We start from the raw sequence: 50,533 nt of genomic DNA on the forward strand, positions 1-50,533 counted from the left end.
TCTCCTAAAGCGGGTGTCGCAGGTTCGAATCCTGCCGGGGGCACAGCCTGCACCGCAGGTCAGGGAGTAGACGGGCCCCTCGTTCGTTCGAACGGGGGGCCTGTTCCATGACCGGATGCCACACGGATGCCACACCCCCCGGCGATCATGCTCGGTGGTCACCCGTTCGGGGGAATGAGTCGCATCGCGTGACCCCCTACAGTCCTCCGTGTGACGAGGGCTGGTGCGTCTCCCCACGCGCGCCAGACGGGCGCTCGTCTCATCCTGTGGTTCCGGGCGGGGAGGTCCGGTCCACAGGCCACGGCCCCCGTCGCGATTGTCGACGGGGGCCGTTGCGATTCACGGTAGAGGCACACGGCGTGCCCCGGCGACAATGCGGCCGAAGGCTTGACAACAACATGACGCAGCACCCCTGTCAGACGGACGGGCGTACATCCGGCAGGGGTGCCGCTAGGCCCTCATTCGCAGCCTGAGGGCGGATCATGGGCGCGGGTCATATGCGCGCCGAGGGCTGACTACCTCGAACCATCGTCCTTGAACTTCGAATCACTCGACCGTGGGTCAGGTTCGTACAGGGCTTGCACACTTGGTCGATTCGTGATCCAAAAATGTACGGTCGACGATACAGACTGTTGATCATGATCGGGTGAGCGTTGACGGGTGCCGCCCGCCCCGCCATCGCCACGCGTCCTCGCCGCCCGGCGAGCCCTCGGCGACCGCATCCGGGCCGCACGCCTCCACGCGAACCTCACCCAAGAGACTCTCGCCGAGCGCGCCGGCCTCGACCGGCAGGCCATCAACCGCATCGAGCAGGGCCACGCCTCTCCCTTCTTCGACAGTCTCGTCCGCATCGCCGACGCGCTCGGCATCCCGCTCCGCGATCTCGTGTAGCGGTGGAGGAAGGCGCTCGTTAGATGGGCGGCGGCACTTGACCGCCGTCGTGCCGCCGCCCTCCCGCGCCCCAGGGGGCTGTTGCGCGGGTGCTCGACGCGGCCGCCCCGGATCACGGGCACGGGACGGCCGCACCTGCCCGGCGACGGGGACCCGTGGTGAGGCCGACGCCGGGAGCTGATGGTCGGTTGGTCAACGGCGCTTGCGCCGCCCGACAGGCGCCGTCTGCTGGGCGGGCGGGGGCGCGGGGCACGTGCGGTGGATGTCCACGTTGGGGCCGGCGCCGGAGTTGGTGAACATCGGGAGAGTGTCCGCCTCGTCGCCGGACCGGATCGGTTTCTGGCACCTCCAGCAGAGGCGCCCGCGGTCGATGGTCAATGTGCTCGGCCTTCTTTGATCGTTCGTCGCAGCTCGGCTGAGGCCGGGCACAATGCCCCGTTGTCGGCGCACTGCTCGCACTTGGAGGCGTGGTCGAGGAGCTGCTCGTACGCTTCGCCTGCTGTGCAGGTCGGGCAGCCGCGCGGGAACCAGTGCCGTCCGGTCTCCTGGTCGTCGCGTTCGCCGAGGTCGACGCTGTGGCCCACTGCGAGGGCGCGGCTGCACCACACGCAGCTCCGCCCGCACACCTGAGGCTCGGACAGTGTGCCGACGTCCGGTACGGCCACGAGGCTCGGCTCGACGGCCGCCCGGGGTGGTGCTGTTCGTGGGGTCATCCGAATGCCTCCGCGCGAATTGAGCTGGCGGCGGGGCCGAATGCCGCGGCCAGGTAGGCGGGATCGGTGAGCGCTCCGGAGCCGTCCGGGGTGTCGAGCCAGAACCGGTCGCAGGCGCGGGTTTGGGTCGGCGGGCAGTGCAGCGGCCAGCCGTAGGAGTGGACGGTGAGGGATCGGACGTCGGCGAGTTCGGCGTCGGCGTCCAGCGGGACGAGCCACCATGCGACGTCGAGCCCGGAGTCGAGGAGCAGTGGCCCGCGCGCCTTGACGGGGATTCGCTTTCGCGCCTCCAGGGCCGCGACGAGTTGGGCCTCGGCGGCGAGCCACTGCGTGCAGCGGATAGGGGCGAGCCCGCCTACTGACCACACCTCGTGCACGAGGCGTGCGTGCCCGGTGCGGTCGGCAAGCCACGCATCGCCGGGAGGGTGGTTGGTTGCGCGACGTTTTGCTGCCATGTCCAGGAACGTAGGGGCGCGGCAGACGCGGTTGTTGATCGATTGCGCTTGATTGCATTTAACGGTGCGTCAGTTGCGCGGGTTGTTCATGCGAGGTCGAGCGCTGCCCTCGCGCGGCCGATTAGACGGCGGGCGATCGGGCCACGTTCGGCGGACTCGGTGAGCCAGTCCCACGCCCGTTCGTACAGGCGGATGTCCTCCTCGGCCGTGAGCCACAGTTCCTCGGTGATCGTCTCGACGATCACCTGCCTCCGGTCGTAGATCCAGAAGCTGTGCGCGGCGGTGCGGCGCAGCTCGGCGCCGAACGGGATCACGGCGAGGTCGACTTGGGGCTGGCCGACCACGTTGTACAGGCGGTCGAGCTGGGCGGCCATCGCGTCCTTCGGGCACGAGCGGTGGTAGAGCGCGGCCTCGCACAGCAGGAATCGGAACTCGCGGCCCGGTTCGTACAGTGCCTCTTGGCGGCGCATGCGGTTCTCCACGGCCTTGTCGGTCGTGGGCGGGATCTGACGGAAGGCGGCGTTCGAGTCGAAGATGACGCGCGCGTACTCGCGGGTCTGCAACAGGCCGGGGATGCGGGCGACCTCGAACGCCCGGATCAGGCGGGTCGCTTCCGTCTCGCGGATCGCGAGCTTCTGTCGCTCGGCGTGCCCGCCCGCGAGCTGGCGGCGCCACGTGCGGTGCTTCAGCTCGACGCCGGCGCGCAGCCCCTGGAGTTCGGGCTCGACGTCCGGCCGGCCAACCGCGACGACCCACTCGGCGATGTCCGCGGCCTTCGCGGTCTGTCTGCCGGTCTGGAGGCGGCTCACCTTGGAGGGCTGCCATCCCAGCTTGGCCGCGAGGTCTTTTCCCTCCATGCCCGCCTCGGTGCGCAGCTCGCTGAGCCGTGCGCCGAGGATCTGCCGGGCCTCCTGGAAGTCACTACTCACATACGGGAACGTACCCGCTGCTCAAACTCGGGTGCAGGCAGAGCGTGGTGCCATGCGGCGTCGCGGGCCTGGCAGGCGGCGAGGACTTCGGCGGGGTCCTCGGTGACGTAGACGCCGAGGGTGGTGTCCGCGTCGTCGAACGCGAACCGGGCGAGGATCTGTGAGTCGAACAGCCAGAAGTCGTAGTCAGGGAGCCGGAGTCGCTCGGCCTGCGCGCGCGTGAGGTGGCGGATGTCCTCCCCCGCGGCGATGTTGCTCGGCGCGCTTGCGGCGAGAAACCGCTGCCCTTCCGTGGCCGGTTCGTCGACGAGGCGGACCCGTTCGAACCGCTTCCCCTGTGCGGTCTGGGCCTGGACGTTCTCGCGCCACGCGTTGGCCGGGTCGGCGGCGATGTTCTCGCCCGCTCGCCAGCGGTCCCACTTCGGGCTGTTGCGGTCGGAGGCGTAGCCGCGGCGGGTCTCCAGGCGCCAGGCGGTGTGCCGGAACTCGCGGAACAGGTGGCTGATCTCCTTGAACGGGACGAGGTCGGGCGCGGCCTCGCGCGGCGCGTAGCGGGTGAGGAGTTCGCGGGGGACGCGTACGAACGACTCGGACGGCTTCACGTCGCGCAGCGCGGCGAGGTGCTCGGGGTCGGTCTCGATGTCGCCCTGGACGAGCACCTCCTCGGTCTCCGGGATCTCGTACAGGGTGGGGCAGTCGCCATCGTCGCTGTTGGTGCCGATGAACCGTAGGGTCATGTCGTCCTCCGTCAGCGGGTGTTGGGCAATCAGAATGCGCCATACCGCTTGGTGGGCGGGCGCGGATTGTTGAGGATTGCAGATCACGCTCCCTGGTTGCCGATTGCGCGCAATCGGGCATGACGAAACGGCCCCCACCACCCGAAGGCGATGGGGGCCAAGTCATGCGTACTGGCGCCGTTGCGGATCAAGTGCCAAGGCCAGAGGCTGAGACTCCGACGGCGAAGGCTCCGGCTGCTCCGGCGGGGCTGCGCCCACCCGACGGCACACCAGCGCATCAGGATCGCTGGCCGGCGCCTGCCACGAGTAGCCGGTCGGACACTCCGTCGTGCCGTTCGTCCCGTCCTTGCCGTCCGCACCGTTCTGCCCTGAGGGGCCTGGAGGCCCGGACGGGCCCGGCACGGTCGAGCCCGGCCCCGGCACCGTCGAGTCCGCACCCGGAACGCCCGGTGCACCAGGCGACCCCTGCGCGCCCGGGGACGGCGTCAACGTCGGCGCCGGCTTCCCCGACGCCCCACGCTGCCCCCGCGGGCCCGGCACGAGCACCGGATCGCCCACCTTCTCCGGCAGGTCGACCGCCCGAGACGGATCCGGCGCGGCCGGCGTCCCACCCTCCGCCCTCACCTGCTTCCGCAGGATCCGTACGTCCTCGGCGAGCGTCGTCACCGCATGGCCTCGCCGCGCAGCCTCCTCGCCGAACCGGTCCGCGCGGCTCGACTCCGCGTCGATACGCAGCCACACGAGCACGATTGCGCCGGACAGGACGAGGAGCACCGCGGCGAGCATGAGCGGACGCCAACGGCGGGCGAGGAGCGGCTGTGCGTGGCGTCCCGTCACGTCCGTTGACCTCCCAACTCGGCGAGCTGCTCGCGTAGCCGACGGTTCTCGTCGCGAAGGCCGCCGATCTCGGTCAACAACTCGGCCTTCTCCGTTCGGGCTTCGGCGAGCTCGCGGTACGCGGCGGCGAGGAGGCGCTCGTTCTCGGCGAGCTTCTCGCCGAGCTTGTTGCGTTCCTCCTGGAGGTTGTCGACGAGCGACGAGTAGCCGCCGAACACGGCCCCGGACTGTGAGGCCCGGTTGGCGCCGCGCTGGCCGATGATGGCGGCCGTGGCCGCAGCGAGCCCGACGACGATGCTGCCGACCGCGCCGAGCGTCGCTCCGTCCACGTAGTACCCCCTCCATCACGGCCAGTTGCGGAACAGGGGGATCAGATACTCGTCGGGCCGCGCGGAGTGTCCGCGGTGGCCACGGTCTCCGTGATGCCGGGGCCGGTCGTGCCGCCGCTCGCCACGACCGCGGTAAGCAGGGCGGCGAGCGCGGCGAGGCCGCCCACCGACAGGGCCGCGCCCCAATCGACGTCGAGGATGCCGAGCCCGTCGCCGGTGACCAGCGCGAGCACGGCCTGCGCGAACGTGCGGATCATCCGCTCGAACGTGGCCTTCCAGAAGGCAAGCGTCATCATGTCCAGGCCCCCTTACTTCTCGGTGTCGACGTCGAGGCGGACGGTCACGGACTCGATGGCCTCGCTAATGCGCTTCATGAGCGCGTCGACGTCGACCGGGTCGCCGCGGTCGGCGAGGGCCTGCGCGAGCGTCTTGATCGTCGCGTTCTGCGCGTTCACCGTGGTCTGCGTCGCGCGCACGCGGTTCGCGATGTCCGAGAGGACGCTGACCGCCTCCCACGTCGGGTTCGTCTTGATCGTGGTCGACGTGCTCGGCGCGGGGACAGCGTCCGTGCGCCACACCGCGTTGTAGATGTCCTGCTTGGTCCAACCCGCCAAGGGGTCCTCCTCGATACTCTGGCCGGCCACGAGCCGCTTCGCTCGGGCCACGATTTCCGGAAGCTGGGCGACGATGCGCGGGCCGGGGCACGAGGTGTGCCCGCCCCAGGAGGAGCCGCCCATCGCGTGGTAGCCGAGGCCCTTGCCGCTCGGCGACGAGGCGATCTGAAGGGGCACGGCGTACGTCTTGTGGGCCCATGCGAGGACTTCGGCGTTCGCGTTGAGCTGCGCCTCGGTCAGGGTGTCGCCGCCCTGACCCTCGTTCTCGACCGAGAGCCACGAGCTGTTGCCGCTGGCCTGCGCCCATGCGCGGTCGGCGGTGTCCACCCACTGGTAGAGCGCCCCGGTCTTCCCGGTGCCGAAGTGTGACGATGCCTGCGCCCGGCTGTTCCGGAACCAGCTGTCGGTCCCGGCGAGGGTGCCGGCCATGATGTGGACGACGACACCGCGCACGGACGCCTGACCGCCCTTGGTGTAGTTGGTGGGGATCGGGCGCCATGTGGCGCTGGAAAGCCGAGCCATGAGACTCCAGATAAGAAGAGAGCCCCGGCCAGCGGCGCGGGGCGTACAAGTGGTGCAGGGAAGTTCAGGAGGCCAGGTCAGCCGAGGCCGTACTCGCGTTCGTGGAGCTGTCGGACACCGCGCCCGTTCCCCACGTCGATCCCCGCCAGTCGTTGCCGAACCGGTGGACCAGATTCACGGCCGGCGTCGTCCCGCTCACCCCGGCCAGGCGCAGGCCCCCGGCTCCCTCCGGCGTACTGCCGTACGGGCGGGCCTTGTTGCCCGTGATCGAGATCGAGGACGAGCCGCCCGTGACGTTGATGCCCCAGTACGTTCCGTTGGAGTCGCGGCTGAATCCCTTCAGGAAGTTGCCGCGGATGTGGACGTCGGAACTGCCTTCGTCGACGAGGATGCCGCCCTTGCCCGGGTAGCAGACCTGATTGTCGGCGATCGTGACCTGCGTGCAGTTGACGGCGGTGATGCCGTAGCCGTGGCCCCAGGTGCACTGGTTGGAGCCGACGGTGACCCGGTTGCATGCCTCCATCGAGATGCCGGTGTTGCCGATGTTGGCGACCGCGTTGCCGGTGACCGAGGTTCGCTCGACGTACTGGAGGCGGATGCCGTTCGCGGTCGTTCCGGTGCCGTCGAAGACGTTGCCGGAGATAGCGACGTTGAGGATCGTGCCGGAGGTCTCGCCGCGGGCCTCGATGGCGTCCGCGTACGTGCCCATGTCCCGGAAGGTGTTGCCGACGATCGTCAGGTTGCGCATTGGCTGGGACGCCTTGGTGTCCACGCCGTTGACGTCGCTCGTGTCCTTCGAGTCCGTGAGGATGTTGGACCGCAGCCGGACACCCGAGCCGCAGCCCACGAACGCGTTGCCGACGACAGTCAGATCCTCGTAGACGTAGGCGCTGATCGCGTACTGGAGCAGGCCCTCGAAGCTGTTGTTCGCGATCCTGATCCGGCGGTGCCAGCGTCCGATCGTCGCCGAGTGCGAGCCCACACCGCGCGGCCACGCCGTCGTCCCGGACGTGTCCGAGTTCCCGAAGTGACAGCCGCTCACCAAGATGTCTTGGCACGGAGTGTGGTCGTACGGGCCGAAGCCACCAAATTCCTCCGCGCCCTTGGCGAGGTCGAGCTGCACCGCCTCGGAAAAGCCGCGGCTCTTGTCGGCGGTGTTGTCGACGTAGCCGCGGAACTGGCAGCCAGTGATCGTGCCGTGCGACGTCGAGTTGAGCTCGATGGCGTGGTAGCCGCTGACGTCCCGGACCTCCAGGTCCCGAATCACGATGTCCGTGGCGTGCCCGATGCTGATGCACATGGCGGCGCCGGTGAGCCCCGACGTGGTGCCTCGCATGTTCCACAGGCCGCCCTCGATAGTGATCCGGGAGTGACCGCTGTACCCACCGAGGGCCTGGCCGCTGTCCCCGTTGATGAGCATCGTGCCGGCGACATTGCGTCGGAACTCGGCGCCCTGCATCAAGGTCAACCGGGTGTTGGAGTAGATGCGGAGCGTCTGCCCGATCAGATACACGCCCGGCGGCACGAGCACCTGCGCGCCGCCGAGGTCCCTCGCCGCATTGAGCGCGGCCTGGATGCCGGGCGAGGAGTTGGTGCCGCCGGACGCGTCGGCCCCGTAATTGGTGACCATGAACTGTTGCCTCTGGTTCATGGACTCCAGACGCCCGGCCGTGATGTCCATGCCGGGCTTCCACTCCACAGGGGTAGCCAAGAGTGCCTCCTACAGGGATGCGATCGCCGGTCGGGCGAGAGAGAGGGGGGTGCCCGCCTGGTGCGCCTTGAGGACGCCGTTCACGGAGCGCGTGACAGCGAAGGTCTGCGGTGGTGGGACGTCGTTCGAGAAGTCGGCCCATGCGGCGGTGACGGGAAGGGCGTTGGTGTTGGCGGACGACAGGATCGACCGCATGCCGATCTGGCCGGTTGCGGTGAGGTCGCCGTCCGTGGTCTCCAGTTGCCAGGTGGAGGGCTCCGGATCGCTGGCCTGCCACGCCTTGGCGCGCAGGGTGGTGCCGTCCGTCTGGAAGCGGATCCGGAACGCGCGGTCTGGTGCGTGCGTGAGTCCGGTGGTGCGCTGCACGAGGAACGTCTCGGTGCCGCCGATGCGCTTGCGCAGGGTGAGGATGACGGCCTTGCTGGTGCTGAACTCCAGACGGGCCAGGTACATGTTGCTGGCGTCCTGGTAGCGGGCGACCAGGGCGAGGAAGTGGCCGCCGCCGGTGGCCAGCTTGTCGGTGGACACGGTGGCGGTCAGGTCGGCGTTCGGCGTGGTCGCGGGCACCAGGCAGTAGCGGGAGCTGTTGATGCTGCCCAGGGCGACGACGCCGTGCCCCTGGAACGCCTTGCGTACTGCGGCCGCGTAGGCGGTGAACGCCGCGGTGCGCTGGCCACTGTCCCGCATGGCGCGAGTGAGGTCGCCGTTCGGGAAGAACGCCGCGCGCTGCGCTCGGCTCAACTCCAGCTGCACGCCCACCGAGAGCACCGTCTCGTTGCAGATGTTGTTCAAGTCGTCGCCTGCGATCTCCGACGGCGCGTTGCTGACGGAGAACCCCGCCGCGGTCAGGTTCGCGGTGATGCGGGCGATCAGCGCGGTGTCGAGGCCGCCGATCGCGGTCTCGGCGACGCCATCCGTTCCGGCGAAGCCGTGGAACGACAGGCAGCGTCGCGCGTTGTGGACGATGCCCTCGCAGATCGGCTCGTCGAAATGAGTGCTGGTGACGTGCAGGTCCGTGTTGCCCGAGGACTTGATGCCGGCGAACTCGTAGAAGGTCATCAGGCCGTCGCCGACGGCACGCGCCAGCTCCCCGGACCCCGCCTCGATGCCGCCGCCGTGGATGGCGATCGAGCACCAGGTGGCGCCGGGGACCGTGACGCTGCGCCGCTCGTACGCGGTGCCCTCGACCTCGGCGGCCGCCAGCGCAGCGTACGAGGGGTAGAGGTCAGCCACAGGTCATGCCCCTCCGATCCGATAGTCCGATGCGCTGCCGCCCGAGGTGGCCCACATCTGACCGTTCGACGACGTCCCCCACCCCCCGGTGAGGGTGCGGGCGAACGAGTCCGCGGTCAGCGGGCTACTGCTCGGCACGACGGCGCGCGGGGCCCACACGTAGATGGGCTGAGCCGCGGGCGTCCCACCGAAGCGGGGGCGGGCCTTGCCGCGCGAGGCGTTGGCCGGCGCCGTCAGCGTCGCCTCCACCCACGTCCACTGACCGGCCGGGACCGGGATGCCGACGCTCAATCCGCCGGTGGACAGGTACGTGCCCGCCGCGTTGTACCAGTGGAGCGTCGGCTGCACGTCCGTGAGGGCGACCGGTGAGTACACCCACATGCCCGACCGGTACGTCTGCCCGGGGACGATGCTGCCGACCGCGGACAGCGCCGAGGCGGCGCCGATCACGGCGCTGGTCCCGTTCGGGGTGATCCTCAACGACGCGATGCCGCGCGGATGCGACACGGACCGGTCCCAGGCCAACGTCGAATTCTCCACGGTCCAGCCGTCGATGCCCTTCTCGAAGAAGGAGTCCGCAGGCAGTACGACGGTGCTTCCGACGGTTTCCACTCGGATGACCTCGCCGCCCATGGAGATGTCGAACGGGGTCTCTCTGGGGTCGTCGGTCCACTGCGATCCCGTCGTGAGCACGGTCAGTGCGGTAGCCGTCGCGGAGACTGCGCCAACCAGCTCGGAGCCGTCCGTGTCCGCCTTCCCGTACTGCGGGTGGTCGGCCTTCGCGGTCATCCACGGGCCGCCCGGCTCACACGTCAGCGTCACCACCCACGAGCGCGGCAGAAGCGTCTCCGACATGCCGGTGATGAGGAGATCCACCGGCCCGAACGCCACCTGGGGAGGCAGGTTGAGGATGCGGAGGATGTCGCCCTCGCGCAGCGCCAGCACCTGCTCGATCAGCTCCGGGTGCTTGTGGAGCCGCAGCGTGACCGACGGATAGCGGGCCCCGTCGTACGTGCCCAAATGCAACAGCCACGGGGCGATGAACTGCGGCTGCACGTCGTCGGCGACGTTCAGCGTGACCGACTCGTCGTACAGGCCGATCCCGTCCGGCGGCGCCTGCACCGACAGCGGCCCCTCTTCGAGGACCGCACGGCTCGAACTTCCGGCGGTACGCGTGACCGTGATGTCGTTGCGGGTCGCGTCGTCGTCGTCCGTCGGCTCCAGCGAGTCCGCGGCGATCTGCCCGGCCGCGTAATCGAGTACGAGCGCCGGTTCCTGCGTGTAGAGGCTGGAGCGATCCCGGTAGAGGAGGCCGAGGCGGTCACGTGACTCGACGAGCATGCCGCCATCAGCGTCCGCGGCCTCCTGGAGCAGGGCGAGGAGCGTCTCCGGGCGCTGCGGGCCCACGCGCTGCGTGTCGAGCGGCCCGGCGGTCCGGGCGACCGGGATGGCCTCCTCGTCAGCGAGGCGCCGAATCCGATCCCACGCGGTCTCGCCCGCGTACCCGGTGTCGCTCCCGTCGTAGAGAGTGTTGTCCGCGGTCGGCAACACGGAGATGTGGCCGACGCTCCACCCCTCCGTCAACTTGCCCCAGGTCGCGGTGACCGCTGTGACGTGACCGGCCAAGCCCGTCATGGTGAAGAAGCGGTGTTGCCTGCGGCCGGTGATGTTCTCCCAGCTCACCTGCCACGTACAGGTACCGTCACCCGCCTCGCTGGCCCACACGCGCAATCGGTGCCACTCGTAGAAAGGAGCGACATATTGGAAGGACGCGGTCAGGGTGAACAGAGCGGCGCCGGTGGCGTCGAGGCCCTGGATTCGGGCACCATCGGTGCGCATGCTCACGACCAGACGGCGGACGGTGCCGGTGGCGGAGACGCTCATCACCTCGGCGTAGTCGCCGCTCTGCGGCGGCTCCTTGCCATCGGCGTTGTACACCATCTCGACCTGCCACTGTCCGACGTCCGGGTGCGCGGGCACGATCGCGGACAGGGTGCCGTCCGCGCCGATCTTCGGCAGTGGGCCGGAGGAGGGCAGGGTGTCGACGGCGGCGAACTCAACGCCGGTGAGCGCGGCCGGGGTGACGCCAGTGATCGGCGAGTAGGCGCGGGTGGCCTCGCGGTTCTCCTCCATCGGCCAGTACGCGATGGGCTTCCCGGAGGGGATACGGCGCCTGAGCGTGGAGTCCAACGGCTTCACGCCCTGCCCGTAGCGGCGGAGGATGCCGGCCGCCTGCACGGGCGTCCACACGTCCGCCCCGCTGGCGACCCACTTCTGCGGCCACGACGCGATCTCCCCGACGAACAGATCCTGCCGGTCCGACACGGTGGCCGCGCCCGCGAACGACCAGCTGCGGCCGGCGGAGTCGGAGAACGTGGCGGTGCCGACGGGGCGCTGCGTGAAATCTGGGTTGGCGACGACCGTGCCGTTGATCCCGGAACGGACCTCTGCCGCGTAGACGCGTCCCTCCAGGGCGCGTCGGGGCGGCGACGCCGCCAGGTCGCTCGGGGCAATCACCAGCGGCGCCGTGCTCGCGAAGATCGTGACCGGGGTGGTGTCCGAGTAGTCAGTGCCGATCTTCGTCCACGGCCCGGCCAGGGACTCGGCCCAGTAGTGCCGGAAGGTGTAGCCGCCCGCGGGCGCGGTGGTGTCGAGCGTGACGCGGACGGCCCCGCGCCGAGGCATAGGAGGGAGCCTCCGCGAGGCCCATGGGCCGGAGAGGCCGTCGCGGGTGACGTGCAGGCACAGCGCACCGTTCTCCAACCGCAGGTGGTAGGAGCGATTCCCGAGCAGGCCCCACTTCCCGATCAGCATGGTGGAGCCGGGTCCGTGCCAGTTCGCCTCGCCCTCCCATCGCAGGTCGAGGCTGCCGGGGATGTCGAGCGCCGCGACGTTCGGCGTCGAGGCGTAGTTGGCCGGGTCGCCGTCGAGGTCGAGGAAATGGTCGGCGCCCGGCAGCGACAGGCGCACCGGGGTGTTGCGGCCGATGAGCCCGTAGTACGGGCTCATCGGATTCCTCGGCGAGAAACGGCCGTCGCGGTTGTTGATCGTCAGCGGCACCGATGCCGGTTCCGCCGTCGTCGCCCCGGACCGGATCCCGCGCGTGTGCGTGATCGCGTCGCGGGTGTAGACGGAGCTGGTGATGTCCGTCCACGACCCGGCCTTGATCTCGACGCGGAGCCCCAACGGGTCCTCGGGAAAGGCCACGAGTCACCCCCTTCCGAGGTAGAGCTGTACGTCACCGCGACCGCTGTTCTTGATCTTCTGGCGGATCACGGACACGATCGCGTCGCCCATTTCCCCGCCCAGCTCGACGCGGTGAGTGACCGTCGACGAGCCGCCACCGCCGCCACCGCTGCCGGCCGTGGCTGCGCTCACGCCTGCGGCCATCGCTGCGGACGGCGAAGGGGTGGAGACGAGGTTGGACATCGTCCGGTCGATGACGCCGGAGTTGGCCTCCGCGCCCTTGGCGATGCCGGCCGGGATCCAGTGGCCGATCTTGTCGGCCATGAGCCGCGACGGGCTGTGAATGCCGAGGGCCTTCGCGATCGGTCCGGGGATCATCGACTTCGCGAAGCCGATCAGCTTGTCCTTGAGCCAACCGCCCATGCGCTGCACGCCGTTGTACAGGCCGTAGATCAAATCCCTGCCCTTGTCGGCCAAGAGATCTTTCAGGCTGCCGATGGCGCTGGCAATCCGACCGGGCAGCCCGCGCACCCACGCGATCATGGAGCTGACCTTGTCGCGGGCCATCGTGTAGAAGGCGTAGAAGCTGCGGGAGGCCCAGTCGCGGAGGGTGCCGAGCAGCCCGGAGATCGCCGCACCGACCCGGCCCGGTAGGCCCTGGAGCCAAATCACCATCTCGGCCATCTTCGTGATCGCCCACGTCTTGGCCTGCCCGAACCACTCGGAGATCTTGCCGGGGATCGAGCCGAGCCAGGCAACGCCAGCAAGGATCCAGTTCACTGCGGCAGTTACCCCGGCGACGATCGCGTTCCAGGCCACGAGCGTCCACGCCCGCACCTTGTCCCAGTTCGCGATCACGAGAGCGACCAGGGCGATCACAGCGGCGATGATCCAGCCGATGGGCCCCATGGCGATCAGCCACTGCGCGGCCATCACCGCAGCCCACGCGACCGCGCGGGCGGCCATCATGACGAACTGGGCTGCGGTCGTCGCAGCCACGCGGATGATCTGCACCAGCCACGTCGCCGCCATACGGGCCGCCGACAGCGCCCACACGGCGGCCGTGCGCGCCGCCGATGCTGTGGCCGAAGCCGTCATCGTCAGGAACGAGGCGACCGAGCGGGCCGCCATCATGGCCCACGCGCCCGCCGCACGGGCCGCGGCGAGCGCCTGTGTGCCGGCGCTGCGCACGGCCGCCGCACCGGACGTCGTCCAGCCGATGGCCGTGCGGGTCGCGGCGATCGTGGCGTTGACGCCCATCAGGACGAGCGCGGGCACCAGGACACCCGTGATGATCCCCGCGACGACCTTGAACGTCGTGCTGTGCTGCTGCATGAAGCCGAACACCGTGACCAGCGCGGGCAGGACGTAGGCGCCCAATACGTTCACCAGGCCCTGCATGAGGGTCCGCTTCACTGCCGTGAGCTGCGAGGCGACGTTGTCACGCATGCTCTGCCCGAGCTTGTCCGCCGAGCCACCCGCGCCGTCCATCGCCTTGGACGCCTTGCCGACGTTCAGCGAGAACAGTGCGGCGCCGAGATCCTCACCAGGCCCACCGAACAGGGTGGATACAGCCTGCTTGACCTTCTGGCTGCCCGGCCCGGCCTCGCGCATGGCGTCCAGGACCTTGCCCATGGCTGCCTCGCCGCGCGAACCGCCGGCCGCGATGTCGTCGCCGATCTGCTTGGCGTTGAGCCCCAAGCCCTTCAGTGCGTCGGTCGCGCCCTTGGACCCCTCCGTGGCCCGGATGCTGAGTTCCTTGAACGCGTCCGCGATCTTGTCGGTGTCCTTGGTCCAACCGCCCTCGATGCCCTGCCGGATGAGGCCCATCGCGGTCTTCCCGGACAGGCCCGCCGCCTTGAACACGGGGCTGTACTCCTCGAACGTTTCGAGGAGATCCTCGCCGGAGCGGCCGAGCCCCTTCGATCCCGCGACGAGCAGGTCGAAAGCCTGCTTGCCGTTCTTGGCGAGACCGTTCTTCACCATCGCGCCGGCCGCGTTCGCCGCCATGCCCACGTCGACCTCCATGACGTTGGCCAGGTCGGCGGCGTTTGCGGCGATGGACTGAATCTGTGCGTTCGTGGCGTGCGGCGGGACAAGGCCGGCGGAGGCAATGGCCTTGATGGTGTCCGCGGCGCTCTGGAAGTCTTCGGTCACCGCGCTCGCGTACAGCTTTCCCGCGATCTTGCCGTACTGCTGAGCAACCGCGGGGGTCGTGCCCAGTTGGGCGCCGAGACGGCCCGCCACCTGCGACTGCTCCATGGCCTGCGTCAGGCCGTTCATCAGCGCGGCACCGATCGCCCCGCCGATGAGGAGCCCCTTCACGTGCTCCAGGGCCCCGGACAGTGCACCGGCCGCGCGTTCGCCGCCGTCCGCTGCACCGTCAGCGGCCCCGTCTCCCACGTTCGTGCCGATCTGGCGTCCGGCCGCCACGAACTGCCCGCGCGCGTTCCTCAGGCGGCCGTCTGCACCCTGTACTACCCCGCTGCCGAGCGCCTGCCCGGCCCGCTGTCCGGCGCTGTCGGCGTCCCCGGCCATGCGCTGCCCGGTGGAGCGGAGCGCTCCCTCGGTGCGACGCAGGGCGGGGGCGACGCCTCGGTCGTCGAGGGTGATGAGTCCGGTCAACTCGCCGACGGTGAGCGCCACGGGTCACCTCCTGGGGGTGCGGGAGCCCTTCTTGGGCTCCGGGGGTTGGAAGTGACGCGAGATGCGGGACTCGGCCGAGCACAGGCCCCACAGGCGGACGCGGAACCACCGCCACGAGCGGGCTTGAAGGAGTCCGGGGGTGGAGATGTCGAGGCCGTACACCTCGTGCATGTCGGCCTCGACGAGCGGCCACTGTTCGAGCAGCGCGTCGAGCGTTATCCGCGGCCCGCCTTTGCGGCCTGCTTGCCGCTTCGCTGGGACGCCGCCCTCGTACCACTCGTAGAGCCCCGTGACCGGGTCGTACTCGCCGCAGCCGACGCCGAAGTGGCGCGCTTCTGCTGGCGACGAGCCGCCCGGTTCGGGGCCACTTGAGAAGGGTCGCCACCACTGGACCAGTACTTTTGCGCGGTGTCGCGGTCGGCCGTCACCCAGAACATGGCGGTCAGCGACGCGTGCTTGAACCGCGACCAGTCGGTATCGGCGAGGAGCCGATCGTGGACGTCGCCGAGGAGCATCCGGTACAGGTCCCGCTCCTCGGCATCGGACAGGCTCTCGGCGTCCGGCTCGGTGCCGTCCTGGAGCATGCGCGCAGCCGCCCGCGTGATCTTCTCGACGCGGAGCCCGTCCTCGGCCGTCGGCGACGGAATCCGATAGGTGCGCACCTCCCCGTCGCGGCCGCGCACGGGCAGCTCCAGGTAGTCGTCGAGGAAGTCGTCGAGGGCCTCGAACGTGGCGGCCATCAGGGCGTCACCGCGAGCGGGTTGTCGATCGGCTTGAGCTTGCCGCAGCCGGTGAACTCGATCTCAACCTCGCCGAGGTCGGTGTACTCGCCTCCCTGGGGCTGCCAGTTCGGGATGGCCTTGCCCTCGTACGCCTCCGGCAGGCCCTCACGGTTCATGTAGCGGAGGCGCACCTTGTTCGCGTCGCCGTACGCGAAGTGCGCCAACCTGATGGCCTCGTGTACGGGGTGGTAGACCTTGGACGCCTTGTTGGCCTTGCGGCGGATCGTCGCGGTGACCACCCACGACTGCCCGGTCTTCTCGTTGTCGGCCCAGCCCTCGCCGTCGTAGTCGGACGAGTCCTCGATGTTGGGCTCGCTCTCCGGCTGGAACTCCCGGACGCCAGGGCAAAGCTGCCAGTCCGGGGACGTGTCGGTGCCCATGTTGATTTCGAGCCGCCACTCGCGGGCCAGCTCCGTCTCGTTGGTTTCCACCGGGGTGGGTGTCGTCATGACATCTCCTCGCTATTCGTCCTGGAGGGGCCCGGACCGGACCGTCCGGAGGTAGTAGTTGGCGGTGAGTTCCATCCGCCCGTGGGTGTCCTGGCCGATCCAGGCCTGCGACTGGCGCCACGACACGGCGACCCGCACGCCTCGCGCCTGGTAGCCGCGGCGGTTGTGCAGCACGCGGAACACGTCGTTGCCGAGCTGCACCAGGTCCGTCGGGTCGGTGCCCGCGCGCATGCGGGCCTGGAGACCGGTGACCGTGTCGGTGGAGTCGTCGTCGGCGACCGGGTACGGCGTGAGCCCGATGATCCGGTCCGGGCCGTCGGGCACCTTGCCGAGGACGATGCCGGTGCTGCCCGTCGGCAGAACACTGTCCGGGGCGTACACGCCGAGGCCCTCCGTGGCGAGCAGCTCGGCGATGCCGGTGAGGAGGTCGACGTCGTGCGTCTCGCCGCTCACCGCAGCTCCCGCCGGATCTGCGCAGCCACGATGGCGGCGATCTCGCCGCGCGCGGCGTTGAGCGGCTGCTCCACGTACTTGGCCTGACGCCCGGGCGCGTGCCTGTAGTCCAATTCCTCGTGCTGCCGCACGGCGTACGGGGTGTCGTAGGAGACCGCCGCGGTCAGGCTTCCCTCGTCCACGGAGGCGACTCCGGAGCGCTGGAGTTCGGCTTCATCGAGTGGGACGACGGCTTGGCACTGGCCGAGGACGTACTCGGCTGCCAGGTGAAGGCCACGCGCTGCGCCCTGCCGGACTGCCCGCTCGGTCGGCGCCCCGTTGAACCGGAGCCGGAAGGACTGCGCCATGGCGTTCCCCCTATTCGAGTTGGATTTCCAGGTGGTCGGGGGTGCGCAGGCCTGCGCCGTTGCGGTCCTTGGACTGGATGACCTTGGTGATCTGGCCGCCTGCGGTGGTCACGCGGGACAGCGGGGGTGCGTCAATGCCGCGCTTGGTGTAGGCGGTTGAGGACGAGGTGACGGTGTCGCCGCCGGGTGAGCGGACGGCGCGGGTCTGCTCGTCGAGGAAGCAGCGCACTGCCTCGGGCGGCCCGTACAGGGGGCCTTTCGAGCCCTGTCCCCGGTACGGCTCGACGGTGATCGTGTGGACGAGGAGCCAGCCGGGGATGCGCCCCATCACCAGCCTCCGGAGACGACGCCGATGCGGAACTTCGTCGCGGGCAGGCCCGCCAGCGCGCGCGGCAGCTTCGGCGCGTAGTAGTCCGGCCCGGAGCGGTCGTCGCCCGTACCGAACTGCAAGTTCAGCGAGCCGAGGGCGACGCTCTGGAGCGGCCCGGAGATATCCGTCTCCTCCCCGACCTCACCCCAGAACTCCACCTGAGCGCACACCGCCTCGGCGAACGCGTCGGCAACCTCCGGGTCGGCCGGCATGCCGCCGCTGTCCGTGTCGTACCAGGCCGCAGTCAGGAAGTCCGAGTCGAGGAGCTTCGACGCGTTGAGCAGGAGCCGCGGCGCGTCCAACGGCGGTGCGTCCTGGAGGAAGTTCGCGAGCTGTGTCGACGTCGCGTACACGCGCCCGCTCAGACCCGTGCCTGGGGTGGGCGCCACGGCAACCCGCTGGTTCTCCACCGAGGCGCCCGTGCCGGTGACCGTCCAGCGGAGCAGCCACACCCCGGCCTCGGAGTACGTGACGGGCGCCGACCACATGCCGCCGTCCTCGCGGTTGACGACCGGGGATTCCGTCGTCCCGTCCGGGCGGGTCACCACGAGCGTCGCCGCGGTGGTCTCGTCGGCCGGCGCCACTGCGAGCTGCGCCCTCACCATGTCGCCTACGTCCGGCACGTCAGCCTCCCGGAGTCGAGTGCGCGGCCAGCTCGGGGCCGTGCGTGGATGCGATGAGCTGCGGGCCGTCCCCGCGCGGTGCGAGGTGCGGGCCGCTGCTGCCCGGTGTGAGCCGGGGCCCGGCCGTGGACGGTGCCGTGTCCGGCTGCTGCCAGACACGGGCGAGGGGCGGCGCTGTGGCCTGCTCGACGGCGGGGACGAGCCTCGCCAGCGGGCCGACGCCGACCCGCGTGATCTCGTGCGCGGGGCCGAGGGTGCGCCGCAGCGCGGTGTCGAACCCGAGTGCTGTCTCGGCTGTCGCGGCGGTGCCGAGCCGCAGCGTCTTATGTGCTGTCAGGGGCCGGGCGGTCGCCCTGCAGGTGCCTGCGGGGAGGGTTCGGGCCTTGCCCCGGTGGAGCGCGGGCGCGCTGCTCGTTTCCTCGACGGCGGCCGGCCGTGCCCGCTTGGCCCCGGTGAGGGGGCGTGCGGGCGCTGTCTCGTCGCCTGTGCCCAGGGGCCAGGTTCCTTGTGCGGCGAGCGTCTGTGCGGTGTGGTCGTCGTCGGCCGGGGACAGGGCGCGGGCCCGCGCCCGGCCGAGGGGACGCGCAATCGTCGTCTCCTCGGCCGGGGCGAGCGCCCCGCTGCGGCCACTGGTCAGCGGCCGTCCCCCAGCGGTCTCGGCCGTCACGCCGAGCCGCGCCACCTTGGCCCGGCCGAGTGGCCGTGCCTCTTCCACCACACCCGCCGTGCCCTGCACGGTGGTCTTCGCACGGCCCAACGCGCGGGCCGTGCTGGTCTCTTGCGCCGCGATGAGCCCGAACGAGGCCGACATCGGCACCGCCGTCGCGGACTCCGACGCTGCACCTGCGGCACGGCGCTTGCCCGCCGCGTGCGGGCGGGCCGTAGCGGTCTCGGCAGCGGTGCCGAGCGTGCGGCGCTTGCTGCCGGAAACCGGCTGTGCCCCATCCGTTCCGGCCGCCGTCGGCAGCGGCCTGCGCTTCACCTGGGGGAGGACGAGCGCGCCCTCGGCCCCGCCCGCGCGCGCCAGCCCTGACGCCTTCGCGCCGGTGACGGGCCGGGCCGTGTCCGTGCCCGCCGCGGCGGCGAGCGGGAGCCGGACGCTCGGCGCGGTGTTGAAGCTGTCGAACTCGGCGAAGTCCTCGACGCCGCCGTCCCGGTGCGCGATGAGCTGCACCTGGAGATTCGTATCGCCCACCCATGCCGGAGCCGTCGCCGTGCGCCGGTTCGTCCACGTGAGGCCGTCCGCGCTCGTGTCCCAGTACAGGAAGCCGCCGGTCTCCCGCAGCCGCAGCCACGCGTGCGCCACCGGGTCGTACGGGATGGTGACCTGCGCCGGATCCCAGTAGTCGGCGCGCGCGGCCAGCACCAGATTCCCGGTGACCGCCGACACCTCGAACACGGCGTCGGTGCCCAGCACGGCCGTCTGCACCAGGACCTGCGCCCACGCCTCGACGGTCGCGCCGCCCGCGGCTGGCGGGTACACGCGGCAGTGGACGTGCGACTCGCGCAGCCGGTACGCCTCGGCGGAGGCGTAGGCGTTGTAGCCGGTGGTGCACAGGACCCGTGCCCGGCCGCCGGTTTCGAGGAAGCCGCCCGGTTCGTAGGAGTCGGGCCAGCGCGCCGGGTCGACGGCGCCGTCGTCGAATCCGTCGGTGAGCCGGTCGAAGCCGGTGCCTGCCACCGGCTGCGCGGCGATCGTGACGGTTGCGGTGCCGAGGGCGAGCCGTTTGTGGCGGGCGAGCGGCTGCGCTGTCGTCGTCTGTGTGCCGGGGCCTGCCGTGAGGGCGGTCGGGGTTTGCGCCTCGACGATCGTCCACAGGGCCGACACGCGGCGCGCGGTGGTCTGCGAGACGTTGGAGCGTACGCCGATCTGCGCGGTCTCCAGGGCCGCCGTCGTCCATGCGGTGCCGGTCTGTGGGTTTGTGTAGGTGGTGAGCTGCGGCACGAACGGCATCGCCGATTTGTGCGTGGCCCACCCGTTCACGGCGACCGACACGGACGCGGACTCGGCGACCGTGCCGCCCGTCTGCCCCTTGAGCCGGTAGACGAGGCTCGCCGCGGTCGTCGCGTTCGAGCCGATCCGGCCGCCGACGGCGACGAGGCTGATCGTGTCGGAGGCGCCGATGCCCGCACCGGTCGGTGAACTCAGGTTGTAGTCGTCGATGGTGGTGGTGCCGGTCGCGGTCGTCTCGTTGTACGACGTCGCGTCGTCCGGGGTGACGTCGGCGACGCGCGTCCAGTTGTTCGCCGCGCCTGCCGTGCCGCCCACTGCGGTGGCCCAGCCGTTGGCGTCGCCTGCCGAGTCGGGCCGCAGGTGGAACACGGATCCGGGGCCGGGCAAGCCGGTCTGTGCGCTGCCGGTGGTGTCGTTGACGGCGAGGTCGTCGAGGTGGACCTCGCCCGTGCCCGCCGTGACGAACCCCGTGCGGATCCGGGAGAAGCCGTTGATGTTGGTGACGAGTGTGGAGCCGGAAAAGTTGGTGCCGTCGAGGTAGCCGACGAACGCGCCGGTGGCGGATCCGGCGGTGCCCGCTGCGTCGGTGTGGTCCAGCTCGATGCGGTACCAGCGGCCGACGGTGAGCGCCGCGGAGGCGGTGCCGAGGTCGGTGCCGGTGTACGCGTCGTACAGGCGCAGCGTGCCGCCCGCGGTGAGGCGGAGCTGTGCCGGGAAGTATCCGCTTTGGCCGATCGCGTAGACGGTAACGGTCGCGGACGGCAGCGTCGTGATCCGCAGGTACAGGCGGTGCATGGTGCGCTTCACGACGCCCGTGTCGACCTGCTGCTCGACGTACTGAGCGGCCGCAGTCGGGTTGATCCGGAGGGAGGCCGCGCCAGCGCGGCGGACGGTGGTCGAGATCGTGGGCGGGCCGGTGACCGAGAGAACCTCGACCCCGGCCGCCGCCGATTGCAGCTCGAATCCGCACGTCCACAACCGCGCCACGGTGGCCTCCCCCTGGGGTCAGGCTGCGGACGAGGCCCGCGCGAAGTCCGCGATGGTGAGCGTGAAGTCCGTGCCATCGGGGGTCATCGCGCAGTCGTGCTTGGTCAGCGGGATGATCGCGCTGTCCGCGCTCGCACCGTCCGGCTTGTAGGCGATGACGACCGCGCCGATCGCCGCCCCGGACGTCGCCGCCCAAGTGACGTCGTCGCAGTCGATGTTGACGCGGTCGTTGGCGTTGTCGACGGTGACCGTGACGTTCGCCAGGGTCTTGCGGCCGAGCGCGGTCTGCTCCGTCGCCCCGGCCTTGACCGCGGCGAGCGTCGCATAGTCCCGCATCGTCGCGTCCGTCGGCATGCTCGCCGCAGCGAACGGCACGAGGACCAACGAGTCGGCCGCGGCGGGGAGATCGCCGTACTGCGCGAGTCTCCCCAACGCGACGTTGAACACGAGGTTCGCCATCAGCCACCCTCCCCCTTGCCCTCCGACGGCTCCCGCTTGGCCTCGCGCTTCGGCTTCGCAGCCTCCACGCGCGACCAGTTCGGGAGCATCTCCAGACGGGCATCCGGGTGCGGCCGCTCGACCTCATCGCCGTTGTTGGCGTTGCGGTAGCGGATCACCTCGCCCGTCATGCGTCGCCGCCGTACTGCGCGACGAGCTGCTCCTTGGTGAGGCCGTCGACGGCGGCCTCCTCGTCGGAGTCCGCTGCGACGCTGCGGGCGTAGGCGGCCCACTCGTCCTTCGTGGCGCTGCGCGTCGGACGCTCCGGCTGCTGCGCGGGCGGAGCGCCCGGCGTCGCGGGGGCGGCCGGCTCTTTCGCGGGCTTCGCCTTCGGGGCCTTCTTGGTCTCCTGCTCAGTGACCGCGTAGCCCTTGCGCCGGAAGTAGCCGAGCGCCTGCGCCTGGTCCTCGCCGACGGTGGCCTCCCCCTTGGAGAACACCACCCCGGCCACGACACCATCGAACCCCTTGACGGGGGCAGTGACCTGGAACATCAGGCACCAGCCACCCGGACGTTGCGCATGACGCCGCACGCCTTGGTATTGCGGAGCACCGCGGCGACCGGGCCCATCTCGATCTCGCCCTTCTTCACGGCGCCGGCCTGTGTGAAGTCCGGCATCCACGTCTGGACGAGGGGCTGCCCGGCCGGGGACGCGCCGTGCAGTGCGTCCAGGCCGAAGCTGACGGCGTACAGGTCGGTCAGGTTGGTGATGTTGCCGCCGGACCCGGCGCCGTCGGCGTCGCGGGACTCGATCGGGATCACGGGGCCCGCGCCGGTCGCGGTGTCGCCGAGGTCGACGAGCGTCCACGGACCGTACTGCTCGACCTGCCGGCCAAGGTCGTCCTTGCTTGCGGTGTACATGCCCGCCCATCGGGCGAGCGCGCGCACGCGGGTGATGGACGCCGTGTTGCCGAGGATCGCCTTCACACCGGGCGGGAGCGCACCCTGTGCTCCGGCGTCCCCGCCGCCCGTGTGGGACGGCTGGATCCGCGACAGGAACCCGTCGAGGTGGTCGAGCGCGGCCATCGCCTTGGACTGCTCGGTGATGGTGCCGGGCGTCCAGTCGAGGTAGCCGCCGGTGATGCCCTCGGTGCTCGGCAGGTACTCCGTCGACTCCCCGGTCAGGATCTTGTCGAGGCCGTCGAAGCCGTTCGCGTTGACGGCGACGTCCCCGTTGATGATCTCCGACTGGAAGGTGCCGCGGACGCTCGTCAGAAGCTGCTGCATCTGGAACGAGACCTCGTTGGTCGCCGAGGCGCCGAGGTTCGCCAGCACGCGGTCGACCTCGAAGCTGCCGCCGAGCGGCTTGAGGTCCACGGTCTTGCGCTCGCGCTCCGCGACGCTCGGCGTGTACTCGGCGTTGACGGCACGGAACGACGCCGAGCGGGCCGCCTTCAGCCGCGTGTAGCCGTAGGTGAGCGTGGCCCCGCCGGTGCCGGGGGTGACGGTGTTGTCGAACACCATCTGGTCGAACAGCCACGAGTAGCGGCGCAGGTTGTCGATGACGGCAAAGTCGACATCGGCCTGCGTGTTGATCTGCGCCTGAGCAAGCGTCACGGGCATGGGGATCCTCCGGGATCAGGTTTGGTAGTGGTTCGCGATCGCCCCTGCGAGCGATCCGCTGCGCTGTTTCGCGGCACCCTCCTGGGTGCCGCCCGACAGGTCCCCACCGGACTTACCGGCGGTCTGCACGGCGATGGACGGGGTGGACTTCAGCTCGGCCTTGATCAGGCCGTCGAGCTTGTCGCCGAACCCCTTGGCTTCGGGGTCGAGTTCGGTGAGCGCGTCGTAGAAGCTGCGCGAGTTGAGGAGCGGCGCGACCTTCGCGCCGAGCTTCTCGGCCCGCCCGTAAACGGCGAGTTGGGCGCTCAGATCCCGGATCTTCGCGTCCCGTGCCGTGATCTCCTTCGTGGAGTCCTCGGTGGCGGCCGTGCGGCCACGCTGCTCGGCCTCCTCGACGGCCTTCTCCTGGTCGGAGAGGTTCGCCTTGCGAAGCTTCTCCAGCTCCGCGATCGCGGACTTGCCCTTGTCGGCCTCGGCCTTGTTCTCCTTGGCGCGCTTCTCCCACTCGCGAGCGTGGGACTTCCAGTCCTTGTCTCCGGACTGCGATCCGGACTCGCCGGATTCCTTCCCGGAGGACTGTCCGCCCTGTTCGGAGCCCTCACCACCGGACGCTTCCGCGCCCTGTCCGGACTCCCCGGACGCTTCGGACTCACCGGTTCCGGACTCGCCGGACTCGGATCCGCCTTCGCCCTCGCTGCTGCCACCCGCGATGGCGTAGATCGGTGCGCCGTTGCGGCGGTAGCCGAGCACGTCCAGAGCGGCGTGCGTTGCCAGCGGGTGCTTGAAACCTCGCCGTGTGAAAGGGACCTGCATGGTGTTCGTCTCCCGTTTCGGGTTGCCCGGGCGCCGTGCGGCGGCCGGAAGTCTGTGTCAGCGCGCGGCCCTGCGCGCGGGGACCGCCGGCCGATCGGCAGTCGCGGGCCGGGCCGGGGTGTCGATCTGTTCGCGGCGGCTCTTGCGGGGCAGCCCGGTGCCGGACACCAGTTCGCGAATGCGGCCCTGATAGGCGCGCACCTTCGCGTTCGCCGAGCGGCGCTCTCCGTCACCCACTGCTGCCGCGGCCCGCCTCTTCCAAGCGCGTACCTGTCGTTCCAGGCGGCGCTGTTCCTGCGTCTGCTCGTACGTCGCACGAGACGGAGGCTTCGGCCGCGGGCGGGTGAGGCCGGGCAGGTAGATCGACACGGCATGACGGCAGTTCGGATGCATCAGCCCGGCCGCGCGTGCCTCCGGGAGGCTGCCAGCCACCTGGACGTTGACCATGCGGCCGTCCTCGGTGGCGTGCTCAGCCTCGGCCGTGCCCGCCCCGGACGCGCCGTCGCGGCGCAGGATCTTGCCCTCCCACGGCTTGCAGCGCGGGCACTCCTCCGGAGCATCAGAGATCATGACCAGCTCGACGCCCGCAGCGCCGAGGCGATCCGTGTGCGCCTGGACGGCGGCCCGGCCGAGCGCCGAGCGGGACGCCATCTCGACGTACGACGTGAGGTTCCAGGCGCGCCCGCGCCGATCGACGAACCCCGTGACCCCCCGGTCGGCGAACCGGGCCAGTGCCCGCTGCGCCGCCTGACGCCGGGTCTCGACACCGAGCAGCGGCGCCGACGTGGCCTCTGCGATCACCTGCCGGTACACGTCCATCGTGGAGCGCAGGATCCGAGAGTGCGTCGCACCTGTCTCACTGACGAGGGCGGCCGCGAGCCGGTCCACAGCGGACGCTGCGGGCAGGGCATCGGCGGCCACCGCGGCGGTGCCTGCCGCCAGTGCGCCGAGTTCGGCCACGGCCGCTTGCTGGCCCCGTTCGTACGCCTCGCTGAGCGCCTCGTGGATCGCGCCTGTGGCGTTGGCCTGGAGCGCGGCGAGCACCTCGTCGACGGCGGCACGCAGGTTGCCGAGTGCGGCCAGCTTTAGCTCAGCCCACAGCGGGCTGTCGAGGCCTTCCGCGAGCGCCCGCGTGATCTTCTCGATGAGCACCAACTCGGCCTGCTCGTACAGCGAGGACACCGCGGCGGCGAGATCTTCCGCCATGTCGGGGCTGACCGGCATGCGCACCCCCGGCTACTCCTCGTCGACGTCCTGCTCCCCGTCGTCCTCGGCCTCGCCCTGGCCCTCTGGGGCGGGCGGTTCCTCGTCAAACCGGGGGCGGTCCGCGCCGAGCGCAAGCGGGTCCTCGACGAGCCGGCCGGACTCCTTGAGGATCCGGTCGACCTCCGCCTTCTGTTCTCGCTCGTCCCAGTCCGGATGCAACAGGGCGACCTTGACCTCCGTGGAGGCGGCCTCGGCCTGCGCCCACAGGGCAGCGGTCTCGGCGAGCGTCTTCACGTCGTCCTGCACCGAGTCCTGGAACTGGACGTCCGGCCGCTCGACCTCGACATCCGGAGCACCCGAGAACATGCCGGAGGCCACGAGCATGAGCCACGCCTCGGTGATGTCCGCGATCCCCGGCCCCGCGAGTTCCGCCTTCCGCGCACGGGTGGACATCGACCGGGCATTGCGGGCCTTGATCTCGGTCGCCGTCACCGCGGCGCCGGCCGAGTCGTTGCCGAACGTCCCGGCGCTGTACCCGGCGTTGCGGACGGCCTTGTCCGTCAGCTCCGATGCCGTGGCCCGGTGCTCCTCGTGGCGGATGACGAACTGGTTCAGCGTGATCGCCTGGTCGGCGGTCGGCGGCACGTTCATCGGGGCGTAGACCTCGCGGTCCTCCCACACGCCACCCATGCCGGGCCCGGCGTTGAGGAGGTAGCCGGACGGCACGATGATCCGCGCCTTCGCGAGGCGAATGTCGCGGAGCCAGCTGGTGTACGTCTCGTCGATGCCCGACAGGAACGTCTCCGCCCCCTGGAAGTCCGACGTGCCGAGCCCGGCCGCGCCGGGGATGTCCTCCCAGTCGGGGGCGTCCATCGTGTTCGGCAGGTAGGCGACGAGGAGCTTCTTCTCCATGCCCGGCGGGAGCTGCCGCGCCGGCAGGAGATCGCGGGTGGCGGTGAAGCCCTTCATGTCGACGGGCTTGCCGAGGTTGTCCTCGGTGCCCTCGTACACGCCGTGCAGTACGTGGCCCGGTTCGTGGCGCTCCAGGTGCCGGACGACGCGCTGTCCGTCGGCCTCCAGCACGGTCCAGAAGGTGACCGCTCGCAGCTTCTCGCCGTGAGCGAACTCGGGGGCGGCACCGTCGGCGCGGACGCGGCCGACCCACGGAAGTGGGGTGATGTCGGTGTCCCACACGATCCGCAGATAGGCGCCGCCGAGTCCGGCCCCGGACTCGCCCGCAGCAATCAATGTCCGCTTCAGGCCCGTGTCGAGGAGCGTTTCCAGCACGCCCTGCGTGTTCTTGTGGTCGATCTTCAGCGCCGGTGGCTCGGAGTACAGGAGGTCGGCCGAGGTGCGGGCGATGTCCCGGGCGAGCGGCATGTGCAGGTTGGCGCGCCGCTCGCCGAGCGGTGTGGGCTCGCCCCAGAACCAGCGGGCCATGCGGCCGACGACGCCGCCGCGGTACTGCGACGGCCGGTTGTCGGCCGGGCCGAAGCGGCCGTTGTCGCGGTGCCGGTTGCGGTAGCGGTAGGACAGCCGGTCCGGGTTGGCGGACAGCCACGCGGACCAGTCCGCCATGTCGGCCTGGATCGCCGGGTGGACCGGGGGCCAGCGGACTCCCTTGTCAGGAAGCGGCATTGTCCACCTCCCTCGCTTCGGACTCCATGGCGTCCGCGGTCTCCCGCAGAGCTGCGACGAGGTCGAACGCTGTCAGCGTGAACGTCCCGTTGGCGTCCGCCTCGATCTCGATCTTCCCGATCTCCGTGGCCGCGCCGACGCCGAACGTGAGGTACACGGGGATGCTTGCCGTCGCGGCCATCAGGCAGCCACCTCCAGGGGTGTTGTGGGCAGTAGGTGCCGCCACTCGTTGATCGAGCTGTGCAGCCCGTACCGCAGGCCGTCCACGCTGTGGTCGTCGACCTTCAGCGGCTTGTCCTCGCCCTTCTTGGACGCCTTCGAGTCCCACACGTAGCCCGGCAGCTCCTCCAACAGGCCCGTACACGAGCGGTGGATGGACAGTACGTCCGCGCCGAATGCCGTGCTCACGCTGCGGATGCCGTCCGTCACCTCGTTGTCCGCCCTCGCGACGCCCGGCACCCCGTCCGCCCATAGCTGCGTCATGAACGACGCGGCCGACGGGTCCACGAAGATCCACGACGGGGCCACGCCCTTGGTGCCGCGGTGCTCGTACGCCGACAGCCAGCCCCGCAGGCCCACGCTGTACTGCGCATCGGTCAACTGCCGTTGCGCGACACGCGAGTCGTGCCGGTACTCCGACGCCACGTACAGCCGGTTGTCGACGCCGATGCCGATGAGCAGCGCCGCGAAAGGGTTGACGGTGCCGTAGTCCAGGCCCACGCACACCCACCGCGACATCTCCGGGAGGATGTCGACGACGTGCCGCGACTCGTCGAAGCTGTCGAAGATCACGCCCTCCGCGAGGCACCAGTCGCCGAGGATGTACCGCTTGAAGAACAGCCCTTGATGCGAGCGCCTCAGCGACGCCACATAGTCGGCCGGTAGCGACGGGTTGTCGTCCAGCGTGAACGAGAAGCGGTGAAGGTCCAGGGCGGCCGGGTCCTGCGTCTCGGTGAGCGTTCCATCACGCCGGAGGTGCAGCCGGGCCCGATCCAAGTAGTTCTTCTTCAGCCAGTGGTTGGGACCCTCGGGGTTGGTCGTGCCGAACCACTGCGCGCCGGCCACGCTGAGGCGCGTCTCCAGCATCTGGAAGAACGTCTGCGGGTAGGTCGTCACCTCGTCGCAGTACGCGCCCGCGAGCGTGAGGCCCTTGATCTTGTCGACGGCCTTTTCATCGTTCGCGCCGGCCACGTAGATGGTGCGGCCGAAGATGACGACCTCCCCGGCGCCCACGCGGTACACGCAGCGGCGCTTGCCGACCATCTGCTCGATGACGTCGATGATGTTGCGCTTCAGGGTGCGCTCGGTCTTGCCGACCATGAGGAGCGCGCCGGGCGGCCCGGTGCGGATGTACCGCAGCCACACCATGATCGAGCCGATGGTCTTGCCGGAGCGGACCGCGCCTTCCCACAGGTTCCCGCGCGCTGCCGCGAGGTTTGTGGCGCGGAGCGACTTGCCGGTCAGGGGCTTGAACATCGCAGCCCCCTACTCGCCGCCGATCATTCCCCTCAGCCAGGCGTCGACTGCGGCCAGGCCCTCGGTGTCCTCGCGCTCGGGCGGCACCAGCTTCAGGGACTTCTCGATCGCCACGTTCGCTGCGGCCATGAGGTTGCGCTTGTCGGCGGCCGGCGCTTCGTCGAATCGCTTCTCGCGGTAGACGTTGTCCTTGCCGCCGAAGCTGAACGCGATCGTGGGCGACCACATGAGTTCGGTGAGCCGCTCGGCGTCGCCCTGGAGCGCCTCGGCCAGGACAGCCCGGCGCGCGGCGAGCTGGGCGACGCGGTGCCGGGTGGCTTCCTCGGTCATGGTGACGTCGAACTCAAGGCCCTCCTCGGCGCAGATGAGGGACACGGTGCGCTGCGACCGTTGCGTGAGTCGGGCGATCTCGTTGCGGCCGTGGCTCTCGCCGTGGAGGCGGATGATCTCGGCGCGCTCGTCGTCGGTGACGAGGCCGCCTTTGCTGACCTTGGGGCGCGTCACGTGGTCACCTCCATGGGGCTGCCTATCCGGAGATACGCTTTTGACCTGATCGCGGCGGGGCGCGATGTCTGAGAGCAGCAGGACCCCGTCGCTGGACGTGGAGGGGTGCCACATGGTGGACGTCAATGTGCGGCCGGACATCGATGCCGCAGCAGCGAAGTTGCAGAGCGCGATGGGGTCGAAGCGCGAGATTCAACGGCTTCCCGAGGTGCTGTGGGAAGGCGAGACAGTCGAGATGCTCGCGACGGGCGTGTATGGGAAGGGCAACGGCCTGGTCGCGATGACCGACAAGCGGCTGATCTTCCTGAAGCACGGGATCATGTCGCAGCAGGTCGAGGATTTCCCTTATGCGCGCATCAGCTCAGTGCAGTGGTCGGGCGGGATGCTGATGGGAACGCTGCAGGTGTTCTCGTCGGGCAACAAGGCCGAGATCAAGCAGATGCCGAAGGACGCGGGGAGAGCGCTCGCGGACGCGTTGCGGGCGCGGCTGGCCGGCGCCGCGGGGGCGCCCGCAGCGGCACCGCCTCAGACTGCTCCGGCCGCCGCTGGTGGGGATGTTGCGTCCCGGCTGTCGACGTTGGATCAGCTTCGGGCGGCCGGGGCGATCACGGATGAGGAGTACCGGGATCGGCGGGCGAAGATCCTCGACAGCCTGTAGGTCTTGCTCATGACGTAGCCCCCCGGCCAGGGGTGTTGGCCGGGGGCTACGTGGTGTCTTGCCTGTTTCCGGGCATGCCAAATCTGCGGCCCAGTTTGGGGCATGACCTGCGCAACGTCAAGCAAGGTTGAGGTTCGAAGGTGTGGGCGCGTGAAGGCCCCGCCGCGACGGGGGATGCACGGCGGGGCCTCACTGCCGGGCACAACCCGGCATGCGCGGTCAGTCTTACAGCGCTACTTCTGCTTCGCACCCGGAACGGGCTGCTCCTGCTTGGGGTAGTAGCCACCCTTCGACGCCTGGTACGTCGTCGAGTGCTCCTTGTCGGTCTCCGCGCGCTGCGGATCCCGGATCGGCATGTTGTTGTTCAGTGCCATGATGGCGCTCCTGTCTCGTGTTCGGGATGGGTGAACCGGGGCGGCCGGGATGCCTGGCAGCGAACGGCCGCCCTGGGGCTTATGGAGGATCAGCGGCGACGGGGCGCAGTGCGCCGGTACTGATCCAGGTCGTGCGGGTGGATTCCCGCGTCGAGCGCGGCGCGCAGGTTCATGCGAGCGATCGCGGCGTCAATCGGGCTGGGGATCTCTCCGCGCTCTTGGGCTTCGATCAAGTCGTCAACGCTGCCCGCTGCCTGGCGGGCGATGTGCTCGCGCTGCTCCATGGCGATCTCCTGTGGGCTATCCGTTGTCCGGCTTCTCGGTGACCTTGAGGTTCGGCCGGTACTTCCGGATGCGGTCGATCCGCTGCTTCGCGAAGCCGGGCGCGTTGGTGGTGAACTCGTCGAGGAACGTGCCGTCCTCGTCCACGACGCGGTAGCGGATGAAGTCCATGACTCCCCCTTCCTGTCGGTAGATGACCGGGGAGATAGCCCGGTAGATGGTGGTAGATGAGCTGGTAGAAGTGCAGGTCAAGCGGCGGTAGATGAGCCGGTAGACGACTCCTGCGGCTCGACCGGGGAAGGGGTCTCCAGGTTCCTCCGGCGCACCCCCCACGTCGGCACTCCGCGCACCTTCACGCGGGCGTCGTGGGGCACCCCGAGACGGGCCAGATGCGCGCGCAGATCGGTGACCGTGCGGCCCTCCCACTGGCCGTGCTCCTGGAGGTGGGCGAGGACCGTGCGCAGGTGCACCCCCGACCGGTCCTCCATGAGGGTCAGCAGGAGGGTGCGCACGGCCTCCACGTCGGGCGGTTCCGGTGTCTCCTCGGGGGCCTGCTCCGGGGCATGCTCGGCGGGGCGGCGGCCGGCCTTCCACGCGGCGCGCAGCCACCACCCGGCGAGCAGCCACAGCAGCCACGGCCACGACCGCAGCGCGGCCCACACGGCGTAGGCCACGACGGTCAGGAGGACGAGCCGCACGAGGGGGCCGAGCGACGCGCGCCACCCGTCGAGGTCTTCGCGGCGGCCGGCGCGCACCCACGCGGCGAGGGCCTCGGCGCGCTGCTCCCATACGGCGACCGAGCCGCGGGTGATCCGGTCGGCGATGGAGGCGCGGGCCGCCCACACGGCGAGACGGCGGCGCATCAGCTGACGCCCCGCTCAAGGATGGCGCGGCCCTGCGCGCCGATGCTGTTGACCAAGTCCGGCCACCAGCCGAGGAGGTGGGCGACGCCGGGCAGGAACCCGAGCACGGCGAAGGTGATGTAACCGCCGATGATGCGCCGCTTGTCCTGCTTGCCGGACGTCTTGTGCAGGATGATCACGCCGACGAGGAGGAGGCAGACGACGACGCCGCCCTCCTCGGTGAGCGTGCCCATGCGGCCGGTGGGCATCGGCGTCGCACCGTTCGTGCCGGTGACTTGGGAGACGCCCGTGGTGCCGCCCTTGGTGAGGAGCGCGGCGAGGCCGGAGGCACCCCACCCGAGCATGCCGCCGATGCAGATCGTCGACAGGGAGCCGAGGCCGGCGCCGGACGCGTACGGGAGCAGCGCCTTCGGGTCGCGGCCGCCCTTCCACCACGGGCGCAGGTTGAGCCACAGGATGGCGAGGGCGATGGCGACACCGCCGAGGGAGAGACCGACGTTCATCGTGTGACCCCCGTGATCCACTGCACCGGGTCGTACCAGGACGTTGCGGCGAGGGCGCCGATGCCGGTGACGGCGAGCGCGAACAGGCGGAGCGGGCTGCCGCCGCGGTGCGCCATCGCGGTGACGGCGAGCGCGAGCGGGATCCCGCCGAGGGCGTAGCCCCAGCCGACGCCCCACTCGGTGCGGCCGTGGCCGACGGTGTAGTGCCACACGGTGGCGGCGGAGTAGCCGACGCCGGGGATCGGGACGACGGCTCCGGCGAGGCCGAGGACGGCGTGCCACGGGCGGACGTATCGGCCGATCCATTGTCCGGCGCGTTCCCACCGGGACGGATCCGGTTCCGGATCGGGGTCCGGGCTGGTCAGGAACACCTCGTGGACGTGGCGGACTTCCACGGTCCGGGGCTGCGGATCCGGCAGCAGGGCCGGGGCAGCGGGCGGTGGGGGCGGCGGGGCCGCGTGCCACGGCGGGGCTTCCCCGGGTAGCGGCGGCCGGTCGGGCAGTGTGGCGCCCGGCGGGATGATGCGGGTCGGGATGATCGGCTTGTCGGTCATGGCGTGAGGGCCTCGGCGATCTGGTGCAGGCAGACGAGCAGGTAGCAGGCGACGGCGACGAGCAGCGCGACGGCGCGTGCGACGGGCAGCAACCAGTGCGGGTCGCGACCGGTGAAGGTGGCGAGGGCGATGCCGGCGGCGAGGCCGACGGTGCCGAAGCAGATGAGGGCGAGGACGAGCCCGCCGACGGCGACCATCAGCTCGCCAACCGGATGTAGCGCGAGACGGTTTCCTCGCGGGCGTTGGCGTCGGCGACCTTGCGGACGTAGGCGAGCACGCGATCCGGGTCGCGGATCCCGGAATCCAGGGCGGTCCGGACTGCGTCCTTCACGGTCATCGGGCCCGTGGCCGTCGGCTGCGGATTGGGGTCCGGATACGGTCCGGACTGATCCGGATCGGCGGATCCGCTGCCGGATTCCGCAGTCCGGGCCCGCTGCTCGGCCGCCACCAGGGCCTCGCCGCGCAGGAGTTCACGACGCACGGGGATCATGGCGAGCTGGCCGTCGACCGCCGCGCGCCGCTTCGCGACCCACTGCGCTGTGCGCGCGTCGAGCGGCCGGGCGTGTGCGCGCATTGCGATCGTCCATCCGCCCTTGGCGAGCAGCGAGACGGAGGCGCCGGCCGCGCCGACGGGCCACTGCCCGGAGAGGTGGCCGTGGACGAACACGGCGCCCATGGAGATGGCGAGCGCGACGTGCCCGGCGCGGCGGGCGAGGGCGGCGCGGGCGGGGTCGTAGCGGAGCAGCCACTCGACGCCCATGCACATGATCCAGGTGAGGTCGAAGGCGACGCCGGCCGCGTAGGCGACGGCGGCGACGGTGGCGAGGGCGAGGAGGTCGCCGATGCTCGCTGTCGTCCAGACGAGGGAGACGGTGACGAGCGCGCAGGCGATCACGGTGACGCCGTTGCGGACGATGCTGTCCCAGTCGCGGGGCGGGAGCGGCACGTCGATGTACTCGGTGTCGAGGACGAGTTCGGTTACGCCGTCGACCGTGTGCGGGACGAGGCTCTTGCGCTCGACGGTGCGGGTCTTCACGGGTGCTCCAGGGAACGAGGAGGTGACCGGGCCCGGTCGGGGGTAGGCCGGGCCCGGTCGGTCAGTGGGTGGTCATCCAGACGACGGCGAAGATCCCGGAAGCGATGGACGCGAGGATGCCGAGGCCGTACAGGAAGCGCTCCATCAGCGGAACCTCCTGCGGTCGGTGTCCTCCCACGCCTGCCCCTTGGCGGCGGCGTCCGGGATGTGTCGGCGGTGGCCCTCGCGACGCTTGCGCGCGGCCTTGTCGGTCGCGGACTCGCGCCCGTCGTACTTCGTGGCGGCGAGGTCGGCGTCCGAGGTTCGGCGGAAGAGCGGCATCAGTGGCCGCCCCCTCGAACCAGGAGGGCCAGGACGAAGCCGGGGATGCACCAGGCGCCGCACTTCCCGCACACGAGCTTGTCGCCCTGCTGGGACATGGGCTTTCCGCAGCAGCTCATCAGCTCGCACCGCCCTGCTCGTTGCCGTGCGCGCGGGCGATGGCGAGCTGGTCGCGCGCAGCGGCCTGCCTCTGGGCTTCCTGCGACCTCGCGTAGTCGGCCGCGGCCTGCTTCTGGAGAGCGGCGACGCGCTCGGCCTCGGTGGGCTCGCTGCTCATCACAGGTCCTCCGCGATCTGCCGCAGACGGAGGGCATAGGCGCGGGCGGACTCGCCAGGGTTGGGCTTCGGCGCGAGGTCGCGGAGCAGGACCCGGACCGCGGTGTCGTCGTCGAACGTGTTGATCGCGGCGTAGAGCTGCAGCGTCGCGAACGGCAGGTGCTCGGGCCGCTCTCCGATGCTGCGCGCCAGGAACACGAGCAGCCCGTACGCGAGGGCGGCCGTGAACGACACGGTGCCGAACACGTAGACGGTCGCGTGGTCGCCCTCGCCGATTCGGACCACGCGGTACCGGGTGCCGGTGGGCGAGGTCAGCGACTCGTCGAGGGTGATGGTCTCCATGCCGGCCGCGAAGACGAGCAGCTCGTCGGCGCGGGCGGGGGTGGTGTAGCCCTCGTGGGCGCCGTCGTAGGCGTCGTAGATCTCGACGAGGTCGATGCGGCGGTGGGCTTCGGGGATGGTCTTGGACTCGGTACCGTGGGCCACGGACCTGCTCCTTTGATCGCTTCGGGGTTGGTCCGCCCCGGCCCAATGGAGGTGCAACTCCGGGCCGGGGCTTTCGCATTGAGGGATTCCGGTGCGCGGCATCCCCACGGCTCAGCACGTTAGACCCTAGGGTCTAGCCCGTGCAAGACCCTAGGGTCTAAAGTCGCCTTGTCGCGCTCCACGGCACGGAGGGAGCGTCAGTGAGCGAGCAGGTCGAGGAGGTGCGTCGACTCTTGGAGGCCATCGAGCGTCTGGAGCAGATGCAGGACGACGAGGCGTGCGCGAGGGCCGTGACGCAGGTGCTCGATACCTGGCCGGATCACCACGCGCGCCTGCGGGAGCTGCGTCAGGAGCGGGTCCAGCGGATGAAGGATTCGGGGATGACGTGGGTGCAGATCGGCGATGTGTTGGGCGTGCACTTCACGCGGGCGCAGCAGATCGCGAAGGGGATGCGAGGCTCCAAGCGGCCGAAGAAGGATGTTCCCGAGGTGTAGCCGCACGCGAACGAGCCCTCGACCTGATCAGGTCGAGGGCTTCGTCGTGCCCGCCGCGCCCACCCGCGCGACCCGGCTTAAGATCCGGTTCGTGGCAATCGAACTCCCGGATGACCTGATCAGCCTTCAGCGCGCAGCCGACGACGAGGGCAAGAAGCTGGAGCACCTCGACACCGAGGAGCGCGAGAAGCAGCGCGAGGTCTGGTTCGAGGCCGCGGCGCGCGCTCAGGCCGCGGTCACCGCGTACGCGCAAGAGGCCGACCTCAACCGGTTCGACGTCGAGAAGCAGCTCCGGCAGGTCACCCGGCACCCGCAGCCGCCGGAGGAGTAGGCGAGTCCGCCAAGCGGGCGATCAGCGCTGCGGGCCCGTACCCGCCCCGGTTGCTGCATCGTTCTTCGTGCATGAAGAAGATCATCAGCGTTGCCGGTCTGGCACTCGCCGCCACCGCCATGGCCGCCCCTGCCCACGCCGACAACGACACCAACTTCGGCTCCGGCGCCAACGCCGCAACCAACTGGGCCGTCGGCGCCGCATCCGTCTGCTTCCAGGATCTGGCCGTCGCGCCCGAGGGCGGGGACTGGGTGGGCAACACCGTCAACCATTGTGTGAACGGCAACGTGCTCAACCACAGCAAGTAGCAGCCCCCTCCCGAGCGCTCGGGCTGCGGGATGGCCGCGCTCGCCGCAGCATGGCGTCATGGCCTCTCTGCAGCCCGTAGTGATCTATCCGCCCGACGAGGACGGCGGTCGGCGCGTCCGTGTCGACGGCGCGATCCTCGGCCGGGCGTTCACGGTGCGGGACGTCGCGGCGTTCATGCAGGAGGCCGGGCTTCAGGAGTGGGATGAGATGGACGTCGTCCGTTCCGCGTTGATCGATTGGCGGGGCGGCGGGCCCGACGTCTGGACGCACTGAGGGCGGGGCGATCACCTTGGAGCGCGCGGTGGCCCTGCCCTAGGGGGGAGGGGCAGGGCCACGCCTGGGCCTTACTGCGCCAGTTTGCGAGTCTGCCGAGCGGGGTCTGGGGTCGGTCGGGGCGCAGCCATCGGGCTGGCCCACGAACTCGCATCGCGTTCAACGATGGCACGGGCCGGGTCAACTACGTGGCCGTTTCACGGATTCGTCACGGCAGGCGCTCCGGGCTCAAGGCCCACTCGTGCCTCGCCCTGAGACGGCACGCGCGCGGCTAGGTTCGACCGCAGCACGTGCGCGAACTCCGGATCCGGGGCTGTGCCTTGGGCGACCGCGGCGAGTAGGCCGAGCAGCTCGTGCGCCTCGTCGAGGGTGAGCACGGGGAGCAGGTCGGCCGGCGGGTCTTCGCGGGTGGTGTCGTCGTCGAGGTCCACGGCCCGGTAACGGAGCCACGGTCCAGTGGGTCACGGCGGGTTCGAGGTCTGGACGCGCTGATCGCGGCGGGCGTACGGTCGTCGTGCAGTACCGGGGCCACCCTCGTAGGCCCGCCGCACCCATCGGGGACGGCGGGCCGCGTGCTGTTTACCCCTTCCGCTGCGCCCTCTCCTGCTCGATGCGATGCCGCAGGATGGCGTGCCGCATGTCTCGGATACCGAGAGCCTCGCGGATGTACAGGCGGACGCGGAGCCAGGCCAGTTTCATGCGGCCACCGTCCCGCTCTCCGTCCAGATCCGCCCGCACCCCTCGCAGTGCGCGAGTGGAGCCCGACCCTCGCCGCCGTGCATGGTGATCTCCCCGCCGCACGCGCACCGTTGGGCGAGTGTTCGCTGCTGCGCCGCGATGTCGAGGGCGCGCTCGACGCGCTCGGCGGCGCCGGCCGCCACCTTCGCAATCCGGATCACCTGCTGTTCGTTCACTGGCTTGCACGGGCCGGGCCGGTACTCGACCCGGGCGAGCAGCCACAGCGCGGCACGCACGGCATCACGGCGGCCGGTGTGTCGCCACCTGCGCGGGTCCGCCAAGTCGGCCTGCGCGAGCGCGGCCTGACGCTGCCGGTCCTTCAGCGCGACGTCGGCCTCCCGCTGGCTGGTGTAGGTGGCGCGGCGGGCGGTCGGCATGGCCATCGGGGTGCGCTGCACTTGCCGGGCGATGTCGTCGGCGCACGAGGTGAGCGCGGCCTCGACGGCGCGCATGGTGTCGATGATGTGGAGGCGGACGGGGACGGGCCGGTCGCCGAGCTGCATGGGGTCGCGTTCTTGGGCGCGGAGGTGGGCGGCCTGGTGGCGTTCGTATTCGAGCTGCTCGGCGTCGGCGGCGTCGAGGCGGGCGAGGTAGCCGCGGAGGCCGAGGCCGAACGCGCCGTGCTGGACGGGTTGGCCGGCGGCTTCGCGGAGATCATGCCAGTGGAGGGCGATGGTGCGGAGGTGTGCGGCGGTGGGGTTCATCGTGGCGCTCCTGGTGCTGGTGGGGCGGTACGGTGTTGCCACCGGATGGGGCGTGCCTGCTGTCGTGGTGGACCTAGGCGCGCCCCTTCGTGCCTTCAAGAACCGTTCTGGTGGGCCTCCTCGCGCGCGGTTCCCACGGCGATGTCGAAGGTGTCTCTACGCGCCTGCGCGGTGAAGGTCTCCAGCACGACGACGATTTGCTGGTCAGTGAGCCCGGCCTCCTTGTAGCGGGGAACGCACTGCCGCATTGCCGCATCGAGCAGACGAGGAAGTCGAGCTGCACTGCGCCTGGCGTCGTCGCGCTCCCGCCTCATACGGTCAGCCCGTGTCATGGCCTCGGTCAGTTTCGGAGACACTGCTCCATCACGTTGCTCGCAGACCTGCTTCAGATCGGCTTGCAGGGACGCAACGCGCCGCTCGGTTGACTCGCGCAGTGTCGCCAGCTCCTTCGCCAGCTTCTCGGCCTGCTGTTCGGCAGTTGCCGCGCGCTGCTCCAATTCCTCGCGCTCTCGCCGGTTCCTGGCGGCGGTGGCGTGCTTTCCCCTCACAGGGTCCTCCTCGTGCTCACGGGCAACTTCGGCGTCTTCTTACGCCGGGGCCTGCGGTACTCGCCGACCTCCAGCCGCTCCTGGCGGCCGGCGCGGTGGATGGCATCCGGGGGCGTGCGCGTCGGTGTGCGCATCAACGCCTCGATCTCTTGCAGCTCGCGGAGCCTCTGACGAACGAGGCGTTCAGCTTCGTCGCGGGCCTCGAAGGTGCGCGGGGTCGGCCTCTTAGCGGCGCGCTGTGTGGCACGCTCGGCGGCTTCCTGCGCCCGTTCGAGGGCCTTCTGGGCTTGGCGCCAGCGGGTCTCGGCCTTATCGGTGCTGCGGTCGATCTGCCGCTGGTACGTCTCGCTAATGGGCTCCGATGGGCGCTGCCACCCGTGGTTGATCTTGTGCTGTCGTTTCATCGGTTCCTCGCGATCTCGCAGCGCCCGGTCTCGGTGTGCATCTCGCCGCACTCGGGCCCGCAGCGCTGCATCAGCTCGGCGGTGTGCGCGGCGATGCCGATGTACTTCTCTTCGGTGGTGTGGCCGTCCCACTGCGCGCGCGGGTCGTCTACCTCGACGCGCTCGACTGCGGCGAACAGCTCGGCATCGCGAGGATGGATGTGCCAACTCGCCTGCCGGCCACCGATGGCGAGGTAGGCGATCTGCCACCCCGGCTCGTCCACGTCGGGCGCGGGCGCGATGACGGCACCTGGGGTCATGGCGGCGAGCAGCGCGACGAGGTGCGCGCGCTCGCGGTACGCCCCTTCGCGCTCGGCCTCGACTTCCTGTACGCGGGTACGCGCGGCGAGGAGCTGCTCTTCGGCATCACGGTGTTGCGCGGCGAGCACCTGGCCGTGGTCGACTGCGACGGACCGGGCGACCTCGGCGAGCGCGGTGATCTGCTGCTTCGGGGAGGTCTGGCCGAGGTCGAGGGCGTTGTCGAGGTAGCGCTCTTTCATGGCCTGGTAGATCTGATCGAGCAGCGGGGACGGCGTGGGGCTGGTCGTCTTGCCCCCGGTCGGGGCGTGGCAGTCGCAGGTCTCGTCACGGCACCGCTTGACCGCCGACCAGTTGTAGAACGAGTTGCGCTGGAGGTTGAGGCGGCGGCGTCCGGCGTGGACGGTGAGGTGGGCGGGCTCCTCGATGCGGAGGCCCTCGATGGTGATCTCGTCGTCGGCGACGGTGATCGTGGGGCCGTTGAGGCGGATGAAGTCGTCGATGGCCTTCGACCAGTCGGGCTCGGTCGCTTCGGTCGCTGCCGGGCCTTTCAGGGTGTTCCCCAAGTCCTTCGCCATGGCGCGGGCGAGCGGGTCAGGTGCGTCGGCCCACACCGCTCGGAGGTTCGAGACGCGCTCGACGGCAGCCTCGGCCTGCTCGGCGCGGCGGTGCGCGTCGGCCAGTAGACCCACGGCGCGCTCGGCCTTGTGAAGTCGGCGATACACCATGTCGAGTTGGTCGCGGGTCATCTCGTCCAGCGGGATCCGCTCGGTCATGCGGCGTTGCTCCTCGTCGTGCGCGTCGGGCAGGTGGGCTCATGGCTGGCGCCGCGGAACACGAACCCGGTGACGCAGCACGCCGCGGCGAGCTCCGCGTCGGGGTCGAGCGGGCGCCGACAACTGGGGTTGTGCGCCTGTCCGTCGGAGTGCTCGGCGAGGTGGCAGCACGGGGTGAACGCCTCGACCTCCAGTCGGGCCGCGCGGCGGGCGCGTTCGTGGTCGACGAGGAGGCGCCGGTGGTGGGCGTACTCGCGGGATGCGCACCAGGCGAGGACGGCGGCGACGTACAGGCCGGCCACGGCGAGCCACGGTGAGGCTGTGACGGCGAGGTAGGCGGCGCTGATCGTGAGCGCGGCCGCGGCGAGGGTGAGGATGCGGGCGGTGCGGAGTGCGGGTGTCACAGGAGATCTCCCTTCAGGGGTATGTCGGTGATGTGGGCGCCGGCGGGGATGTGTTGGCCGCGGAGGTCGGCGGGGAGCGACGGCTCGTCGTCCTCGTCGGCGCCCCAGTCGGCGTCGCAGTCGAGGGCGAGCTGCTCGGGGGTCACGGCTCGACCCGAGAGATGCCGAGTTCGCGCGTCAGCTCGCTCTTGTCGAGGAGCGCGAGCGCGTGATGGAGAAGCGCCCGGCAGATGGCACGCTCGCGCGGGTCGTCGAGGGCCTCGCGGTCGATCATGCGGACTTCGTGGGTGCCGTCGGGGCCGTTGGTGGCGCCGTAGGCGAGGTAGGGGCCGTCGGGGAGCGGGAAGGATTCGCGGGGCATGTGGCGCTCCTGTCAGAGGTGCGGTTGTGGAGGGCGCGCCCTGCCCACCGGATGGTGAGCAGAAGCGCGGAGACGAACGGGCCGAGGACGACGCCGAGCGCGAGGCCGGTCACGGCTCGGCCAGGGCGAGTTGGCCGGCGGCCGCGAGGGCTGCGCGCCGGGTGGCCGCAGCGGTCTCGCGGTGGTGCGGGCCGTCGTAGCGCAGGTGGCACCGCTGGCAGGCGGCGAACAGGTTGTCGTCATCGACGTGCTCGGGGGTGTGGTCGCGGTGGGCGGTGGTGAGCACGACGGTCGAGCCGGTGTCGGGGTTGGGCTTGCCGTTCTCGGCGCGGCATCGGCCGCCGTGGTCGATGCCGCATTCGCCTACGCATTCGCAGCGCCCTGCGGCGCGTTCGGTTCGGATGCGGAGGCTGATCTCGGGCCAGTCCTGCGGGTAGCGGGCGCGGTTCTCGGGGCGTATGGGCATCAGGCGGCCTCGTCGTAGGCGTCCGTGGGGTGTTCGGTGCGGCGGCCGGCGCCGGTCCACATGCCGGTGATGGCTCCGGCGATGAGGACGACGGCGAGGCCGAACACGGCGGCAACGGCTCCGGCGGTGGCGCCGACGGTGAGGACGGCGCGGCCGATGAGGGTGTCGCCGAGGGCGGCAAGGTCGTGGAAGATCACGGCTGCTCCCCGGCGCGCTTGGTGATGTTCAGCCGCTTGATCAGCCAGCGGGCGGCCTTGCGTACTTCGTCCTGGCCGCGGCCGGGGGCGGTGGAGAGGTCGTCCCATCCGGGGTAGTCGCCTCGGTTGACGTAGACGCTGGCGTCGTGGATGAGGCGGGCGAGGGTGTCGACGTCTACCTCGGGCGGCCGCACCTCCTCGGCGGGCGCAGACGGCGCGGCGGCGGCCTGCGCGAGCACCTCGGCCTCGTGCGCGTCGAGGAGTGCGAACGCCTTCTCCTGGCCCGTGCCGTAGCTCTCGCTGGTCTGGTTGTACTCGGGCCACATGAGTTCGCCGTAGATGGCGTGGCGGGCGGGGCGGGTGCTGTCGGTGGTCATGGTGGCTCCGGGGTGTCGTGTGGTGGACTGGCGGTGCCGGCCGCCCGCGATACCAGCGCGGGCGGCCGACGCTTCGGCTACTTGGCCTGCCACAGCGGGCAGTTCTGGACCGGGAACTTGTAGTCGTCCTCGGGCCCGTCGGGGTGGAGGCAGGCTTCGTCCCAGTCGTTGCAGCCGCAGCGACGTCCGGGCCAGCACTGGTGCCCGTAGTCGATGGATTCCGGCTGGTGGTGCTCGCACGTCTTGCAGTTGCGGGCGGCCGGGTTCTGGAAGCAGCGGGCCATGTGCCACTCGACGCGGGCTTGGTCGGCGCGCGTGTAGCGGCGGCAGAACGGGCACTGGTGGCGCTGGACGACGATCGGAGTCGGCAGGTCGACGGCGGGCATGGTGCTCCTTCGTGAGGTCGGGTGGGCGGCCGTGCTGCTGCTCACGCGCCGTCGCGGGCGCGCCAGGCGTCGAGGACGTGCTTCGGTAGCTGGCCTCGGGTGTTGCACTCGATGCCCTGCTCCACCGCCCACGCCCGCACCTCGGTGGCGTCGTAGTCCCGGGGTGTCGACTTCCGCTTCCGCTTGGCCGGCACTAGCTCGGCCTCACGCGACCGGAGTTCGGCGAGGCGCTGCTCCAGCTGCTCGGCCTCGACGCCGATCGCGGTCAGCTCGGCGTCGGCGGCGTGGCGTCGGCGGAGGCCGGTGAGGGCGACGCGGGCGCGCGCGGCCTGGTCCCGGATCTCGCTGTCGGGGTGATCGTCGGCCCACTTGAGGAGCTGGCCGACGGGCATGTCTTCGGGTGCCTTCAGGCGTACGTCGGCGTCGTGCGTGATCGGCACGTCGGCGACCGGGCGAGCCGGACGGAGGGCGGTGGTCATGGGTTCGGTCCTTTCGTCGGGAAGGTGGCGGCGGGCCGTGTCGGGGCCGCTCTGGCGGTCGATCTCGTCGAGGAAGCGGCGCAGGGCCGCGATGGCCATGGACTTCGGGCCTTCAAGAGGCGGGAGCTGGGCGCGCTGGCTGCCAGTGAGGCCGCCCCACATGCCGTACCGGTGGTGGTTCGGCTCGGTCGTGAGGGCGTCGTACAGGCACTCGGCGCGGACGGGACAGCCGGAGCAGACCGACTTGGCGTCGTCGTAGTGGCCTTTGTCGATGAACCAGCGGTTGGTGTCTTGGCCACGGCAGGCCGCCCGTAGGCGCCAGTCCGCGGCGTCGCGGGCGGCCGTGCTCGTGGTCACTGCTGGGCGTCCTCGACCGCCTCGCGCTGCATCTGCGTGTAGCAGCTGGTGCACATGTCGACGACGCCACCGTCTTCGGGGCCCATGTCGACGGACACGAGGGTGTTCTCGTCAGCGCAGGTGCACGGGGCGGGGTTCTTGATCTCGGTCATGGGGATCTCCTTCGGTGGTGGGGCGTTGGGTTGGTCGGGCTTCGCGCGCGGCCCGGCTCTAACCGGATGCGCGTGCTCAGGCCGCGTTCTGGTGGACCTGTTGGATCGGGTGGGTCGGGCCGAGGGCGTCGAGGGCTTGCTCCAGGTCGTGGGCGATGCGTCGCCACTCGGTGGCCTGCGCGGTGTTGGGGCGGGTGCCAGCGGCGACGTGGAGGGCTTCGATGAGCCGGTCGGTGCTGGGGATGTCGGGGAGGTCGACGCGGATCATGCGGCTCCTCGGGCGGCGTCGGTGCGGGCTTCGTGTGGAATGCGGCGTGTGCGGCCGTGTGGGGTCTTACAGGGCTGGCGGGCGAGGGCGCGGCAGCCGTGGTTGGGGCACGGGATGCGGAGTTCGGGTGGGGCGGTGCCCATGCCGACGGACTCGCGGAACCCTTCGGGCATGTACGGCTCGTCGTTGTCGAGGTCTGCGATGACCTCCGGGTGGCCTACGCCTTTGAGTGCCTTGGTGACGCGGAGGTTGGGGCCGCCGGCCAGCGCTTGGACGGGGATGGGTTGTTCGCGGCCGTCGGCGATGGCGTGGAGTTGTGCGCGGCGGCGGGCGACGAACGTGTTGCCGTCCTCGTTGGGGTCGGTCGGGTCGTAGGCCGGGATGGTGGCGCCGAGGCGTTCGTCGCGGATCTTCTGGCGGGTGGAGCGGACGTGGTGGGGTTCGATCCAGCGTCGTCCGGTCTCGCCGGGGGCCGCGGGCGCGCTGTAGTAGCGGGCGACGGCTTCGAAGGTGTCGTCGTCGCAGGGGAGGTCGCGGAGGGCTGCGGCCCATGCCTGCTTGGCCATCTCGCTGGGCTGGCGGTTGTCGAAGGCGGCGCAGGCGGCGAGGAGTCGGGCTGCTTCGTCTGGGGTCACTGGTCTCCTCCTGATGCGAGGTCGAGCCATCCGGCTACGCGGTCGTCGGTGGTGTTGCGGCGGGGCTGTGTGGGGCCCTGGTTGCCGCCGTCGAGGGGGACGAGGAAGGCGCCTTGCTGGGGAGTGGAGCGGCGCGAGGAGTCGCGGATCCACTTCTGCCAGGCGTCGTGCCAGTTCTTCTTCCGGCGGCCTTCGCTGCGCCAGTACGAGACGAACTGTTGGGTCTCGAAGTCGATGTCGAGGTGGGGGTAGGTCGAGTGGGCCCACCGTCGTTCGGCGTCGGTGATCGCGAAGTCGTCGGGGATGATGTGGCGGCCGTCAGGCCGGGGCTGGTTGCCCGTGTGGCTGGTGGGGTCGGAGTAGTGCCCGGCCCTCTCTTGGTTCATCTGACGGTTAGTGGGTGGTTCAAAGGACGGTTTGGGTGACGTGGGCGTCACCCCGGTTGCGACGTGGGCGTCACCCCACTCGGACGTGGGCGTCACCCCGGCGGTGACGTGGGCGTCGGGGGGTGACGTGGGCGTCACCCCTGACGTGGGCGTCACCCCACCTTCGGCCTGACCTGTGCTCTTACGCCCGCCCCGTGCGCGGGATGACGTCAGCGTCACCCGTGACGCCCGCGTCACCCCATCGCTCCCGGCGCGGCCCCCCGGGACAGTCTTCTCGATGGCCAAGTCGTAGACGTGCGGCCGGCGTTCCTGCGGGATGTGAGCCGCAGCGGACTGGTCGCCGGACCGGATCAGGCCGAGGCCGCTCAGCTCCTTCAGGTCGCGCTGCACGGAGCGCTCCGACTTGCAGGCGTACGCGGACAGCGTGGGGACCGAGGGGTACGCGCCACGTCCCCGCTTGTCGGCGTGGTCGGCCAGGCCGAACAACGTGCCGAGCAGCTGCGGAGGCATGGGCGGCGCGAACTTGAGCGCCCACACAGTGGCTTCGAGGCTCAACGGTCCTTCTCTCGGTCGTGCTGGTCGGGTGCCTGGCCGGGGCCGCAGGGGATGGCGGCCCCGGTGGCGGTGCTAGCGGACGTACTCGGAGCGGCGGCGGTCCTCGGTGCGCCGCTTGTGCTCCTTGAGCTCGTCCTCGGTGGGCTTCGTGACCGTGACGTCGAGGAGAGCCGCGTCGGGCCGCTGCGGGCCTTCGCCGACCTCGTCGAGGGTTCCGTCGATCTGGCGGCCCCTCCACATGGCGCGCTTGGCGTCGGCCAGGGCGGCGGCGTCCTCGTCGCTGCGGGCGACCTCGCACTCGGTGACGCGGACCTTGACCTGCGGGTCCTTGTCCTCGCCGTCGGCGTGACCGGTGTAGCTCTTGGAAGTGAGCGCGACGATCGCGTACACGGTTGTGCCGGGCTTCTCGAAGAGGCCGCGGCGCTGGTCGCGGGAGAGCGAGGCTTCGATGTGTGCGGCGCCGGCGTCGAGCTTGACCTCGGGGACGTCGGCGGGTCCGAGTTTGGGCATGTGCTGTTCCTCTCGGGTGGGGCTACTTGCGGCGGGGCTTGGTCAGGGAGTGCTGGAGGGCGGCGTACTGGCGATCTGCCTGCTCGCGGACTTCGGGGATCGGGCAGGCGTCGCGGCGGTGGCGCTGCGCGCGGATGACCAGGTACTCGGTCTCGGCGTAGCCGACGGCGTCCTCGGCGTGGCCGCACGGGCAGGTGAAGTCGGCGGCCGCAAGGGACTTGGCCTTCGCGTTGTCGAGGCGGACGCGGATTCCGTAGCCGGGGTGCGGGTTGCCGATCGTCGGCCCGAGCCCGTTCATGCAGCGGCCTGCGCGGCAGTGCGGGTCTTGGACCGGTCACGGAGGATGCTGCGCCGCTGTGCCTGGGTGAGTCCGCCCCATATCCCCCACTGCTCGCGCCGGTCGAGGGCGTACTCCTGGCACTCGGCGCGGACCGGGCAGTCGTTGCAGATGCGGCGGGCGGCGTTGACGGCGTCGCGGTCGCGGGAGTGGGCGTACCAGAGGTCGGCGTGGTCGTGGTACTGCGCGGTGCGGCAGGCGGCGCGGTCCTGCCACGATTCCTCGCGGGCGAGGATGTCGGGCGCGGCGATGCTGAACGGGGTGTGGAGGATCATGCGGCCACCGCCACGGGCTGCGTCGGCCACGGCACGCCCTTGAGCGCGCGGGCATGCGTGGTCGGGACCTCGGCGAGCGAGTAGCCGAGCCAGTCCATGGCCATCGCCATCAGCACGTACGCGTCGGCCTCGTCGTATCGGGTCGTCCCGGTGAACTCCATGCCGTAGCGGCCCGCGGCCTCGTCGCGTACGAGCCCCTTGACCTGCTTCGGCGTGAGCTTTCGGCCGGCCTCGTCCTTCCAACGGGCCTTGCCGGTGGCGTAGATCGTCCGCGAGTCCGGGGTCACGACGGCGAACGGGATGCCGCGGCTCCAGAGGTCGCAGCGGATCATCCAGCGGAGCCCCGACATCTCGTCGTGCCCGACCTGCTTGGCGTGCGAGAAGGCGGCGCCCTCGATGGCGACGAAGTCCGCGCGCCGGTAGAAGCTGGTGGCGGTGTCGGTGATGTAGCGGAGGCGCTGCTCGCCGCGGAGGTTGCCGGTGCGGATGGTGTCGGTCCATCCGGGGCCTGCGATGCCGCTCGTGCCGAGGGCCATGTCGAGGCCGATGACGAGGGGCCGGGGCCCGACCGCCGGGATCGCGGCCGGTGCCTCGGTGTCGAACAGGGTGGGTGCGGTCACTGTTCACCTGCTGTGGTCGTGTCACAGGTCCAGCACGTGCGGGACCCGTCGGTGTTCATGGCGTGAAAAGTCGTGCGCTGCTCGGCCGGGCAGTGCGCCCAGTCGTTGGCCTCGACTTCGCCTTCCTCGAGGAGTTGCTCGAGCGCGCTGTCCTCGAGCACGGCCTCGCGGGGCATCTCCTCGAGGAGTCGCTCGAGTTGGACGCTCCGCTCGAGCGCGTGAGTGGAGCGGTGGCGGCCGGTGGGACGGACGATCTGCTTCAGTACGGCGAAAGCACTCACGGCTGCTTCACCTCGCGGGGCTTGTCGGGGCGGGTCTGCTGCCAGCGCTGGCCGTCCTGGACCGAAGCTGTGTTGAGTCCGAGGGCGTCGTCGAGGCGGGCCTGGAGCCGGTTGGCTCGACGGGTCTCGGCGGAGTGCGCAGCGCGGTACCGGACGTAGCCGCGGAGCGCCCGGTCGAGGCGGTCGACCACGGCGTCGAGGTCGGCGTCGTGCCGCTCCTCGGCCGCAGTGAGCCGGTTGTTGCGCGCGGCAGTTCGTACGGCGGCGGCTTTGAAGGTGGCGGCGTTCTCGATGGCCTCGTCGCGCTGCTCGGCGAGCTGCTCGACGCGGGCAACGAGGTCGGCGATGCGGCGGCTCTTGCGTCCGAACATCAGGCATCACCGCCCGTGTGCTGCGCGGGGATGAGCGGCCACTCGGTGCGGACACCGTCGGCCTGGTGCTCCTTGCCGGGAGTGCGCCGGAAGTAGTCCGCGAGGCTCTCGGCCTGCTCGCGCGCCCACCCGATCTGCCACGCGTGCAAGTCCGTGAGCGAAGCCCCGCCGATCTGCGGCTTCTTCCTGGCGATCCGCCACGCGACTCGGCACGCTGCGATCGCGTCGGCGGACGCCGAGTGCGCGCCGTCGAGCCGAACCTCGTAGGTGCGGCAAAGGTCTTCCAACGTGCGGCCGCCGCGACGGAACTTGTCGACTGCCTTGTCGAGGACACGCGGGTCGACGACGCGGAGGTCGTCGCCGACGATGTCGACGAGCGGCTGCACACCGTGACGGCGAGCCTCGCGGTCGAGGATCGTGAAGTCGTACGGGGCGTTCATCGCGACGACCGGCACACCGGAGACGACGACCGCGGCGAGCGCGGCGACGACCTGCTCGACGACCTCGGCCGCCGGCCTGCCCTCGGCGCGGGCGCGCTCGGTGGTGATGCCGTGGACCTTCGCGGCCTCCTCGGGGATCTCGACCCTGGGGTCGGCCATCCACGTACCGGAGGCGGTGGGGTGGCCCTCGCCGCACTGGACGACGCAGGCGGTGACGATGCGGTCCTGCTCGACGTCGATGCCGGTGGTCTCCAGGTCGAAGCCGCACAGGCGGCCGGTGAACCACTCGCTCATGAGCGGGCCCCCGATCCGGGCTGCGCCGCGACCGGCCAACTACCCGCCTGCTCCGCGTCGTCGACGATCTCGACCTCGTACGCGCCTTCCTCATCCGGCGCGGCCTCGTAAGCGGCCTGCTTGTCGGCCTCGGCCTCCCACCCGGACTCGCCCGCCTCGTCGGCGACCGACTCCGCGTCCTTCGCCGCCGCGAGCGCCATGAGCTTCTGCGACAGCTCGTCGCTGCCCTTCGGGTCGACGTGCCCGGCCGCAGACGCCTTCCGCCACACGTCGCGCACGTCGTCGGAGGTGAGCGCGCCCTCGGCCTCGGCGAGGTAGTCGGGGCGCGGCGCTTCGATCGCGGCACGCTGCCCGCCGGCCGCACCCGGGTTGAGGGCGGTCGCAGCGTTCACCGGTCCGGCCAGGGCCTGGCGCGGGGTGATGCCGCGCAGCTCGACGACAACGACAGGGAACTTCTTCGTCTCGCCGTTCGCGACGCGCTGGCGCGGCTCGATCCGCAGGTTCACCGGGATGAACCCCTCACCATTTGTTCCGGCGAGGACCATGTCGACCATGCCGCCCCACTCCTGCGCGGCGTAGAAGGAGTGGGTCTCGGCCCGCCACATGCCCATGCCGGACAGGTCCGGGAGCATGACGTTCAGGCGGGAGGTGGTGGAGCAGACGGCGCCCTTCTTCTGCTCGTGCCAGCTCTCGCCGAAGCGGGCGGCGCAGATGCAGGGCTGCCGGGTGAGGAGTTCGGTCTCGCCGTCACAGCGGCGCTGGCAGCCGCCCTTGGACCACATCTCGTTGTACTGGTTGAGCGGGTCGCCCGGCGTGATCAGAGCCTCGATGGACGGCGAGGTGGTGATGACGCGCCACTGGCCGATCGTCGAATTGAGCGGCGACCACTGCTCGGGCGTGCCGCCCCACAGCTCGGCCGCCTTACGGACGTGCTCCTCGCTGTGCGAGGTGACGACCCAGTTCGGGGAGCGCATTGGCCGGTTGCCCTGCGTGTAGCCGGTGCGCAGGCGGCCGTGCTCGGCCGCGCGGGCTTGGATGTTGCGGAGTCGGGCCCCCATGTTCAGGCCGCCTTTCCGGTGGTGCGCGCGGCGCCGACAGGGGCAGCGAGCGCGGGGTACGAGGACTTCGCGGCGTGGAGCCAGCGGGTGTTTTCGAGGGCGCCGCGGAACGCGCGGTGCGCGGTCCGGTCGGCGGGCATCGGCACCAGGGCGTGGCTGCGGGCGCGGAGGTTGAGGACGCCCGTCCGCGCGACGAGCGGCATGGGCTGCTCCGTGTCGTCCGGGAGGAGAACGGCCTCGGCGTAGCGCAGCGCGGCGAGCTGGAGCGTGTTCTCCGGGTACACCGACTTGGCCGGCCGGGTGGCCGAGCTCTTGTAGTCGATGAGCCACAGCTCCAGCACGCGGCCCGGGCCGGTGGGCAGCCAGATCAGGAGATCGGCGGTGCCCGCGTAGCCGAGGCGCCGGTGGAGAACGGTGATCTCCGTGGCCTCGACGTGCTCGGCAGGGACCACGCCCCAGGAGGCGAGCCACGTGTCGAACTGCGCGAGGTACGGGGCGACTTCCGGGTCGTCCGCGATCGGGGCGCCGAGGAGGCGTGCCTCCGCTGCGGCGTGGACGCGGTCGCCGAGGTCGGCGGCGCGTTCCCGGGCGTCGCGGTGGACGGCCTTGATCTCCTTGGTGAGCGCGGTCCGGTCGCCGAGGAGGCGGCGGGCGACGGCTCCCCAGTTGTCGAAGACGTGCTCGACGGTGAGCTTCACGCCCCACGGCACGAGGGCCATGGACTTGTTCACTGAGGTGTCGAGGACGTTGGTGACGGAGACGAGGTCGGGGCCCCCGGCGGGGTCGCTGTAGTAGCGGCCCCGCGCGGTGTCGTGGGCGTGCTTCGGGTTGGTCACTTGGCGCCGCCCTCTGTCCCTTCCGGCGGCTGCACGCCGTCGTACTCGTGGTTCCACTGGTCGATGCCGACGGCGGCGGGGTAGTGCCATCCCCACCCGTCGATGTGCCAGCCCATGGCGAGCCGTTCGCCGGTCTGCGGGTGGTTGGTGACCGCGACGCACTTGAAGTCGTGGCCATTGCGGTGCGTGTAGGCGTGCCCCGGCTCGAAGAAGTCGGCGGGCAGCATGAGCAGGTTGTCCGGGCGGATGGCGCCACGGTCGGCCTTGGAGGCCAGCACGCTGATCGCGTCCGCCAGCATCCTGTTCTCGCGGGTGCCGCCCACCCGCTGCTCGCGGGCCTTCTTGGTCAGCCAGGCGACGACGTCCGCCTTGGGCAGCAGCTCGGGAGTGACCGTCGCCGCCGGAGCGGTGGCCTTCTCCACAAGCGCGCCGTACGCGGCCTGCTCGTCGGTCTCGTGCTCGGCCAGAACGCGGCGCAGCTCGTCCATGTCGCTGTGCTCGGCAATGGCGCGGATCGCTCGGACCAGGCCGCGCAGCATGGGGAGTTCGCCGGGGTAGTTCTCGACCTCGGGCGAGGCGCTCATGCCGCACCTCGCTGCCCCGGCACCGGACGCGGCGCCGCGATCTCCCGCACAGCCGTCAGGAGTTGAGCCACCCCGCCCGCGTACAAATCGACGGTGCCGCCGTCCGCGTACTTGTCGATCATCTCGTTCATGCGCTCGTCGAACTCGTGCCGTTCGTGGCAGTCGGCGCCGCCGCGCTGCGCGGCCTGCGCCAGGGCGTGCATGTCGACGAACTCGTCGGCGAACGACTCCGGCCCCTCGTCGGCGTCCTCGAACAGCGCCAGGAACACAGCGCGTACGAGGAACTTGCTGACGTCGATCTCCGCGCCTTCGGGCGTGGGCGTGATGGTGAGAGGGAACGGGCCCTCGATGCGGTAGCTCATCGCGTGCCGCCCTTCGGTTCGTTGTCCATGGGGAACTCGCGGTCGAGGCCGGCCTTAAAGAGGACGAGGGCCTCACCGGAGAGCGCGAGGAAGAAGATGACGAGCGCGTTCGTCAGCACGAGGCACCGCCCGTCTCGGCGTAGACACCGCCGTGAACCCGGGTGACGTGGCCGTGGAGTTCGGCCTCCGCCGATCCGTCGGCCACATGCCAGACGCTCGAACGCCAGCCGCAGCGCCCGCACTTGCGCGAGACCTCGGCGCTCGGCACATCGACCGGACGAGCAGCACCGAAGGGGTTCAGCTCGGGGAACTCGTACGTGCAGTCGTCGGCCTCGCACTGGTACGGGTCCACGCCCGGCCGGCCGCACCGGCACACGGCTTTGCGGGCCGCACGGCGGGCCTTCATCCGCGCGAGGATCTGCGCCTCGGTCGGCTGCACCCACGCGTGAATCTCGTGACCGGGCATCCACCGGCGGCCGTGGCCGCTGCTTTCGGTGCCGCACCAGCGGCAGCCGAACGGCGTGGGCGGACGTCCGTTGGGCCAGCGGATGTAGCCGTGCAGCATCCCGGTGGCCGCGTCACGTCGGCCGTAGCCGAGGAGATGCTTGGTCGGGTCGGCGGTCAGCACGCTGCACCACCTGTCTCGCCCGCGCGGAGGGCCTGCGTCGGGGCGAGCAGCGCCGTCAACCGGTCCGTCGACGCCGCGACCGTCTCGTCCGCGTCCTCGCCCCAGCCCTTGTCGAACTCAGGACGCACCTCAATCGGCGATACGGAGAGACCGGTGCTGCCCTCCACCTCTTGGGACGTCCACGCGAACAGCTCGTGTGACCCGCCCGACGCCCTCCGCCA

The 50,533-nt window shown here is 70.7% G+C and carries 78 protein-coding genes and 1 pseudogene (1 of these 79 cut by a window edge); 6 read left to right on the forward strand and 73 right to left on the reverse strand.

Annotated elements, in window-relative coordinates; translation table 11 throughout:
• The first annotated feature begins 660 nt into the window (after positions 1–660).
• Complete coding sequence (locus ACY34M_RS40015) at positions 661–891, forward strand: helix-turn-helix domain-containing protein (protein ID WP_462723604.1); 231 nt, start codon at positions 661–663, stop codon at positions 889–891.
• A 374-nt stretch (positions 892–1,265) separates the two neighbouring features.
• Here ACY34M_RS40015 and ACY34M_RS40020 read toward each other — a convergent pair whose 3' ends face one another.
• The 30 genes from ACY34M_RS40020 to ACY34M_RS40165 all read right to left on the reverse strand — a co-directional run bounded on the left by ACY34M_RS40020 (position 1,266) and on the right by ACY34M_RS40165 (position 28,466).
• Positions 1,266–1,604 carry a hypothetical protein gene (locus ACY34M_RS40020; RefSeq protein ID WP_462723605.1) on the reverse strand — a complete coding sequence of 113 codons (339 nt, stop codon included), beginning with the start codon at positions 1,602–1,604 and terminating at the stop codon, positions 1,266–1,268.
• Positions 1,601–2,059 carry a hypothetical protein gene (locus tag ACY34M_RS40025; RefSeq protein WP_462723606.1) on the reverse strand — a complete coding sequence of 153 codons (459 nt, stop codon included), beginning with the start codon at positions 2,057–2,059 and terminating at the stop codon, positions 1,601–1,603. The genes ACY34M_RS40020 and ACY34M_RS40025 overlap by 4 nt, the downstream gene beginning before the upstream one ends.
• An 86-nt stretch (positions 2,060–2,145) precedes the next feature.
• On the reverse strand, positions 2,146–2,988 hold the full coding sequence (locus tag ACY34M_RS40030) for a helix-turn-helix domain-containing protein (RefSeq protein ID WP_462723607.1): 843 nt from the start codon (positions 2,986–2,988) through the stop codon (positions 2,146–2,148).
• On the reverse strand, positions 2,985–3,725 hold the full coding sequence (locus ACY34M_RS40035) for a DUF6879 family protein (RefSeq protein WP_462723608.1): 741 nt from the start codon (positions 3,723–3,725) through the stop codon (positions 2,985–2,987). The genes ACY34M_RS40030 and ACY34M_RS40035 overlap by 4 nt, the downstream gene beginning before the upstream one ends.
• A gap of 162 nt (positions 3,726–3,887) precedes the next feature.
• On the reverse strand, positions 3,888–4,511 hold the full coding sequence (locus ACY34M_RS40040) for a collagen-like domain-containing protein (protein ID WP_462723609.1): 624 nt from the start codon (positions 4,509–4,511) through the stop codon (positions 3,888–3,890).
• Between the two features lie 47 nt (positions 4,512–4,558).
• A complete protein-coding gene (locus ACY34M_RS40045; RefSeq protein ID WP_462723610.1) occupies positions 4,559–4,891 on the reverse strand; it encodes a hypothetical protein in 333 nt (110 codons plus the stop codon).
• A gap of 41 nt (positions 4,892–4,932) precedes the next feature.
• Positions 4,933–5,187, reverse strand: a complete 255-nt coding sequence (locus ACY34M_RS40050; RefSeq protein WP_462723611.1) for a holin — start codon at positions 5,185–5,187, stop codon at positions 4,933–4,935.
• Positions 5,188–5,199: 12 nt separating this feature from the next.
• A complete protein-coding gene (locus ACY34M_RS40055) occupies positions 5,200–6,027 on the reverse strand; it encodes a peptidoglycan recognition protein family protein (protein ID WP_462723612.1) in 828 nt (275 codons plus the stop codon).
• Between the two features lie 64 nt (positions 6,028–6,091).
• Positions 6,092–7,738 (reverse strand): right-handed parallel beta-helix repeat-containing protein, encoded by a 1,647-nt coding sequence (locus ACY34M_RS40060; protein ID WP_462723613.1) that lies wholly within the window; start codon positions 7,736–7,738, stop codon positions 6,092–6,094.
• A gap of 9 nt (positions 7,739–7,747) precedes the next feature.
• Complete coding sequence (locus ACY34M_RS40065) at positions 7,748–8,971, reverse strand: poly-gamma-glutamate hydrolase family protein (protein ID WP_462723614.1); 1,224 nt, start codon at positions 8,969–8,971, stop codon at positions 7,748–7,750.
• A gap of 3 nt (positions 8,972–8,974) precedes the next feature.
• Positions 8,975–12,178 carry a carbohydrate binding domain-containing protein gene (locus ACY34M_RS40070; protein WP_462723615.1) on the reverse strand — a complete coding sequence of 1,068 codons (3,204 nt, stop codon included), beginning with the start codon at positions 12,176–12,178 and terminating at the stop codon, positions 8,975–8,977.
• Between the two features lie 3 nt (positions 12,179–12,181).
• The gene (locus ACY34M_RS40075) at positions 12,182–14,803 is read right to left on the reverse strand and encodes a phage tail tape measure protein (protein WP_462723616.1); all 2,622 of its coding nucleotides are present in this window, start codon (positions 14,801–14,803) and stop codon (positions 12,182–12,184) included.
• 3 nt (positions 14,804–14,806) lie between these two features.
• Positions 14,807–14,974: a hypothetical protein gene (locus tag ACY34M_RS40080; RefSeq protein WP_462723617.1), complete on the reverse strand. Its 168-nt coding sequence runs from the start codon at positions 14,972–14,974 to the stop codon at positions 14,807–14,809.
• Between the two features lie 44 nt (positions 14,975–15,018).
• Entirely contained in the window at positions 15,019–15,543 is a 525-nt protein-coding gene (locus ACY34M_RS40085) for a DUF7426 family protein (RefSeq protein ID WP_462723618.1), read from the reverse strand.
• Positions 15,543–16,034: a phage tail tube protein gene (locus ACY34M_RS40090; RefSeq protein WP_462723619.1), complete on the reverse strand. Its 492-nt coding sequence runs from the start codon at positions 16,032–16,034 to the stop codon at positions 15,543–15,545. Before ACY34M_RS40090 ends, ACY34M_RS40085 begins: the two co-directional genes overlap by 1 nt.
• A gap of 12 nt (positions 16,035–16,046) precedes the next feature.
• Positions 16,047–16,487 (reverse strand): minor capsid protein, encoded by a 441-nt coding sequence (locus tag ACY34M_RS40095; RefSeq protein ID WP_462723620.1) that lies wholly within the window; start codon positions 16,485–16,487, stop codon positions 16,047–16,049.
• Positions 16,484–16,834 (reverse strand): hypothetical protein, encoded by a 351-nt coding sequence (locus ACY34M_RS40100; protein ID WP_462723621.1) that lies wholly within the window; start codon positions 16,832–16,834, stop codon positions 16,484–16,486. Before ACY34M_RS40100 ends, ACY34M_RS40095 begins: the two co-directional genes overlap by 4 nt.
• Positions 16,835–16,844: 10 nt before the next feature.
• On the reverse strand, positions 16,845–17,162 hold the full coding sequence (locus ACY34M_RS40105; protein WP_462723622.1) for a hypothetical protein: 318 nt from the start codon (positions 17,160–17,162) through the stop codon (positions 16,845–16,847).
• Positions 17,162–17,827 (reverse strand): hypothetical protein, encoded by a 666-nt coding sequence (locus ACY34M_RS40110; RefSeq protein ID WP_462723623.1) that lies wholly within the window; start codon positions 17,825–17,827, stop codon positions 17,162–17,164. Before ACY34M_RS40110 ends, ACY34M_RS40105 begins: the two co-directional genes overlap by 1 nt.
• A 1-nt stretch (position 17,828) precedes the next feature.
• Positions 17,829–20,768, reverse strand: a complete 2,940-nt coding sequence (locus ACY34M_RS40115; RefSeq protein ID WP_462723624.1) for a hypothetical protein — start codon at positions 20,766–20,768, stop codon at positions 17,829–17,831.
• An 18-nt stretch (positions 20,769–20,786) separates the two neighbouring features.
• Positions 20,787–21,227: a hypothetical protein gene (locus tag ACY34M_RS40120; RefSeq protein WP_462723625.1), complete on the reverse strand. Its 441-nt coding sequence runs from the start codon at positions 21,225–21,227 to the stop codon at positions 20,787–20,789.
• Complete coding sequence (locus ACY34M_RS40125; RefSeq protein ID WP_462723626.1) at positions 21,227–21,397, reverse strand: hypothetical protein; 171 nt, start codon at positions 21,395–21,397, stop codon at positions 21,227–21,229. The genes ACY34M_RS40120 and ACY34M_RS40125 overlap by 1 nt, the downstream gene beginning before the upstream one ends.
• Positions 21,394–21,759 (reverse strand): hypothetical protein, encoded by a 366-nt coding sequence (locus ACY34M_RS40130; RefSeq protein ID WP_462723627.1) that lies wholly within the window; start codon positions 21,757–21,759, stop codon positions 21,394–21,396. Before ACY34M_RS40130 ends, ACY34M_RS40125 begins: the two co-directional genes overlap by 4 nt.
• Positions 21,759–22,829 carry a major capsid protein gene (locus tag ACY34M_RS40135; protein WP_462723628.1) on the reverse strand — a complete coding sequence of 357 codons (1,071 nt, stop codon included), beginning with the start codon at positions 22,827–22,829 and terminating at the stop codon, positions 21,759–21,761. Before ACY34M_RS40135 ends, ACY34M_RS40130 begins: the two co-directional genes overlap by 1 nt.
• A gap of 15 nt (positions 22,830–22,844) precedes the next feature.
• Positions 22,845–23,642: a hypothetical protein gene (locus ACY34M_RS40140; RefSeq protein ID WP_462723629.1), complete on the reverse strand. Its 798-nt coding sequence runs from the start codon at positions 23,640–23,642 to the stop codon at positions 22,845–22,847.
• A gap of 57 nt (positions 23,643–23,699) precedes the next feature.
• A complete protein-coding gene (locus tag ACY34M_RS40145) occupies positions 23,700–24,866 on the reverse strand; it encodes a phage minor capsid protein (RefSeq protein ID WP_462723684.1) in 1,167 nt (388 codons plus the stop codon).
• 12 nt (positions 24,867–24,878) lie between these two features.
• Complete coding sequence (locus ACY34M_RS40150; RefSeq protein ID WP_462723630.1) at positions 24,879–26,486, reverse strand: phage portal protein; 1,608 nt, start codon at positions 26,484–26,486, stop codon at positions 24,879–24,881.
• On the reverse strand, positions 26,473–26,667 hold the full coding sequence (locus tag ACY34M_RS40155; RefSeq protein WP_462723631.1) for a hypothetical protein: 195 nt from the start codon (positions 26,665–26,667) through the stop codon (positions 26,473–26,475). The genes ACY34M_RS40150 and ACY34M_RS40155 overlap by 14 nt, the downstream gene beginning before the upstream one ends.
• On the reverse strand, positions 26,667–27,962 hold the full coding sequence (locus ACY34M_RS40160) for a PBSX family phage terminase large subunit (protein WP_462723632.1): 1,296 nt from the start codon (positions 27,960–27,962) through the stop codon (positions 26,667–26,669). Before ACY34M_RS40160 ends, ACY34M_RS40155 begins: the two co-directional genes overlap by 1 nt.
• Positions 27,963–27,971: 9 nt before the next feature.
• The gene (locus ACY34M_RS40165; RefSeq protein ID WP_462723633.1) at positions 27,972–28,466 is read right to left on the reverse strand and encodes a helix-turn-helix domain-containing protein; all 495 of its coding nucleotides are present in this window, start codon (positions 28,464–28,466) and stop codon (positions 27,972–27,974) included.
• A 112-nt stretch (positions 28,467–28,578) separates the two neighbouring features.
• Here ACY34M_RS40165 and ACY34M_RS40170 point away from each other — a divergent pair, with 112 nt between their 5' ends.
• Positions 28,579–29,124, forward strand: a complete 546-nt coding sequence (locus ACY34M_RS40170; RefSeq protein ID WP_462723634.1) for a PH domain-containing protein — start codon at positions 28,579–28,581, stop codon at positions 29,122–29,124.
• 233 nt (positions 29,125–29,357) lie between these two features.
• Here the strand turns inward: ACY34M_RS40170 and ACY34M_RS40175 are convergent, their stop codons facing one another.
• From ACY34M_RS40175 to ACY34M_RS40225, 11 genes are all read right to left on the reverse strand, one after another.
• Complete coding sequence (locus tag ACY34M_RS40175) at positions 29,358–29,498, reverse strand: hypothetical protein (protein WP_462723635.1); 141 nt, start codon at positions 29,496–29,498, stop codon at positions 29,358–29,360.
• A gap of 89 nt (positions 29,499–29,587) precedes the next feature.
• Positions 29,588–29,782 (reverse strand): hypothetical protein, encoded by a 195-nt coding sequence (locus ACY34M_RS40180; protein ID WP_462723636.1) that lies wholly within the window; start codon positions 29,780–29,782, stop codon positions 29,588–29,590.
• A gap of 16 nt (positions 29,783–29,798) precedes the next feature.
• Positions 29,799–29,951, reverse strand: a complete 153-nt coding sequence (locus tag ACY34M_RS40185) for a hypothetical protein (RefSeq protein WP_462723637.1) — start codon at positions 29,949–29,951, stop codon at positions 29,799–29,801.
• Positions 29,952–30,028: 77 nt separating this feature from the next.
• Complete coding sequence (locus ACY34M_RS40190) at positions 30,029–30,643, reverse strand: hypothetical protein (RefSeq protein ID WP_462723638.1); 615 nt, start codon at positions 30,641–30,643, stop codon at positions 30,029–30,031.
• The gene (locus ACY34M_RS40195) at positions 30,643–31,146 is read right to left on the reverse strand and encodes a hypothetical protein (protein WP_462723639.1); all 504 of its coding nucleotides are present in this window, start codon (positions 31,144–31,146) and stop codon (positions 30,643–30,645) included. The genes ACY34M_RS40190 and ACY34M_RS40195 overlap by 1 nt, the downstream gene beginning before the upstream one ends.
• Complete coding sequence (locus tag ACY34M_RS40200; RefSeq protein ID WP_462723640.1) at positions 31,143–31,700, reverse strand: hypothetical protein; 558 nt, start codon at positions 31,698–31,700, stop codon at positions 31,143–31,145. The genes ACY34M_RS40195 and ACY34M_RS40200 overlap by 4 nt, the downstream gene beginning before the upstream one ends.
• Positions 31,697–31,897: a hypothetical protein gene (locus tag ACY34M_RS40205; RefSeq protein ID WP_462723641.1), complete on the reverse strand. Its 201-nt coding sequence runs from the start codon at positions 31,895–31,897 to the stop codon at positions 31,697–31,699. The genes ACY34M_RS40200 and ACY34M_RS40205 overlap by 4 nt, the downstream gene beginning before the upstream one ends.
• Positions 31,897–32,736, reverse strand: a complete 840-nt coding sequence (locus ACY34M_RS40210) for a protein transporter Sec31 (RefSeq protein ID WP_462723642.1) — start codon at positions 32,734–32,736, stop codon at positions 31,897–31,899. The genes ACY34M_RS40205 and ACY34M_RS40210 overlap by 1 nt, the downstream gene beginning before the upstream one ends.
• Before the next feature lie 144 nt (positions 32,737–32,880).
• Positions 32,881–33,057, reverse strand: coding sequence for a hypothetical protein (locus tag ACY34M_RS40215; protein WP_462723643.1), 177 nt, complete (start codon positions 33,055–33,057; stop codon positions 32,881–32,883).
• A 118-nt stretch (positions 33,058–33,175) separates the two neighbouring features.
• On the reverse strand, positions 33,176–33,334 hold the full coding sequence (locus ACY34M_RS40220; protein ID WP_462723644.1) for a hypothetical protein: 159 nt from the start codon (positions 33,332–33,334) through the stop codon (positions 33,176–33,178).
• Positions 33,334–33,819: a hypothetical protein gene (locus ACY34M_RS40225; protein ID WP_462723645.1), complete on the reverse strand. Its 486-nt coding sequence runs from the start codon at positions 33,817–33,819 to the stop codon at positions 33,334–33,336. Before ACY34M_RS40225 ends, ACY34M_RS40220 begins: the two co-directional genes overlap by 1 nt.
• Positions 33,820–34,019: 200 nt before the next feature.
• Between ACY34M_RS40225 and ACY34M_RS40230 the strand changes: the two genes are divergently transcribed.
• From ACY34M_RS40230 to ACY34M_RS40245, 4 genes are all read left to right on the forward strand, one after another.
• Positions 34,020–34,313 carry a hypothetical protein gene (locus ACY34M_RS40230; RefSeq protein WP_462723646.1) on the forward strand — a complete coding sequence of 98 codons (294 nt, stop codon included), beginning with the start codon at positions 34,020–34,022 and terminating at the stop codon, positions 34,311–34,313.
• A gap of 91 nt (positions 34,314–34,404) precedes the next feature.
• Positions 34,405–34,644, forward strand: a complete 240-nt coding sequence (locus ACY34M_RS40235) for a hypothetical protein (protein ID WP_462723647.1) — start codon at positions 34,405–34,407, stop codon at positions 34,642–34,644.
• Between the two features lie 71 nt (positions 34,645–34,715).
• Positions 34,716–34,952 carry a hypothetical protein gene (locus ACY34M_RS40240; RefSeq protein ID WP_462723648.1) on the forward strand — a complete coding sequence of 79 codons (237 nt, stop codon included), beginning with the start codon at positions 34,716–34,718 and terminating at the stop codon, positions 34,950–34,952.
• A 58-nt stretch (positions 34,953–35,010) separates the two neighbouring features.
• Positions 35,011–35,226 carry a hypothetical protein gene (locus tag ACY34M_RS40245; RefSeq protein WP_462723649.1) on the forward strand — a complete coding sequence of 72 codons (216 nt, stop codon included), beginning with the start codon at positions 35,011–35,013 and terminating at the stop codon, positions 35,224–35,226.
• A gap of 197 nt (positions 35,227–35,423) precedes the next feature.
• On the opposite strand, the gene ACY34M_RS40250 is transcribed toward ACY34M_RS40245, so the two are convergent.
• The 32 genes and pseudogenes from ACY34M_RS40250 to ACY34M_RS40405 all read right to left on the reverse strand — a co-directional run.
• On the reverse strand, positions 35,424–35,657 hold the full coding sequence (locus ACY34M_RS40250; RefSeq protein WP_462723650.1) for a hypothetical protein: 234 nt from the start codon (positions 35,655–35,657) through the stop codon (positions 35,424–35,426).
• A 264-nt stretch (positions 35,658–35,921) separates the two neighbouring features.
• On the reverse strand, positions 35,922–36,668 hold the full coding sequence (locus ACY34M_RS40255) for a hypothetical protein (protein WP_462723651.1): 747 nt from the start codon (positions 36,666–36,668) through the stop codon (positions 35,922–35,924).
• A 95-nt stretch (positions 36,669–36,763) separates the two neighbouring features.
• Positions 36,764–37,216: a hypothetical protein gene (locus tag ACY34M_RS40260; protein WP_462723652.1), complete on the reverse strand. Its 453-nt coding sequence runs from the start codon at positions 37,214–37,216 to the stop codon at positions 36,764–36,766.
• Complete coding sequence (locus ACY34M_RS40265) at positions 37,213–37,620, reverse strand: hypothetical protein (protein ID WP_462723653.1); 408 nt, start codon at positions 37,618–37,620, stop codon at positions 37,213–37,215. The genes ACY34M_RS40260 and ACY34M_RS40265 overlap by 4 nt, the downstream gene beginning before the upstream one ends.
• The gene (locus tag ACY34M_RS40270) at positions 37,617–38,693 is read right to left on the reverse strand and encodes a hypothetical protein (RefSeq protein WP_462723654.1); all 1,077 of its coding nucleotides are present in this window, start codon (positions 38,691–38,693) and stop codon (positions 37,617–37,619) included. The genes ACY34M_RS40265 and ACY34M_RS40270 overlap by 4 nt, the downstream gene beginning before the upstream one ends.
• Positions 38,690–39,097 (reverse strand): hypothetical protein, encoded by a 408-nt coding sequence (locus tag ACY34M_RS40275; protein WP_462723655.1) that lies wholly within the window; start codon positions 39,095–39,097, stop codon positions 38,690–38,692. Before ACY34M_RS40275 ends, ACY34M_RS40270 begins: the two co-directional genes overlap by 4 nt.
• On the reverse strand, positions 39,094–39,243 hold the full coding sequence (locus ACY34M_RS40280; protein WP_462723656.1) for a hypothetical protein: 150 nt from the start codon (positions 39,241–39,243) through the stop codon (positions 39,094–39,096). The genes ACY34M_RS40275 and ACY34M_RS40280 overlap by 4 nt, the downstream gene beginning before the upstream one ends.
• Positions 39,240–39,458 (reverse strand): hypothetical protein, encoded by a 219-nt coding sequence (locus ACY34M_RS40285; protein WP_462723657.1) that lies wholly within the window; start codon positions 39,456–39,458, stop codon positions 39,240–39,242. Before ACY34M_RS40285 ends, ACY34M_RS40280 begins: the two co-directional genes overlap by 4 nt.
• Before the next feature lie 109 nt (positions 39,459–39,567).
• Positions 39,568–39,924, reverse strand: coding sequence for a hypothetical protein (locus tag ACY34M_RS40290; protein ID WP_462723658.1), 357 nt, complete (start codon positions 39,922–39,924; stop codon positions 39,568–39,570).
• Positions 39,924–40,121 carry a hypothetical protein gene (locus ACY34M_RS40295; protein WP_462723659.1) on the reverse strand — a complete coding sequence of 66 codons (198 nt, stop codon included), beginning with the start codon at positions 40,119–40,121 and terminating at the stop codon, positions 39,924–39,926. The genes ACY34M_RS40290 and ACY34M_RS40295 overlap by 1 nt, the downstream gene beginning before the upstream one ends.
• Positions 40,118–40,498: a hypothetical protein gene (locus ACY34M_RS40300; protein WP_462723660.1), complete on the reverse strand. Its 381-nt coding sequence runs from the start codon at positions 40,496–40,498 to the stop codon at positions 40,118–40,120. The genes ACY34M_RS40295 and ACY34M_RS40300 overlap by 4 nt, the downstream gene beginning before the upstream one ends.
• A 77-nt stretch (positions 40,499–40,575) precedes the next feature.
• Entirely contained in the window at positions 40,576–40,884 is a 309-nt protein-coding gene (locus tag ACY34M_RS40305) for a hypothetical protein (RefSeq protein ID WP_462723661.1), read from the reverse strand.
• Positions 40,885–40,925: 41 nt separating this feature from the next.
• Entirely contained in the window at positions 40,926–41,720 is a 795-nt protein-coding gene (locus tag ACY34M_RS40310) for a WhiB family transcriptional regulator (RefSeq protein ID WP_462723662.1), read from the reverse strand.
• Positions 41,717–41,872 (reverse strand): hypothetical protein, encoded by a 156-nt coding sequence (locus ACY34M_RS40315; RefSeq protein ID WP_462723663.1) that lies wholly within the window; start codon positions 41,870–41,872, stop codon positions 41,717–41,719. Before ACY34M_RS40315 ends, ACY34M_RS40310 begins: the two co-directional genes overlap by 4 nt.
• A 76-nt stretch (positions 41,873–41,948) precedes the next feature.
• Complete coding sequence (locus ACY34M_RS40320; protein WP_462723664.1) at positions 41,949–42,140, reverse strand: hypothetical protein; 192 nt, start codon at positions 42,138–42,140, stop codon at positions 41,949–41,951.
• Positions 42,137–42,775, reverse strand: coding sequence for a zinc finger domain-containing protein (locus tag ACY34M_RS40325; protein ID WP_462723665.1), 639 nt, complete (start codon positions 42,773–42,775; stop codon positions 42,137–42,139). The genes ACY34M_RS40320 and ACY34M_RS40325 overlap by 4 nt, the downstream gene beginning before the upstream one ends.
• Positions 42,772–43,161, reverse strand: a complete 390-nt coding sequence (locus tag ACY34M_RS40330) for a hypothetical protein (RefSeq protein WP_462723685.1) — start codon at positions 43,159–43,161, stop codon at positions 42,772–42,774. Before ACY34M_RS40330 ends, ACY34M_RS40325 begins: the two co-directional genes overlap by 4 nt.
• 360 nt (positions 43,162–43,521) lie before the next feature.
• A pseudogene (locus tag ACY34M_RS40335) lies at positions 43,522–43,671 on the reverse strand (helix-turn-helix domain-containing protein); the annotation flags it as partial.
• A gap of 117 nt (positions 43,672–43,788) precedes the next feature.
• Positions 43,789–44,226, reverse strand: coding sequence for a hypothetical protein (locus ACY34M_RS40340; protein ID WP_462723666.1), 438 nt, complete (start codon positions 44,224–44,226; stop codon positions 43,789–43,791).
• 22 nt (positions 44,227–44,248) lie between these two features.
• A complete protein-coding gene (locus ACY34M_RS40345; protein WP_462723667.1) occupies positions 44,249–44,524 on the reverse strand; it encodes a hypothetical protein in 276 nt (91 codons plus the stop codon).
• Entirely contained in the window at positions 44,521–44,838 is a 318-nt protein-coding gene (locus ACY34M_RS40350) for a WhiB family transcriptional regulator (RefSeq protein ID WP_462723668.1), read from the reverse strand. Before ACY34M_RS40350 ends, ACY34M_RS40345 begins: the two co-directional genes overlap by 4 nt.
• Positions 44,835–45,458, reverse strand: coding sequence for a hypothetical protein (locus tag ACY34M_RS40355; protein WP_462723669.1), 624 nt, complete (start codon positions 45,456–45,458; stop codon positions 44,835–44,837). The genes ACY34M_RS40350 and ACY34M_RS40355 overlap by 4 nt, the downstream gene beginning before the upstream one ends.
• Complete coding sequence (locus ACY34M_RS40360; RefSeq protein ID WP_462723670.1) at positions 45,455–45,739, reverse strand: hypothetical protein; 285 nt, start codon at positions 45,737–45,739, stop codon at positions 45,455–45,457. The genes ACY34M_RS40355 and ACY34M_RS40360 overlap by 4 nt, the downstream gene beginning before the upstream one ends.
• Positions 45,736–46,110: a hypothetical protein gene (locus ACY34M_RS40365; RefSeq protein WP_462723671.1), complete on the reverse strand. Its 375-nt coding sequence runs from the start codon at positions 46,108–46,110 to the stop codon at positions 45,736–45,738. The genes ACY34M_RS40360 and ACY34M_RS40365 overlap by 4 nt, the downstream gene beginning before the upstream one ends.
• Entirely contained in the window at positions 46,110–46,844 is a 735-nt protein-coding gene (locus ACY34M_RS40370; RefSeq protein ID WP_462723672.1) for an exonuclease domain-containing protein, read from the reverse strand. Before ACY34M_RS40370 ends, ACY34M_RS40365 begins: the two co-directional genes overlap by 1 nt.
• Positions 46,841–47,902 carry a recombination directionality factor gene (locus ACY34M_RS40375; protein ID WP_462723673.1) on the reverse strand — a complete coding sequence of 354 codons (1,062 nt, stop codon included), beginning with the start codon at positions 47,900–47,902 and terminating at the stop codon, positions 46,841–46,843. Before ACY34M_RS40375 ends, ACY34M_RS40370 begins: the two co-directional genes overlap by 4 nt.
• Positions 47,903–47,904: 2 nt before the next feature.
• Positions 47,905–48,738 (reverse strand): hypothetical protein, encoded by an 834-nt coding sequence (locus ACY34M_RS40380; RefSeq protein ID WP_462723674.1) that lies wholly within the window; start codon positions 48,736–48,738, stop codon positions 47,905–47,907.
• Positions 48,735–49,322 (reverse strand): hypothetical protein, encoded by a 588-nt coding sequence (locus ACY34M_RS40385; protein ID WP_462723675.1) that lies wholly within the window; start codon positions 49,320–49,322, stop codon positions 48,735–48,737. Before ACY34M_RS40385 ends, ACY34M_RS40380 begins: the two co-directional genes overlap by 4 nt.
• Positions 49,319–49,684 carry a hypothetical protein gene (locus ACY34M_RS40390; protein WP_462723676.1) on the reverse strand — a complete coding sequence of 122 codons (366 nt, stop codon included), beginning with the start codon at positions 49,682–49,684 and terminating at the stop codon, positions 49,319–49,321. Before ACY34M_RS40390 ends, ACY34M_RS40385 begins: the two co-directional genes overlap by 4 nt.
• Positions 49,681–49,803 carry a hypothetical protein gene (locus tag ACY34M_RS40395; protein WP_462723677.1) on the reverse strand — a complete coding sequence of 41 codons (123 nt, stop codon included), beginning with the start codon at positions 49,801–49,803 and terminating at the stop codon, positions 49,681–49,683. The genes ACY34M_RS40390 and ACY34M_RS40395 overlap by 4 nt, the downstream gene beginning before the upstream one ends.
• Positions 49,797–50,312, reverse strand: coding sequence for a hypothetical protein (locus ACY34M_RS40400; RefSeq protein WP_462723678.1), 516 nt, complete (start codon positions 50,310–50,312; stop codon positions 49,797–49,799). Before ACY34M_RS40400 ends, ACY34M_RS40395 begins: the two co-directional genes overlap by 7 nt.
• On the reverse strand, positions 50,306–50,533 hold the final stretch of the coding sequence (locus ACY34M_RS40405; protein WP_462723679.1) for a hypothetical protein. It continues 300 nt past the right edge of the window; 228 of the gene's 528 nt are visible here — the last part of the coding sequence; the start codon falls outside the window, past its right edge — the gene reads right to left on this strand; it ends in the stop codon at positions 50,306–50,308. Before ACY34M_RS40405 ends, ACY34M_RS40400 begins: the two co-directional genes overlap by 7 nt.

This window comes from Streptomyces sp. EDA2-14 (genome assembly GCF_054963755.1).

Excerpts from the sequence above, each read along its gene's own strand:
- ACY34M_RS40240 (WP_462723648.1), top strand. The coding sequence starts at position 34,716 with ATGAAGAAGATCATCAGCGTTGCCGGTCTGGCACTCGCCGCCACCGCC.
- ACY34M_RS40170 (WP_462723634.1), top strand. The coding sequence starts at position 28,579 with ATGGTGGACGTCAATGTGCGGCCGGACATCGATGCCGCAGCAGCGAAG.
- ACY34M_RS40130 (WP_462723627.1), bottom strand. The coding sequence starts at position 21,759 with ATGTTCCAGGTCACTGCCCCCGTCAAGGGGTTCGATGGTGTCGTGGCC.
- ACY34M_RS40190 (WP_462723638.1), bottom strand. The coding sequence starts at position 30,643 with ATGCGCCGCCGTCTCGCCGTGTGGGCGGCCCGCGCCTCCATCGCCGAC.
- ACY34M_RS40255 (WP_462723651.1), bottom strand. The coding sequence starts at position 36,668 with ATGAACCCCACCGCCGCACACCTCCGCACCATCGCCCTCCACTGGCAT.
- ACY34M_RS40200 (WP_462723640.1), bottom strand. The coding sequence starts at position 31,700 with ATGACCGACAAGCCGATCATCCCGACCCGCATCATCCCGCCGGGCGCC.
- ACY34M_RS40035 (WP_462723608.1), bottom strand. The coding sequence starts at position 3,725 with ATGACCCTACGGTTCATCGGCACCAACAGCGACGATGGCGACTGCCCC.
- ACY34M_RS40040 (WP_462723609.1), bottom strand. The coding sequence starts at position 4,511 with ATGCTCGCCGCGGTGCTCCTCGTCCTGTCCGGCGCAATCGTGCTCGTG.
- ACY34M_RS40180 (WP_462723636.1), bottom strand. The coding sequence starts at position 29,782 with ATGGAGCAGCGCGAGCACATCGCCCGCCAGGCAGCGGGCAGCGTTGAC.
- ACY34M_RS40105 (WP_462723622.1), bottom strand. The coding sequence starts at position 17,162 with ATGGGGCGCATCCCCGGCTGGCTCCTCGTCCACACGATCACCGTCGAG.
- ACY34M_RS40390 (WP_462723676.1), bottom strand. The coding sequence starts at position 49,684 with ATGAGCTACCGCATCGAGGGCCCGTTCCCTCTCACCATCACGCCCACG.
- ACY34M_RS40365 (WP_462723671.1), bottom strand. The coding sequence starts at position 46,110 with ATGTTCGGACGCAAGAGCCGCCGCATCGCCGACCTCGTTGCCCGCGTC.
- ACY34M_RS40245 (WP_462723649.1), top strand. The coding sequence starts at position 35,011 with ATGGCCTCTCTGCAGCCCGTAGTGATCTATCCGCCCGACGAGGACGGC.
- ACY34M_RS40175 (WP_462723635.1), bottom strand. The coding sequence starts at position 29,498 with ATGGCACTGAACAACAACATGCCGATCCGGGATCCGCAGCGCGCGGAG.
- ACY34M_RS40140 (WP_462723629.1), bottom strand. The coding sequence starts at position 23,642 with ATGCAGGTCCCTTTCACACGGCGAGGTTTCAAGCACCCGCTGGCAACG.
- ACY34M_RS40345 (WP_462723667.1), bottom strand. The coding sequence starts at position 44,524 with ATGAACGGGCTCGGGCCGACGATCGGCAACCCGCACCCCGGCTACGGA.
- ACY34M_RS40340 (WP_462723666.1), bottom strand. The coding sequence starts at position 44,226 with ATGCCCAAACTCGGACCCGCCGACGTCCCCGAGGTCAAGCTCGACGCC.
- ACY34M_RS40320 (WP_462723664.1), bottom strand. The coding sequence starts at position 42,140 with ATGATCCGCGTCGACCTCCCCGACATCCCCAGCACCGACCGGCTCATC.
- ACY34M_RS40150 (WP_462723630.1), bottom strand. The coding sequence starts at position 26,486 with ATGCCGCTTCCTGACAAGGGAGTCCGCTGGCCCCCGGTCCACCCGGCG.
- ACY34M_RS40025 (WP_462723606.1), bottom strand. The coding sequence starts at position 2,059 with ATGGCAGCAAAACGTCGCGCAACCAACCACCCTCCCGGCGATGCGTGG.
- ACY34M_RS40195 (WP_462723639.1), bottom strand. The coding sequence starts at position 31,146 with ATGAACGTCGGTCTCTCCCTCGGCGGTGTCGCCATCGCCCTCGCCATC.
- ACY34M_RS40375 (WP_462723673.1), bottom strand. The coding sequence starts at position 47,902 with ATGGGGGCCCGACTCCGCAACATCCAAGCCCGCGCGGCCGAGCACGGC.
- ACY34M_RS40080 (WP_462723617.1), bottom strand. The coding sequence starts at position 14,974 with ATGCACGAGGTGTACGGCCTCGACATCTCCACCCCCGGACTCCTTCAA.
- ACY34M_RS40300 (WP_462723660.1), bottom strand. The coding sequence starts at position 40,498 with ATGACCACCGACAGCACCCGCCCCGCCCGCCACGCCATCTACGGCGAA.
- ACY34M_RS40270 (WP_462723654.1), bottom strand. The coding sequence starts at position 38,693 with ATGACCGAGCGGATCCCGCTGGACGAGATGACCCGCGACCAACTCGAC.
- ACY34M_RS40215 (WP_462723643.1), bottom strand. The coding sequence starts at position 33,057 with ATGCCGCTCTTCCGCCGAACCTCGGACGCCGACCTCGCCGCCACGAAG.
- ACY34M_RS40050 (WP_462723611.1), bottom strand. The coding sequence starts at position 5,187 with ATGATGACGCTTGCCTTCTGGAAGGCCACGTTCGAGCGGATGATCCGC.
- ACY34M_RS40085 (WP_462723618.1), bottom strand. The coding sequence starts at position 15,543 with ATGGCCGCCACGTTCGAGGCCCTCGACGACTTCCTCGACGACTACCTG.
- ACY34M_RS40125 (WP_462723626.1), bottom strand. The coding sequence starts at position 21,397 with ATGACGGGCGAGGTGATCCGCTACCGCAACGCCAACAACGGCGATGAG.
- ACY34M_RS40120 (WP_462723625.1), bottom strand. The coding sequence starts at position 21,227 with ATGGCGAACCTCGTGTTCAACGTCGCGTTGGGGAGACTCGCGCAGTAC.
- ACY34M_RS40350 (WP_462723668.1), bottom strand. The coding sequence starts at position 44,838 with ATGATCCTCCACACCCCGTTCAGCATCGCCGCGCCCGACATCCTCGCC.
- ACY34M_RS40265 (WP_462723653.1), bottom strand. The coding sequence starts at position 37,620 with ATGAAACGACAGCACAAGATCAACCACGGGTGGCAGCGCCCATCGGAG.
- ACY34M_RS40330 (WP_462723685.1), bottom strand. The coding sequence starts at position 43,161 with ATGAACCAAGAGAGGGCCGGGCACTACTCCGACCCCACCAGCCACACG.
- ACY34M_RS40020 (WP_462723605.1), bottom strand. The coding sequence starts at position 1,604 with ATGACCCCACGAACAGCACCACCCCGGGCGGCCGTCGAGCCGAGCCTC.
- ACY34M_RS40055 (WP_462723612.1), bottom strand. The coding sequence starts at position 6,027 with ATGGCTCGGCTTTCCAGCGCCACATGGCGCCCGATCCCCACCAACTAC.
- ACY34M_RS40285 (WP_462723657.1), bottom strand. The coding sequence starts at position 39,458 with ATGCCCCGCGAATCCTTCCCGCTCCCCGACGGCCCCTACCTCGCCTAC.
- ACY34M_RS40370 (WP_462723672.1), bottom strand. The coding sequence starts at position 46,844 with ATGAGCGAGTGGTTCACCGGCCGCCTGTGCGGCTTCGACCTGGAGACC.
- ACY34M_RS40135 (WP_462723628.1), bottom strand. The coding sequence starts at position 22,829 with ATGCCCGTGACGCTTGCTCAGGCGCAGATCAACACGCAGGCCGATGTC.
- ACY34M_RS40385 (WP_462723675.1), bottom strand. The coding sequence starts at position 49,322 with ATGAGCGCCTCGCCCGAGGTCGAGAACTACCCCGGCGAACTCCCCATG.
- ACY34M_RS40185 (WP_462723637.1), bottom strand. The coding sequence starts at position 29,951 with ATGGACTTCATCCGCTACCGCGTCGTGGACGAGGACGGCACGTTCCTC.
- ACY34M_RS40305 (WP_462723661.1), bottom strand. The coding sequence starts at position 40,884 with ATGCCCGCCGTCGACCTGCCGACTCCGATCGTCGTCCAGCGCCACCAG.
- ACY34M_RS40205 (WP_462723641.1), bottom strand. The coding sequence starts at position 31,897 with ATGGTCGCCGTCGGCGGGCTCGTCCTCGCCCTCATCTGCTTCGGCACC.
- ACY34M_RS40220 (WP_462723644.1), bottom strand. The coding sequence starts at position 33,334 with ATGAGCAGCGAGCCCACCGAGGCCGAGCGCGTCGCCGCTCTCCAGAAG.
- ACY34M_RS40155 (WP_462723631.1), bottom strand. The coding sequence starts at position 26,667 with ATGGCCGCGACGGCAAGCATCCCCGTGTACCTCACGTTCGGCGTCGGC.
- ACY34M_RS40100 (WP_462723621.1), bottom strand. The coding sequence starts at position 16,834 with ATGGCGCAGTCCTTCCGGCTCCGGTTCAACGGGGCGCCGACCGAGCGG.
- ACY34M_RS40315 (WP_462723663.1), bottom strand. The coding sequence starts at position 41,872 with ATGACCGAGATCAAGAACCCCGCCCCGTGCACCTGCGCTGACGAGAAC.
- ACY34M_RS40090 (WP_462723619.1), bottom strand. The coding sequence starts at position 16,034 with ATGACGACACCCACCCCGGTGGAAACCAACGAGACGGAGCTGGCCCGC.
- ACY34M_RS40290 (WP_462723658.1), bottom strand. The coding sequence starts at position 39,924 with ATGCCCATACGCCCCGAGAACCGCGCCCGCTACCCGCAGGACTGGCCC.
- ACY34M_RS40145 (WP_462723684.1), bottom strand. The coding sequence starts at position 24,866 with ATGCCGGTCAGCCCCGACATGGCGGAAGATCTCGCCGCCGCGGTGTCC.
- ACY34M_RS40160 (WP_462723632.1), bottom strand. The coding sequence starts at position 27,962 with ATGTTCAAGCCCCTGACCGGCAAGTCGCTCCGCGCCACAAACCTCGCG.